Raw genomic sequence first — 57,671 nt, 5'->3', positions numbered from 1 at the left:
TTCACTTCTTCAACCAGATGTCCGGCGATAGAAATGACGTGGCGGCTTGAGGTGCCGGTGCAAATGATCATGCAGTCAGTAATACTGGATTTACCTTTAACATCAATCGCGATGATGTCTTGTGCTTTCAGGTCATCGACTTTATCGACAACAAAATCTTGGAGCGCTTTACCTTGCAAAGGTTCCCCCTGGGGATGTTTGAAACAATTGACCTCACGAGATGATCGCCGGTGTGGCACCGAAGCAACGGGCAATCTCATGATGGATAAACATAGCGGTTGTCCGGAAAACAGCTGAAAACAGTGAATAATCAATACATTGTATCGGTTAGTTTCGCAGCGTTATCGGGAGCCGAAATTAAGCGGCGCAGTATAGCACGCGTTAGCTACTGGCGGTACAAGCCCTGTGATTCTATATAGCGTTCAACGGCGAAAGGCAGCAAATCTGAGCAATCAAGCCCCGCATGACGGCGCTCACGAATTTCAGTTGCCGAAATATTCAGCAGCGGTGTATTGGCCTGATAAATGAATCCGGCCGGTTTTTGCTTCAGCGCATCGTGATGGGTCACCCGGTGCGTGTCATACCAGTGCTGAAGTGCCGGTGTATCAAGATGCTCCTGATAGCCCGGCCGCGCCATCACCACGATATGACAGAAATCCAGTAACGACTCCCAGCGATGCCACTTGTGAAGCGTCAGTAACGAATCCTGGCCAATGATAAACGCCAGCGGGCAATTATCGCCATGTTCTTTACGTAACGTTGCAAGTGTCTCAATGGTATAGGAGGGCGTTTCAACCGCCAGTTCGCGCGGATCAACGGTAAACAGCGGATTACCCGCCACGGCAAGTCTGGCCATTTCCAGACGCTGTTGGGGGGTTGCTTCAGGCTGCGGGCGGTGTGGAGGAACATTATTGGGCAACAGAACCACACGTTCAAATCCGGCCTGTTCTGCCAGACTGGCAACGGGTTTCAGATGACCATAATGAATGGGATCGAAGGTTCCGCCAAAAAAAGCCAGCAGCGATGCAGAAGGGGAATGCGGAGTGCTCTGCGGCATACTGTTCTCCTGCTTCAATACAAATCCGAACCGGTAAACAGGGTGGGTAACGGTTTGCCGCACAATAACATGGAGAGGCTTTCCAGCTCAGACCATACGGACTGACCGTAATCCTGCTTCAGGGTGATTTCCATTTGCGTCAGTAAACGCACCGCCAGCGACAGTTGCTCAGCCGACAAACGTTGCACAGCCTGCGTCACCAGCGCGCGCCGGTTTTGCCAGACTTTTTGCTGATCAAACAGCGTGCGCAGCGGTGTGGTGTCCATTTTGCGTTTCAGATTCAGCAGCATCAGAAGTTCGCGTTGCACGGTGCGCAGCAAAATAACCGGTTCGCTGTCTTCCTGTTGCAGCTGTCGTAAAATATGCCAGGCACGTTTACTTTTTCCGGCAAGGATCGCATCCAGCCAGTGATAAGGCGTGAAGTGCGCAGCGTCATTGACCGCCTCTTCGACGCGCGGCAGCGTGAGTTTTCCATCCGGATAGAGCAGGGAAAGACGCTCCAGAGACTGCGCTAATGCCAGCAGGTTACCTTCGTAGCAATAACACAAAAGCTGATTGGCTGGCTCATCAAGCTCAAGGGACAACTCTTTGGCCCGGCGGGTCACCCAGCGCGGAAGTTGTGCCTGTTCAGGTGTCTGACAACTGACAAAAACGCCTTTATCACTCAGCGCCTTAAACCACGCGCTGTTCTCCTGCCCTTTGGTCAGCTTAGTACCGCGCAACAGTAACAGGATATCGTCGTGCAAAAGGGTCGTCAGTTTCAGTAACTGTTCTGCCATCGGCGCCGTGGGGCCGTTTTCAGGCAGGATCAGCATCAGTGTCTGACGGCTGGCAAAGAGACTCAGTGCCTGACAGATACTGAAGATCGAGTCCCATTCGGTATGGTTGTCGAGCACATAGGTGTAATGCTCCTGAAAGTCAGCGTGCTGAGCCGCTTTACGGATGCTGTCCTGACTTTCCTGGAGAAGCAGCGGGTCATTTCCACACAGCAAATAACAAGCGCGCAGCCCCTCACGGAGCTGCGCGGCAAGTTGTTCCGGATAAACTCGGATCATTGTGCGGAAGTGCTGGCCGGTGTCGTTGATAATACGGACGTATCAGACGACGTGGTGGTAGCCGCATCAGAAGCCTGGCTGGCCGATGAACCCGTCGTAATCACTTCGACTTTGCCATCGACTTGTTCCGATTTCTGTAACTCTGAGGCATGTACCGTCAGAAGTTTACGGATCAGCTGCTGTGCCGCCTGCTGACGCATTTCTTCTTTGATGATGTCCTGCTCGTTATCTTTTGCCAGCGCCGTTAACGGGTTGTCAAAGAATGAACGGAACACGGTCACATGAATCGGATAAATGTCTTTACCCGGCATCAGGACTGTCGCATTGACACTCATCTTCATTTGATATTCAGCGGTTTTACCATCCTGGAAAATTGAAGCGGTCGTTTGCCCCGTCGCTTCCCTGCCAATACGCAGTGACGGAATATCCTTACGCAGACCTGTCGGATCATCAACGATGGTCACATTGGAAAGACGTAACTGAGTACGAATATTACGTGTCAGCGGACCATAAGGATCCGAACTGTCCAGAACGATAGTTCGCAGTTCGTCAGGCACATTGGTTTTTCCACGTAAATGGAAGCCACAGCCTGCGGTAACCATCACTGCTGCGGTCAGCAGCAGTGTCACTATACGATGTCGCACAGATCCTCCTTGACTCAACCTACCACCAGGTTAAGCAGTTTGCCCGGGACGTAGATTACTTTGCGAACCGTAACCCCATCCAGATATTTTGCGACCAAATGTTCTTCTGCCGCACGCTCGCGCACTTGTTGCTCGGTAGCATCAGCGGCTACGGTGATTTTAGCACGCACTTTACCATTCACCTGTACAACCACCAGTTTGGAATCTTCCACCATGGCTTTTTCATCAGCCTGAGGCCACGGCGCAGTATCCACGTCGCCTTCGCCTTTCAGTGACTGCCAGAGGCTGAAGCAAACGTGTGGCGTGAACGGATAGAGCATACGGACGACGGCCAGCAGGGCTTCCTGCAACAACGCGCGATCCTGTTCGGTCTCTTGCGGTGCGCGGCCCAGTTTGTTCATCAGTTCCATTACCGCAGCGATCGCGGTGTTGAAGGTCTGACGACGGCCAATATCATCGGTCACTTTGGCGATGGTTTTGTGCAGGTCGCGACGCAAATCTTTTTGCGCTTCATTCAGTGAAGCCACATCCAGAGCAGCAACCGGGCCTTTTTCTGTGTGTTCGTAAGCCAGTTTCCAGACACGTTTCAGGAAGCGGTTCGCCCCTTCAACCCCGGATTCCTGCCATTCCAGCGTCATTTCTGCCGGAGAAGCGAACATCATAAACAGACGCACCGTATCAGCGCCGTATTTATCCACCATGACCTGCGGGTCGATGCCGTTGTTTTTAGACTTGGACATCTTGCTCATGCCGGCATAAACCAGCTCGCGACCTTGCGGATCGGTGGCTTTGGTGATGCGGCCTTTCTCGTCACGCTCAACAGTGGCATCCGTCGGGGATACCCAGATACGTTCGCCGTTGTTGCCGGTGTGGTAGAAGGCATCCGCCAGCACCATACCCTGACACAGAAGTCGTTTGGCAGGCTCGTCAGAGTCCACCAGACCGGCATCACGCATCAGTTTGTGGAAGAAGCGGAAATACATCAGGTGCATGATGGCGTGTTCGATGCCACCGACATACTGATCGACCGGCAACCAGTAGTTGGCCGCAGCCGGATCCAGCATCCCTTCGTCGTATTGCGGGCAGGTGTAACGCGCGTAATACCAGGAGGATTCCATGAAGGTGTCGAAGGTGTCGGTTTCACGCAGACCCGGCATACCGTTAACCGTGGTTTTTGCCCACTCAGGATCGGCCTTAATCGGGCTGGTGATCCCATCCATCACCACATCTTCCGGCAGAATAACCGGCAGCTGATCTTCTGGTGTCGGAATAACGGTGCCGTCTTCCAGCGTGATCATCGGGATAGGTGCGCCCCAGTAACGCTGACGGGAGACGCCCCAGTCGCGCAGGCGATAGTTCACTTTGCGCTGACCGACACCCTGAGCAACCAGTTTATCGGCAATGGCATTGAAACCGTCTTCGTGGTTCAGACCATCGAATTCACCTGAGTTGAACAGCGTGCCTTTTTCCGTCATCGCTTCTGCGCTGACGTCAGGCTGGCTGCCATCCAGATTCAGGATAACCGGCTTGATCTGCAGATCGTATTTGGTGGCGAATTCCCAGTCGCGCTGGTCGTGGCCTGGCACGGCCATCACTGCGCCGGTACCGTATTCCATCAGCACGAAGTTGGCAGCCCAGATTGGCAGCTTCTCACCAGACAGCGGGTGGATCGCATACAGACCGGTTGCCATGCCTTTTTTCTCCATCGTTGCCATTTCTGCTTCGGCAACTTTGGTGTTACGGCATTCGTCGATGAAATCGGTTAGGGCAGGATTGTTCTGTGCGCCCCGTTGCGCCAGCGGATGACCCGCAGCCACCGCAACATAGGTCGCGCCCATGAAGGTATCAGGACGGGTGGTGTAAACCGTGACTTTTTCGTCACTGTCAGCCACGTCGAAAGTGATTTCCACACCTTCGGAACGGCCAATCCAGTTACGCTGCATGGTTTTCACCTGCTCCGGCCAGCTTTCCAGCGTGTCCAGATCGTTCAGCAACTGATCGGCGTAATCGGTGATTTTGATGAACCACTGAGGAATTTCTTTACGCTCAACTTTAGTATCGCAGCGCCAGCAGCAGCCGTCGATCACCTGTTCGTTCGCCAGAACGGTCAGGTCGTGCGGACACCAGTTCACAGCGGAGGTCTTCTTATAAACCAGGCCTTTTTCGTACAGCTTGGTGAAGAACCATTGTTCCCAGCGATAATAGTCAGGCTTACAGGTCGCGACTTCACGATCCCAGTCATAGCCGAAGCCCAGCAATTTAAGCTGGTTCTTCATGTATTCGATATTTTCGTAAGTCCACGGCGCAGGGGCTGTGTTGTTCTTCACCGCAGCACCTTCAGCCGGCAGGCCGAATGCATCCCAGCCGATAGGCTGCAGGACGTTTTTACCGAGCATGCGCTGATAACGGGAAATCACGTCACCGATGGTGTAGTTGCGCACGTGTCCCATATGGAGACGACCTGACGGGTAAGGCAACATGGAGAGGCAGTAATATTTCTCCTTACCAGGCTGTTCGGTAACTTTGAAGGTTTGCTTCTCTTGCCAGTGAAGCTGAACGTGTGACTCGATGTCTTCTGGACGGTATTGCTCTTGCATGGCGGCCGGTGGTCCTGTGAGTGAAAACAGCTACGCCTGTAGCTCAAAAAGTTTTAATCAAAAGATCCGCATAGCATAGCTGATAAGGGGTTGGCGCAACAACACTCAGCGAAGGCTAAAGGGGATTTCTGTCCTCTTCTGGCGCAATATTCATAATCTGCGAGCCAGCCCGGGATAATCTGCGCCACGGATCAGGGATTTACGACTAAAATAAAGACAGTGCGCTCCCGCCGTGAAAATGGTTATGACAGTTCAAGGAGAGGAAATATGAGCAATATTACGCAATCTTACCGTCAGCTGGTGACATCACTGACCGAACGGATAAAAAATGGGGAACGTGATATCAGCGCGCTGGTGCAGGATGCCCGCGTCAGGTTGCAGGAAGAGGGCAAGTTGACGGAAATCCAGATTGAGCAGTTAACCTCAGCAGTACGCCGCGATTTGCATGAATTTGCCCGCAGTTATGAAGAAAGCCAGCAGGCAGTGGCGGAAGATGACGGCACAGACAGTGTCTTCCTGCGGGTGATTAAAGAGAGTTTGTGGAAAGAGCTGGCGGACATGACCGATAAAACCCAGCTTGAATGGAAAGAAGTGTTCAAGGATGTGAGCCATCATGGGATTTATCACAGCGGGGAAGTGGTCGGATTAGGAAATCTGGTGTGTGAAAATTGTCATTTCCACCTGGCGGTATATACGCCGGAAATTCTGAGCAAATGCCCGAAATGTGGCAACACCGAATTCTCACGCCGTCCGTTCGAACCTTAAACTTCAGCAACCTGCCCCGCAGACGCGGAGCAGGTTTTCTTCAATGTCTTAGTGCAGGATTTTCGCCAGGAAGTCACGCGCACGATCGGATTCCGGATTATTGAAGAAATCGTCTTTATTCCGATCTTCCACAATCTTGCCTTCGTCCATGAAAATCACGCGGTTGGCCACTTTACGGGCGAAGCCCATTTCGTGGGTCACGACCATCATCGTCATGCCTTCGTTGGCCAGTTCAACCATCACATCCAGCACTTCGTTGATCATTTCCGGATCCAGTGCTGACGTCGGTTCGTCAAACAACATGGCGATCGGATCCATGCATAACGCACGGGCAATCGCCACACGCTGCTGCTGACCACCGGAAAGCTGACCGGGGAATTTATTGGCGTGGGCGGATAAACCGACGCGATCTAATAACTTCAGGCCCTTATCTTTCGCTGCCGCTTTATCACGTTTCAATACCTTGACCTGCGCCAGCGTCAGGTTATCGATGATAGACAGGTGCGGGAACAGTTCGAAATGCTGGAAAACCATGCCGACTTTGGCACGCAGTTGCGCCAGGTTGGTTTTCTTGTCATTGACCGGCGTCCCGTTGACCAGGATTTGGCCTTTCTGAACAGGTTCCAGTCCGTTAACGGTTTTGATCAGCGTCGATTTCCCGGAGCCTGACGGCCCGCACACCACCACAACTTCACCTTTTTTAACTTCGGTGCTGCAATCGGTAAGCACCTGAAAGTGCCCGTACCATTTAGAAACATTCTTCAGTGAAATCATGAAACGGTCCTTTTCTTCAAATAACGCACCAGCAAGGAAGCGGAAAGGCTGATAACAAAGTAAATAAGTCCTGCAAACAGCACCATCTCCACCAGCGTACCGTCACGGTCGCCAATGTTAGAGGCACTGCGGAAGAAGTCTGCGAGGCCCAGTACATACACCAGTGAGGTATCCTGGAATAGCACAATGGCCTGCGTCAGCAGTAATGGCACCATGGCACGGAAAGCCTGCGGCAGGATGACCAGCTTCATGGATTGCCATTGGGTCATGCCCAGCGCCAGAGCGGCGGAGGACTGGCCGCGCGCGATGCTGATGATCCCGGCACGAATAATTTCTGAATAATAGGCCGCTTCAAAGAGGGCAAACGCCACCATCGCAGAAATCAGGCGGATATCGGTTTTAGGCGACAGCCCGAGTACTTTTTGCAGAAAGCCCGGCACGATCAGATAAAACCACAACAGCACCATCACCAGCGGAATGGCACGGAACACATTGACGTACGCCGAGGCAAACCAGCTGAGCGGTTTGAACGTTGATAAGCGCATGACCGCCAGCAAGGTTCCCCACAAAATACCGACAACAATCGCCAGCGACGTGATCTTCAGCGTGATGACCATGCCTTGCCACAGATAGGGCAGGCCGGGACCAATAGAACTCCAGTCAAATTCATGCATGCTTATTTCCCTCCCATGTTGCCCGGCAGGCGGACTTTACGTTCTACGAAATGCATCAGCAGCATGATGACGGCATTGATAAGGACATAAGCAACGGTGATGGCTGTGAATGATTCATAGGCATGCGCCGAGTAATCCAGCAATTTACCGGCTTGTGCGGCCATATCGACCAGACCAATGGTCGAGGCGATGGCGGAGTTTTTCACCAGGTTGACCATCTCTGAGGTCATCGGCGGCACGATCACACGGTAAGCATTGGGTAACAGCACATAGCGGTAGGTTTGCGGCAGCGTCAGTCCCATCGCCAGTCCGGCGTTGCGTTGTCCGCTGGGCAGGGACTGGATTGCCGCACGTACCTGTTCGCACACGCGGGCGGCGGTGAACAAGCCAAGGCAAATCACGGATGAGGTGAAGAACTGCACGTCAGGCGCCAGTTCGGATTTAAACCACATGCCGATATTTTCAGGCAGCAGTTCAGGCACCACCAGATACCAGATAAAGAATTGCACAATCAATGGCACGTTACGGAACAGTTCGACGTAACAGGTACCAATGCCTGAGAGAATACGGTTGGGGACGGTACGTAAAATACCGAACAGAGAGCCGACGAAGAAGGCGATAATCCATGCACAAATCGACAATGCGACAGTGACCTGAAATCCATTCCAAATCCAGCCCAGATAGGTGGTATTACCGAAGGGGGCTTGTTGCAAAAAGATGCCCCAGTTCCAATCTATTGACATAAAAACTCCGTAAAACGGGTAATAAATTACCCTCTGAGTGATGACGTAATCCGCGTGAATAAAAAGAGGAAAACGCGGGGTGGGGAACGACCACCCCGCATCCGGTCTGCATCATCACAGGCTGGTGGGCCAGCCTTATACTTTAACTACACTTCTCTTGGTTATACCCGTCTGTCTGGTATTTCTTACAGCGCTTTATCGTTAGGCGCTTTGAACAGGGCTTTCATGTCATCAGACAATTCAAAGTTCATGTTCAGGTTTTTCGGAGGGATCGGTTTTTTGAACCAGGTTTCAAACCATTTAGAGGCTTCGCCCGAGGACTGAGCTTTCACAATGGTGTCATCCACCAGTTTTTTGAATTCCGCATCGTCTTTACGCATCATGCAGCCGTATGCTTCTTTGGATTGCGGTGTGCCGACGATTTCCCAGTTGTCTGGTTTCTTGGCTTTCGCACGTTCACCCGCCAGCAGAGCGTCATCCATCATGAAGGCAACGGCGCGGCCAGTTTCCAGTGTACGGAAAGAGTCACCGTGGTCTTTCGCGCTGATGATGCGCATTTCCAGTTTTTTCTCTTCGTTGAGCTTGTTGAGCAACACTTCAGAGGTTGTCCCGGAGGTCACCACCACGGTCTTGCCTTTCAGGTCAGCAAAATCTTTGATGTCTGAGCCTTTTTTCACCAGCAGACGCGTACCGATCACGAAGATGGTGTCTGAGAAGGCCGCCTGTTGCTGGCGTTCCAGGTTGTTGGTGGTTGAACCACATTCAAAATCGTAGGTGCCGTTTTGCAGCAGCGGGATACGGTTTTGTGAGGTGATTGGCATCATTTTGACCTGCAGGTTTGGCAGGTCCAGTTTCTTCTTCACTGCATCAACGATGGCGTCAGAATAGTCCTGTGAGTAACCGACGACTTTCTGTTCATTGTTGTAGTAGGAGAATGGCACTGAGGATTCGCGGTGACCCACAACGATAACGCCATTGTCTTTAATTTTTTTCAGGGTGCCGGTCAGTTCTTCTGCGTGAGCAAAGCTGCTTACGGTAACGCTTGCCAACAGTACTGATAACGCCAATTTGCGCAATTGCATGTCCAACTCCTTGCTGTCATTAGGGATCCAAACTCAGGGATCAGAAAGTACTAATGCCTCGTCATATGAAGCTAGAAAATAGCTGAATGTGAATATTATGAAACCATATTGTTTCTTTTTTGAGACGAGACGCGCACCAAATCAAAGCAATCAAATGGCTATGCACTGATAAAGTGCATGAGGAGCAGCCTTTTTGTATCAAAATGATGCATGACGTCAAAAAAAATCACTAAACAGATATCTTTCAATCAGATGTAGCAAGAGTCGTGCCAGATGGCCTGATTTAACTTCATAAGCGGTTAAATCGGCAGGGCTTAATGCGGCAGTTGTGACAATCAACAGCAGGTAAAAGGGAGGGGCAGAGGAGGGCGATAAACGGTGCGACAAAAAAGAACAGGCACCCCAAAAGGTGCCTGTGTTAACGAAGAAAGGGCATGACTCAGGATTTGCGACGAGCCAGCCACAGCGCAACCGCCGCCATGACAAGCGTAGCAAACCACACCGGCCACCAGCCAGCGCGGGCGTAAGGTGTCATACCAGTCGTTGGCGTGACCTTCACGTTCAGCACCTGACGGGTAAACTGCGGGATTTCATGGGTCACATCACCCTGAGCATTCACCACAGCGGTAATGCCGTTATTGGTGCTGCGCAGTAACGGGCGGCCCAGTTCCAGTGAACGCATACGCGCCATCTGGAAGTGCTGCCACGGACCAATCGAATGTCCGAACCAGGCGTCGTTGGAAATCGTCAGCAGGAAATTGGTGTCCGGACGCAGATTGTCACGCACCTGTTCGCCAAACACCACTTCATAACAAATCGCCGTGGTCAGATTGAGTTCGCTGACAAACAGCGGTTTCTGCACGTACTCACCGCTGGTCAGCCCGGACATCGGTAAATCGAAGAACGGTGCCAGCGGGCGAAGAAGGGCTTCCAGCGGCACGAACTCACCGAAAGGCACCAGATGGTGTTTGTTGAAGCGGTTTTCATCGGGATAGCGATACGGCTTTTCCCCGCCGAGCACGATGGCGCTGTTATAGACCTTCATACCTTCTTCATTACGGCGGGCATCGATAATGCCGGTGATGAGCTGGGTGCCGTGTGCGCGATAGATATTATCTACCATGCTCAGGAAACCCTGCTGATCGGACTCAATGTCGGAAATCGCTGATTCCGGCCAGATGATCATGCTGGATTTGCCGACGTACGGACGGCTGAGATCCAGATAGGTCTGTAAGGCACTTTCCAGCGCTTTCGGATCCCATTTCATGGATTGCGGAATATTGCCCTGAACCAGCGCCACATCGACGGTTTTGTCTGGCTGTTCCTGATACCAGTGGATGTAACGCAGCGGCCATGGCAACAGCAGCATGACGACGGCAATGATCCCCGGCGTCCAACGGCGCTGACGGACGGCATACACAATCAGACCGCTCAGCGAGGTCAGTAACAGGGTAATGCCGTCAACGCCGGTGATCGGCGCAAGACCTTTCAGCGGGCCGTCGATCTGGCTGTAGCCAAATTGCAACCACGGGAAACCGGTCAGTACCCAGCCGCGCAGGAATTCGGTTATTTGCCACAATGCCGGTGCACCAAGTGCCAGTTTCCACCAGGTGGTTTTTGGCCACAGTTTGCTGAACAAGCCCGCAAACAGCATCGTGTACAGCGATAAATAGGCCGCCAGCAAAACGACCAGGAAAAGGTTAATGGCTTCAGGCATGCCGCCAAAGGTGGCGATGCTGACATACACCCAGTTGACGCCGCTGCCAAACAGCCCCATTCCCCAGAAGAAGCCGAGCAGCGCGGCCTGCGCCGGGCGGCGATCCAGCGTTAATGCCAGCAAGCCGCACAGCGAAATAATCGCCGCAGGCCAGAAGTCATAAGGGGAAAATGACAGCGTGCCACAGGCACCGAAAAAGAGCGCCAGCAGGGCGCGAACCCGCTGGCGTTGATATAAAGAGGCAATTGCCATGGAGTAATTATTCTTCCAGTATCGGTTGCGGCGCGTCGTCCGGTATTTTTACGTGAACCTGAATGATACGGCGGCTGTCTGCCATCGCAACCTTGAACAGGTAACCGTCAATTTCAATGCTTTCGCCACGTGCCGGTAAATGGCCGAATGACTGCATCACCAGACCGCCAATGGTATCGACTTCGTCGTCACTGTAATGGGTCTGGAACACTTCATTGAAATCTTCAATCGGTGCCAGCGCGCGGACGGTATAGGTATGGCGGCTGAGCTGGCGGATATCCAGATCTTCCGCTTCGTCGTACTCATCATCAATTTCGCCGACGATAAGTTCGAGAATATCTTCGATAGTGACCAGACCGGAGACGCCGCCAAATTCATCAACAACAATCGCCATATGGTAACGCTGGGAGCGGAATTCCTTCAGCATGCGGTCAACGCGTTTGCTTTCAGGAACCACGACTGCGGTTCTCAGCACCTTATCGATGCTGAATGGCTCAGACGCTGAGCGCATAAACGGCAGCAGGTCTTTGGCCATCAGGATGCCTTCAATGTGATCCTTATCTTCGCTGATCACCGGGAAGCGTGAGTGTGCGGATTCGATGATCACATCGAGGCACTCTTCCAGCGGCTGATTGCGTTTAAGCGTGATCATTTGTGAACGCGGGATCATGATGTCCCGGACGCGCTGCTCGGCGATATCCATCACGCCTTCCAGCATGTCACGGGTATCGGGGTCGATCAGATCGTTTTGTTCTGAATCACGGATCAGCTCAACCAGATCACCACGGTTTTTAGGTTCACCGTGAAAAAGCTGGCTAAGGATAAGGGAAAAGAAGCCCTTCTTGGGACTGGGGCTGTCACTATTTTGTGAATGGTCATCGCTCATGGCGTTTGGTTTTTTTTACTCGTGGTTAGTGAAAATTATGCGAAACGCCTGCGGATTAAAACCTTATCAGGCAGGCGTTAAGCGAGTTGACTGCGATACTCAGCGATCTTCTTTCTCTGAAAGATACGGATCCGGATAACCCAGGCCCTGCATGATTTCAGTTTCAATCGATTCCATCTCTTCGGCTTCTTCGTCAACGATATGGTCATAGCCCAGCAAATGCAAACTGCCGTGGATCACCATATGCGCCCAGTGGGCCAGAAGGTCTTTTTCCTGCTCTTTCGCTTCTTTCTCGACGACCTGACGACAAATAATCAGGTCACCGAGAAGCGGCATCTCCATACCCGGAGGTGCTTCGAACGGGAAGGATAACACGTTGGTCGGCTTATCCATGCCACGATAAGTCATATTAAGCTCATGGCTTTCAGGGATATCGACCAGACGGATGGTCACTTCCGATTCTTCCTGGAATTGCGGCAACACCGCTTCCAGCCATTTCTGAAAGTCATTTTCTGACGGTAAACCTGCTGCTTCTTCGCAGGCAATTTGTAAATCGAGGATTACCGTATTCATTGACTGACCTGTTGTGTGGCGTTGGACTGATGTTCTTGTTTACGCTCTGCGGCAATGGCATCGCGGCGTTTTTGGTCTTCTTCTTCCCAGGCTTCATAGGCGACAACGATGCGTGCAACCACCGGATGGCGCACCACGTCTTCACTGTGGAAGAAGTTGAAACTGAGTTCTTCGACGGAGGACAGCACCTCAATCGCATGGCGCAAACCTGATTTCTGATGGCGTGGCAAGTCGATTTGCGTGACGTCGCCGGTGATCACCGCTTTGGAGTTAAAGCCAATACGGGTCAGGAACATCTTCATCTGTTCGATAGAGGTGTTCTGGCTTTCATCAAGAATAATAAAGGCGTCATTCAGGGTGCGGCCACGCATGTAAGCCAGCGGGGCGACCTCAATCACGTTGCGCTCAATCAGTTTTTCCACTTTCTCGAAGCCAAGCATTTCAAACAAGGCGTCATACAGCGGGCGCAGATAAGGATCCACTTTCTGGCTGAGATCGCCCGGCAGGAAGCCCAGTTTTTCACCGGCCTCTACCGCAGGTCGGGTCAGCAGAATGCGGCGCACTTCCTGACGTTCCAGTGCATCGACAGCAGCAGCCACCGCGAGGTAGGTTTTACCGGTACCCGCAGGGCCAATGCCGAAGGTGATGTCATGATCGAGAATGTTGGCAATGTACTGCGCCTGATTTGGCGTGCGCGGCTTCACCATCCCGCGTTTGGTTTTGATGATGACGGCCTTGCCGAAATCCGGCACGCTTTCGGCCGTTTGTTCCAGCACCCGGCTTTCTTTGATCGCCAGATGGATTTTTTCAGGATCGATATCCTGGATTTCACCGCGCAGCGGCGCAGTGTCTACGTATAAATCACGCAGGATGTCGGCGGCTGCCGCAACAGGCAGACTCTTACCGACCAATTTAAACGCGTTATCACGACGGTTGATTTCAACGCCCAACCGGCGTTCCAGTTGTTTGATATTGTCATCAAACGGCCCGCACAGGCTCAGCAAACGCTGGTTGTCTTCGGGCTCCAGTAAAAGCTCTTGTGTTACAACGTTCAAACGAATCCTTTGGGTCACTTGGGACCAGTTTACCCTTCATACTTCACGCTGCAGAGGCGTTGGCTGCATTCACTCACCCGAATTTGCCGCGTTTCTGCAACCCGAATTATTGCGGGTACGTTTTATGAAACACCCGGCTGATTACTGCTTTCAGCCGTCAACCATACCTGAGTTAATAATACATGCCCTTGGCAAAATATGCTGCGTCGTGGCGGCAGTTGCAGGCACCTTCATCCGGATATGCGGCCTTTGCTGGAAAATTAAACCCTTGGGATGAAGGTATTAGCGAAAATCTCAAAAGAAACAGGACGCCGTAGCGCCCTGTCGAGATCAGGTCATGCATCATTCTGATGATTCAGGGTTGAAACATTCCAACGCCCAATTCATTTTCTTTACGGGTGCGTTTAATGACCGATTGCGGCGATTCATGCAGACGCAGTGCCATCTGTTCTTCGGTACGGACAACCACACCGCGCAGTGAGTTGGCATAGACATCGACAATCTCGACATCCACGAACTTACCAATCATATCCGGCGTGCCTTCGAAATTGACCACGCGGTTACATTCGGTACGGCCCGTCAGTTCCATAATGTCCTTGCGGGATGTCCCTTCCACCAGAATGCGCTGAACGGTGCCCAGCGTGGCGCGGCTGAAACGCATAACCTGCTGAGTGATCCGGTCCTGTAACAGCGCCAGGCGCTGTTTCTTCTCGTCCATGCTGACATCATCCACCATATCGGCAGCAGGTGTCCCCGGACGAGGGGAATAGATGAAGCTGAAACTGACGTCGTAGTTCACCTGGGCGATCAAATCCATCGTGCGCTCGAAATCATCATTCGTTTCGCCGGGGAAACCGATGATGAAATCGGAACTGAAATGAATATCAGGACGCGCGGCGCGCAGCTTACGGATAGTGGATTTGTATTCCAGCACCGTATGAGGGCGCTTCATCATCGTCAGAATACGGTCTGAACCGCTCTGGATTGGCAAATGCAGGAAGCTCACCACTTCAGGCGTGTCTTTGTAGACGTCAATAATGTCGTCGGTAAATTCCACCGGATGACTGGTGGTGAAACGGATTCGGTCGATACCGTCAATGGCAGCGACCAGACGCAGCAATTCGGCAAAGGTACAGACGCCGCCATCAAACGCGTCACCACGATAGGCATTGACGTTCTGGCCCAGCAGGTTGACTTCACGTACGCCCTGCGCGGCCAGTTGGGCCACTTCAAACAGCACGTCATCGCACGGGCGGCTGACTTCTTCACCGCGCGTATAAGGCACGACGCAGAAGCTGCAATATTTGTTGCAGCCTTCCATGATGGAGACAAAAGCGGTCGGACCGTCGGCGCGCGGTTCCGGCAGCCGGTCAAACTTTTCGATTTCAGGGAAGCTGATATCGACTACCGGGCTTTTGGTGCCACGGACGTGATTCACCATCTCCGGCAGGCGGTGCAGGGTTTGCGGGCCGAAGACGATATCGACACAAGGCGCGCGCTTGCGCAGCATTTCGCCTTCCTGTGAAGCGACACAGCCACCGACGCCGATGATGATGTCCGGGTTTTTCTTCTTCAGTAACTTCCAGTGTCCGAGCAGGCTGAACACCTTCTCTTGTGCTTTTTCCCTGATCGAGCAGGTATTCAGCAGCAGAATATCTGCTTCCTCAGCGTTATCCGTCAGCTGGTAACCGTGGGTGCTGTCGAGAAGATCGGCCATTTTGGATGAATCGTATTCATTCATCTGGCAGCCCCAGGTTTTTATGTGCAGTTTTTTAGTCATCAGCGTGTCAGTACTCAATACGGGGAACGTTAGATCGGCAGTGCCGCAGTGCATAGCATGGTTCTGGGGCGCTATTGTAAACCCTCCCTCCGGTGCTGACCAGTGCAGGAAAGCAGCTTAGACCCTGATGCGGGCACAAAAATCCGGTACACTTCGCATAATGAACTGAACAGAAAGCCGGAATAAAATGAATCATTCTGAGAAGACATTTGATGCAGTAATTGTCGGGGGAGGCATGGTCGGTGCCGCCGCCGCGCTGGGGCTGGCACAACAGGGGCTACAGGTCGCGCTGGTGGAAAATGCACAACCCGCTGTCTTTGATCCCTCTGCTCCCACTGATTTACGTATCTCTGCCATTGGTTGCGCCTCTGTGCGCTTCCTGCAAAAGCTGGGCGCGTGGGATGCGGTAGCGGCGATGCGCGCGGTGCCATACCGCCGTCTGGAAACCTGGGAAGTGGATGGCTCTGATGTGAAGTTTGACGCGCAATCGCTGGGGTTGCCTGAACTCGGGTTTATGGTAGAAAACCCGGTGCTCCAGGCTGCGTTGTGGCAGCAGTTCGACGCATTCTCCAGTCTGACCCGCTTTTGTCCGGCAAAGTTACGCCATCTTTTGCGACACGATGATAAAACCTGGTCACTGCAACTGACCACGGGGGAATTATTGCGTACACCTTTGGTGGTGGCTGCCGATGGCGCAAATTCTTTGGTGCGGCAGTTGGCCGGGATTGGTGTGGATGGCTGGGAATACCGCCAGCATTGCATGCTGATCAATGTTGAGACCGCCACGCCGGATCAGGATGTAACGTGGCAGCAGTTTTTCCCTTCCGGCCCGCGGGCATTCCTGCCGCTTTCCGGCCATCAGGCCTCTCTGGTCTGGTATGACAGTCCGCAGCGTATCCGCTATCTGAAAACCCTGAATATGCAACAGCTCACGTCAGAAGTGATGCAGGCTTTCCCCGCGCGGCTGGGGGCGGTGAAGGCGCTCAATGCCGGTGCCTTCCCGCTGGTACGCCGTCACGCTCAGCGATATGTCTTACCGGGGCTGGCGCTGATAGGGGACGCGGCGCATACCATCAATCCGCTGGCAGGGCAGGGCGTGAATCTGGGATACCGTGACGTGGAAGCCTTGTTATCCGTACTGGAAAAAGCGCGTGATCATGATGAAGCGTGGAGCAGCGAAAAAGTGTTGTTACGTTATCAGCGTCAGCGCCGTCTGGACAATTTACTGATGCAAAGCGGCATGGATTTGTTCTATACCGCGTTCAGCAATGACCTGCCGCCGGTAAAAGCCTTGCGAAATCTTGCGCTGATGGCGGCACAGCGTGCCGGGGGGGTGAAGACCAAAGCCCTGAAATATGCCTTAGGGATTTAATGTGTTCCGGGCAAACCGCGAAATACCGGTTTGCCTTTTGTTTTTTTGCTGACGAAACGACAAATAGCAGAAAGCCCGCACGAGGCGGGCTTTCTTAATGTGGCTGGGGTGCCAGGATTCGAACCTGGGTATGCTGGTATCAGAAACCAGAGCCTTACCGCTTGGCGACACCCCAATTTTGTTTCTCACTACCTTTTGAGCAGTGTACTGCAAGTAAAATGGTGGCTACGACGGGATTTGAACCTGTGACCCCATCATTATGAGTGATGTGCTCTAACCAGCTGAGCTACGTAGCCAAATTTTACTGACTTACTTCAAAACTTCAAGCACTAATTTAACTAACTTAATAATAAATTTCAAGTGCTTACCAATTATACAGAAAGAAGTATGGCTGGGGTACCTGGATTCGAACCAGGGTATGCTGGTATCAAAAACCAGTGCCTTACCGCTTGGCGATACCCCAACAGTACAACTTCTTCAAATTGGATTTTCCTCACAATCACATCAGAACAACAATGCGAAAGGTAAGAAAATGGCTGGGGTACCAGGATTCGAACCTGGGAATGCTGGTATCAAAAACCAGTGCCTTACCGCTTGGCGATACCCCAACTGTGCTGCCGACTCTATGAAATGGTGCGGGAGGCGAGACTTGAACTCGCACACCTTGCGGCGCTAGAACCTAAATCTAGTGCGTCTACCAATTTCGCCACTCCCGCAAAAAAGATGGTGGCTACGACGGGATTCGAACCTGTGACCCCATCATTATGAGTGATGTGCTCTAACCAACTGAGCTACGTAGCCATCTTTTTTCGCGCAACCTTCATCGGCGTTGCGGGGCGCATTATGCGTATATGACCGTTTTGCGTCAACACCTTTTTTGGAGAAAAAGGCCTGATGGCGTCCATTTGTCTGGCTTATAACCACTCTGGTGATTAATTGGGCAAAAGACATTATTTTTACTGGCTTTACGCATAAAAAAACGGGCCTGAGAAGGCCCGTTTGCAACAAGGAGATTGACCGGTAAATCGTTTATTTGTAAGCGGACTGATGCACGCCAACCGCACGGCCAGAAGGATCGTCCATGTTTTTGAACGCTTCATCCCACTCAATGGCTTTCGCAGAAGAACAGGCCACTGACGGGCCACCAGGCACGCATTCTGCGGCGCTTGGAACCGGGAACAGTTCTTCAAAAATCGTCCGGTACAGGTAGCCTTCTTTAGATGTCGGCGTGTTATACGGGAAGCGGAAATGCGCCGTTTCGAGCTGTTGGTCAGTGATCTGCTGGGATGCCACTTCTTTTAAGGTATCGATCCAGCTGTAACCAACGCCGTCAGAGAATTGTTCCTTCTGACGCCATGCCACGCTGTGTGGCAAATAAGACTCGAAACATTCACGCAGGATATGTTTTTCCATCTTGCCGTTGCCGCACATCTTGTCTTTCGGGTTGATACGCATGGCGACGTCGAGGAATTTTTTATCCAGGAACGGTACGCGGGCTTCAACACCCCAGGCGGACATCGCTTTGTTGGCACGCGCACAGTCATACATGTGCAGCGCCAGCAATTTACGCACGGTTTCTTCATGGAATTCTTTGGCGTTTGGCGCTTTGTGGAAATACAGATAGCCACCCAGCACTTCGTCAGCGCCTTCGCCAGACAACACCATCTTGATGCCCATCGCTTTGATTTTACGCGACATCAGATACATCGGAGTGGAGGCACGGATCGTGGTGACATCGTAAGTTTCGATGTGATAAATCACGTCACGGATCGCATCCAGACCTTCCTGCACGGTGAAATGAATTTCATGGTGCACGGTGCCCAAATGGTTTGCCACTTCCTGCGCGGCACGCAGATCCGGTGAACCTTCCAGACCGACAGCAAAGGAGTGCAACTGCGGCCACCAGGCTTCGCTTTGATCTTTATCTTCGATACGGCGACCGGCAAATTTCTTGGTGATGGCGGAAATCACGGAGGAATCCAGACCACCGGACAGCAACACGCCATAAGGTACGTCAGACATCAGGTGACTTTTCACCGATTCTTCCAGCGCATCTTTCAACGCGGCTGCGTCAGTGACGTTGTCTTTGACGTTTTCGAAGTCAAACCAGTCGCGCTGGTAGTATTCGCGAATTTCACCGTCCTGGCTCCACAGATAGCTGCCTGCCGGGAATTCTTTGATGGTGCGGCAAACCGGCACCAGCGCTTTCATTTCTGACGCCACATACATGTTGCCGTGTTCGTCATAACCCATATACAGCGGGATAATGCCTAAGTGGTCACGGCCAATCAGGTAGGCGTCTTTTTCTGTGTCATACAGAATAAAGGCGAACATGCCTTGCAGTTCATCGAGGAACTCCGGGCCTTTTTCCTGATACAGCGCCAGAATGACTTCGCAGTCAGACGCGGTCTGGAACGCATATTTGTCGCCCAGTTCAGCACGCAGGGCCTGATGGTTGTAGATTTCGCCGTTAACAGCCAGAACGTGAGTGTGTGCTGCGTTGTAAAGAGGCTGTGCGCCGTTGTTCACGTCGACAATGGACAGGCGCTCATGCGACAGAATCGCTTTATCGCTGGCAAACACACCGGACCAGTCGGGTCCGCGGTGACGCATCAGGCGCGACAGTTCCAGCGCTTTTTTGCGCAGCTCGACGGAGTCAGTTTTGATATCGAGCACACCGAAAATTGAACACATATTACTTTCTCCCTAACGACGTTTCTCTGGCTGTCATTTTTATGATTACGAATGAGGATCAACGTTGCCGTTCCTGCAATTTCAGTCGGCGTTGTTGCGTTGCTGACTATGAAAATGCGTCATAACCCCTATGTTGTGCAAGCGGTTTAACGCTCTTCTGATAAATAGTTGGTTGATGACCGGTGATCTTTAACGAATTCTCAGTTTTATGGTGATTTTATTAGTGGATTATTAATTTAAGCGTGAAAAATTGACGAGGATTCAAAAAAAGGGAAAAGTGGATAAAAATCAGTCAGCAAGACGAAAAAAAACGAGCCTGAATAGCAATCCGGGCTCGTTTTCAAATGCTTAGGAAAAAGATTAAATGACGTCGATATCGGCCACGGAAGGGTAAATCCATGTCGGACGGAAAGGCATACCTTCAATATCATTGAGGGTGGACACGCCGGTCAGCACCAGAATGGTTTCCAGACCTGCCTGAAAGCCTGCCAGAATGTCGGTACGCAGATTGTCGCCCACAATGACGGTATCTTCGGAATGCGCCTGCATTTTATTGAGCGCCGAGCGGATAATCCACGGGCTTGGCTTGCCGACGTAGAATGGCTGGCGGCCGGTAATCTTCTCGATAGGCGCGCACAACGCGCCACAGGCAGGGACAAAACCGTGCCCGTGATTATCAGGATTGGTGGCGATAAAGCGCGCACCGTTCGCCACGAAATACGCGGCTTTATGGATCATGTCCCAGTTGTATGAACGAGTTTCGCCAACAATCACGAAATCAGGGTTGATATCGGTAATGGTGAAACCGGCTTTATACAGTTCGTGGATCAGCGCGCCTTCACCCACGACATAGGCTTTTTTGCCTTCCTGACGTTTGAGGAAATCAGCAGTCGCCATCGCAGAGGTGAAAAAGGCACTTTCAGGGACGTCGAGACCGGCGGCGCCGAAGCGGTTTGCCAGATCCTGTGCTGTCTGGGAAGGGTAGTTCGTGAGAATGACCAAAGGCATTCCCTGTTCCTGGATCCGGGCCAGAAAACGATCGGCGCCGGGTACTGCGGTATTGTCGTGCATCAGCACGCCATCAATGTCACAAATTACGTTCTTTATTGTCATGATTTCCAAACCCACATTTTCAGTCCCCTTTCTGACAGCCAGATACTATAGCACGCCTCAGTTTTCCATCAGGCGCTGTAACAGAACCCCGTTGAGCATCGCCCGTTTGACCAGGGCAAATGCGCCAATGGCTGACTGATGATTCAGGGCTGACGTCACAACCGGTAAATTACGGCGGAAATCTTTCAGAACCTGCGCATTAATGCAGTTCTGAATGGCCGGAAGCAGGACCTTATCCGCTTCGGTAATTTCACCGGCAATCACGACTTTTTGCGGATTAAACAGGTTTATCGCGATCGACACGCCTTTGCCCAACTGGCGGCCCACGTGTTCAATCACTTCCGTCGCCAGCACATCGTGGCGGTTGGCTGCTTTGCAGATCGCGGAAATAGAGCAGTCATCGAGGCTGAGCTTACTGGCGTAGCCTTGTGTCAGCAGATGGCGCACGCGTTTTTCGATGGCGGCGTTCGCGGCCACGGTTTCCAGACAGCCGAAATTTCCGCAATGACAGCGTTCGCCCAGCGGGTCGATCTGGATATGACCGATTTCACCGACGTTGCCGTTACTGCCGAGAAAAATCTGCCCGTTAACGATGATCCCGGCGCCGGTACCACGGTGTAAACGAACCAAAATGGAGTCCTGACAGTCGCGGGTTGCACCGAAGTAGTGCTCGGCAAGCGCCAGACTGCGGATATCGTGACCGACAAAACTGGTGACTTTAAATTTTGCTTCCAGCGCATCCACTAATTTCCATGCGCCGACGCTGATATGCGGCATGTAGCGCACGATACCTTTATTCGGATCCACCAGACCGGGGAGGATGACGGAAATGGCAATCAGTTCGCGGATCTTGCGCTGGTTCAGCTCAATAAATTGACGGATGGCCTCAAAGAGCGCGTTCTCCAGCGTTTCCTGAGTGCGTTCCGGCAGGGCGTAATGTTGTTCCGCCAGTGATTTGGCGCTGAGATCGTAGAGCGTAATCGTTGCGTCATGGCGGCCAAGACGCACGGCGATAGTATGGAAAGGGCGGGTTTCTGTGATGATAGAAATGGCGCGGCGACCACCGGTGGAAGCCTGCTGATCGACTTCTTTAATCAGCCCGCGCTCAAGTAATTGTCGGGTAATTTTGGTCACACTGGCGGGCGCTAACTGACTCATGTCGGCAATCTGAATGCGCGAGATGGGACCTTGTTGGTCAATCAGGCGGTAAACCGCCGCGCCGTTTAACTGCTTAACCAGATCAACGTTGCCGATTTGTGCCTGCTGTCCGCCAGTTGTCATCAATGCTGTTATCCGCTCAATTAAACTTCGTCACCATTAACGATAGTTTTTGTGATTTTAAAATCATGAGTGAACGCGGTGAGGTTGGCGACTTTACCTGCTTCGATGCTGCCCAGTTGGCTGTCAACACCAATGGCGCGTGCCGGATAAAGCGATGCCATACGCAGCGTTTCATCCAGCGCAATCCCGACATGTTCGACGCTGTTTTGCACCGCTTCAATCATTGTCAGGGCAGAGCCGCTCAGTGTTCCGTTTTCGTCCACACAGAGTCCGTCACGGTAGTATATTGTTTTACCGGCAAAAATGAACTCATCAATATTCGCACCTGCGGGCGCAGTGGCGTCAGTGACCAGCACCAGCTTCTCGCCTTTGAGCTTTTTCGCGTTGCGGATATTCGCCCAGTCGACATGCAGACCGTCAGCAATCACTCCGGTATAGACTTCCGGCGTATCGAAGATTGCACCAATCAGGCCAGGCTGACGGCCGGTGATGGCAGGCATTGCATTATAAAGGTGCGTGGCGAAGCTGATACCGGCCGCGAAACCTTCACGCGCCTGTGCGTAAGTTGAATTTGAGTGGCCTGCGGAAATCACAATACCGGCGTCGCGCAACTGGCGGATATATTTCGCTTCAACCTGTTCTGGCGCGAGCGTCAGCTGGCTGATGACATCCGCATTGGCGCACAGGAAATCGATCATGGCGCTGTCTGGCAGACGAATAAAGGCCGGATTATGCGTGCCTTTTTTCTCCGGGCTGAGGTACGGCCCTTCAAGATGCAGACCGAGCGCCTGATTCGGATATTTTTCCAGATAGGTACGCATCACGCTGATACCGTGTTTCATGTAGTCATCGCTACAGGTGATCAGCGTCGGTAAGAAACTGGTACAGCCCGATTTTTCATTGGCTTTCTGCATGATTTCTAACGTTTCCACGGAAATCGCTTCCAGTGAATCGTTGAACTGCACGCCGCCACAACCGTTCAGTTGCAGATCGATAAATCCGGGGGCAAGAATGGCGCCGTCCAGACTGCGGGTTTCCACATTCGCCGGCAATTCACTCACCGGGCAGACACGTTCGATTTTGCCATCCGCAATCACTACCGCGTGGTTATCCAGAACGTCATGACCGGTATAAACCCGGCAGTTCATTAAAGCGTACATCATGCCCCCATTCCCCTTTATCCTTTGAGCCGCAGCGGCGTTGGCTACCTTCACTCACTCCGGTCACTTACTTCAGTAAGCTCGCGGAGATTCGTTCAGTTGCCGCCTTGCTGCAACTCAAATGCTTTCGGGGACTCAGTTAATTAAAGATTTTTCATATTTTCCGCTTCTAACTCGCGGAAATATTTAACAGTTTTGACTTTCAGTTCCATGGTGGACGGTTCGTCGCACACCATAACGGCTTTTGCGTGCAATTGCAGGCAACTGATGGTCCACATGTGGTTGATATTGCCTTCTACCGCTGCTTCCAGCGCCTGCGCTTTCGCGTGGCCGGTCACCAGAATCATCACTTCTTCTGCGTCCAGCAGCGTGCCCACGCCAACGGTCAGGGCGTATTTTGGCACCTGGGAGACATCGTTGTCGAAGAAACGTGAGTTCGCGATGCGGGTTTCATGCGTCAGGGTTTTGATGCGGGTGCGGGAAGCCAGGGAAGACGCCGGTTCGTTGAATGCGATATGGCCGTCGTTGCCCACGCCACCCATGAACAGGTGAATTTTGCCGTAAGACTTAATTTTTGCTTCGTACTGGCGGCATTCTTCGTTGACGTCTGGCGCATTACCATTCAGCAGATTGATGTTTTCGCGTGGAATATCAACGTGGTCAAAGAAGTTTTTGTACATGAAGGTATGATAGCTCTCAGGGTGTTCCTGCGGCAGACCGACATATTCATCCATATTGAAGGTAACAACGTGCTTAAAGCTAACCTGGCCTGCTTTATGCATGGCGATTAAATGTTTATACGCTTCGAGCGGGGTACCACCGGTAGGTAAGCCCAGAACAAACGGGCGGTCGGCAGTGGGTTTGAAAGCATTGATACGTTCAACGATATGACGTGCAGCCCATTTGCCAACTTCAGTGGTGGTGTTTAAAGGAATAAGTCTCATCACATACCTCTAGTTTTTCAGAATATTGAATATACTGTTGATATCCTTTGTTCTTGACGTTGCAGGGGCGTTGGCTGCTCTCGCTCACCCGGATCACTTACCTGTGTAAGCTCATCGGGATCCACTCGATTGCCGCCTTCCTGCAAGGTCAGGGACTGCGGATATCCGTAGTCAAAGCAAAAACGAAGTTCGTCGGTTCAAAGGCGGTCTTGTTAAGCGTAAACCACCGCAGCGGTTTATGACTGGCACAATGCCGTCTGGATTTTTTTAATGATAAAATAAGTTTGGTGTCTTGACCAGTGTAATGGCATGTTATGACCTCTTTTTGGTGACGATTCTCACAAAAAGAGAGGTTTTAATTTGCGATACGAAATAATCTTTTTACACTCGCAATCGCAGTTGGTTAAATCGGAACGGTAAATGTAAAAGGTAGTAAACATACTAATTAAACTACTTAGGTGATTCGCTTACGGGCGAGTAGGGGGAATGTTGAATATACTGAGTTATTTACAAAAGATTGGCCGGGCATTGATGGTGCCAGTCGCTACGTTGCCAGCCGCCGCCATTCTTATGGGTGTCGGTTATTGGATCGACCCTGTGGGCTGGGGTGGAGACAATGCACTGGCGGCATTTTTCATTAAATCGGGTTCCGCTATCATCGAAAACATGTCCGTACTGTTTGCGATCGGTGTGGCGTATGGCATGTCCAAAGACAAAGACGGTGCGGCTGCACTGACCGGTTTTGTCGGTTTCCTGGTGCTGACCACGCTGTGTTCGCCAGCAGCCGTGTCAATGATTCAGAAGATCCCGTTAGACCAGGTGCCGGCGGCATTTGGTAAAATCAATAACCAGTTCGTCGGTATCTTAGTCGGTATCATTTCCGCTGAGTTGTACAACCGCTTCAGCCACGTTGAGTTGCCGAAAGCGTTGTCTTTCTTCAGCGGTCGTCGTCTGGTGCCGATCCTCACCTCTTTCCTGATGATCATCGTTGCCTTCATTCTGATGTATGTCTGGCCTCTGATCTTCAACGGTCTGGTGACCTTCGGTGAGCACATCCAGCAACTCGGTTCTGCCGGTGCCGGTATCTATGCTTTCTTCAACCGTTTACTGATCCCGGTCGGTCTGCATCACGCCCTGAACTCCGTGTTCTGGTTTGACGTGGCAGGCATTAACGACATCCCTAACTTCCTTGGCGGCCAGGAATCTATCCAGGCAGGTAAAGCGGTTGTGGGTATCACCGGTCGTTATCAGGCGGGCTTCTTCCCGATCATGATGTTCGGTCTTCCGGGTGCGGCGCTGGCGATTTACCACTGCGCACGTCCTGAAAACAAGGCAAAAGTTGCCGGTATCATGATGGCTGCCGCTTTCGCTTCCTTCTTCACGGGTATCACCGAACCGCTGGAATTCTCCTTCATGTTCGTTGCGCCGGTTCTGTATGTTATCCACGCCGTGCTGACCGGTATTTCGGTCTTCATCGCCGCAAGCATGCACTGGATTGCCGGTTTCGGCTTCAGCGCAGGTTTGGTGGATATGGTGCTGTCTTCCCGTAACCCGCTGGCGACTCACTGGTACATGCTGATCCCTCAGGGTCTGGTGTTCTTCGTGATTTACTATGTGGTGTTCCGTTTCACCATTCAGAAATTCAACCTGCTGACGCCGGGTCGTGAGCTGGCGGTTGCCGGTGACGAAACTGACGGTTATGACGTTGATGTGGAATCTGCGGGCAATAAAGGCGACGAAACGGTTGCTCTGGCACGTCGTTATATCAGTGCCATCGGCGGTTCAGAAAACCTCACCGGTATTGATGCCTGTATCACCCGCCTGCGCCTGAACGTGAAAGACTCCGCGCTGGTGAATGACGGGTTGGCTAAACGTCTGGGTGCTTCAGGGGTTATCCGCCTGAACAAGCAAAGCGTGCAGGTGATTGTCGGTACCCGTGCTGAAATCATTGCCGGTGCGATGCGTACGGCATTGAATGCAGGCCCGATTGCTGCGGCTACTGCGACGCCGGCTGCGCCAGTGTCTGAAATCAAGCCTCAGGCTGTACCCAACAGCGTGAAAACCGTGGCAGAAACGCTGGTATCGCCGGTCACCGGTGACATCGTGGCGCTGGATCAGGTCCCTGATGAAGCCTTTGCCAGCAAAGCGGTGGGTGATGGCGTGGCCATTCGTCCGACGGATAAAATCGTGGTAGCGCCTGCTGCCGGTACCGTGGTGAAAATCTTCAACACCAATCACGCGTTCTGCCTGGAAACCACTTCCGGTGCTGAAATCGTGGTGCATATGGGGATTGATACCGTTGCGCTGAACGGTCAGGGCTTTACCCGCCTGGTCGAAGAAGGGGCCACGGTCACTGCCGGACAGCCTGTTCTCGAGCTGGATCTGGATTACCTGAACGCTCACGCGCGCTCAATGATCAGCCCTGTGGTGGTCAGCAATATTGATGATTACACCGGTGTGACTGCGCTGGCCAGCGGTTCTGTGGTCGCCGGTCAGAGCAAGCTGTTCGACATTCAGGGCAAATAACGTCTCTGAACGGCTGACATTGAAAAGTCCCCTGACGGGAAGAGAGCGATCTCTTCCCGTTTTTTATTGTTTCAGAACAGACGGCACAGAGATAACCACGATTTTATGCAACTAACGGTTGTTTCCCGACGTGGCTTGTTGGAACATAAGCGGTTATCCGTAGAGTCAATGTTGCGTAGAGGAATTGCACAATGAGTGAGGCTGAAGCCCGCCCAACAAATTTTATCCGTCAGATTATTGATGAAGATCTGGCGACCGGGAAACACAATACCGTTCATACCCGTTTCCCGCCTGAGCCAAATGGCTATCTGCATATCGGTCATGCGAAATCTATCTGCCTGAACTTCGGCATTGCGCAAGACTATCAGGGGCAGTGCAACCTGCGTTTTGACGATACCAACCCGGCAAAAGAAGACATCGAATTCGTTGAGTCGATCAAACACGACGTCCAGTGGTTAGGTTTCGACTGGAGCGGTGATATTCACTACTCTTCAGACTATTTTGATCAACTGCACGCTTATGCGCTGGAACTGATCAACAAAGGTCTGGCGTACGTTGACGAACTGTCACCGGATCAGATCCGTGAATACCGCGGCTCGCTGACGTCTCCGGGCAAAAACAGCCCGTACCGTGACCGTTCAGTGGAAGAGAACATCGCGCTGTTTGAGAAAATGCGTAACGGTGAATTTGCCGAAGGGGCTGCCTGTCTGCGTGCAAAAATCGATATGGCGTCGCCTTTCTTCGTGATGCGCGATCCGGTTCTGTACCGTATTAAGTTTGCAGAACACCACCAGACCGGCAAAAAATGGTGCATCTATCCGATGTACGATTTCACCCACTGCATTTCCGATGCGCTGGAAGGGATCACCCATTCGCTGTGTACGCTGGAATTCCAGGACAACCGTCGTCTGTACGACTGGGTTCTGGATAACATCTCCATTCCATGCCACCCGCGTCAGTACGAGTTCTCCCGTCTGAATCTCGAGTACTCCATCATGTCTAAGCGTAAGCTGAACCAGCTGGTGACCGAGAAGATTGTGGAAGGCTGGGACGACCCGCGTATGCCGACCGTTTCAGGTCTGCGTCGTCGTGGTTACACCGCCGCGTCTATCCGTGAATTCTGCCGTCGTATCGGCGTCACCAAGCAAGACAACAACGTCGAAATGATGGCGCTGGAATCCTGTATCCGTGACGATCTGAACGAAAACGCACCGCGCGCCATGGCGGTGATCAATCCGGTTAAAGTGATCATTGAAAACTTTACCGGTGATGACGTGCAGAGGGTGAAAATGCCGAACCACCCGAGCAAACCGGAAATGGGCACCCGCGAAGTGCCATTTACCCGTGAGATTTATATCGATCAGGCAGATTTCCGCGAAGAAGCGAACAAGCAATACAAGCGTCTGGTGCTCGGCAAAGAAGTGCGTCTGCGCAATGCGTATGTGATCAAAGCAGAACGTATCGAGAAAGATGCAGAAGGCAATATCACCACGATCTTCTGTTCTTACGATATCGATACACTGAGCAAAGATCCTGCCGATGGCCGCAAGGTGAAAGGCGTGATCCACTGGGTTTCGGCGTCAGAAGGCAAACCGGCGGAGTTCCGCCTGTATGACCGTCTGTTCAGCGTCGCCAACCCGGGTCAGGCAGAAGATTTCCTGACCACCATCAACCCGGAATCTCTGGTGATTTCCCACGGTTTCGTGGAGCCATCACTGGTGGCTGCACAGGCTGAAATCAGCCTGCAGTTCGAGCGTGAAGGTTACTTCTGCGCCGACAGCCGCTACTCAAGCGCTGAACATCTGGTGTTTAACCGTACCGTTGGCCTGCGTGATACCTGGGAAAGCAAACCCGTCGTGTAAGCCTTCAGTGTCAGATGATAAAACGCAGCTCCGGCTGCGTTTTTTTTTGCCTGTGATAATCGTAATGGGTTTTGTTTCTCGTCGCGAATTAATGTATTTCCTATGCTTGCTTTTTAAACGATGTAGCGCGAGCTGTTGTATTGCTGAAACGTTTAAACTGTAGGGTTATTTTATTTAATTGCTTGTTTTAGTTATTTATTCAGTTAATCCACTGCTTTAATTCTTTCCTGAGACCCTCTGTAACACTTTTTCATCTTTATGTGCACTTTGTCATATTTCGGCGATCAATGATGAATTACTCATTGATAATTCGCGTCGCGAAAAATATTCTAAACCTGTTTTATACGGTTACGCCTCTGGCGGCCGCTTTTTATACCCGTTTGGGTTTTGCTCGTTTTTTTAGTCAACATGAGGAATCTCTATGCACAAGCACCGTAACAGGGGCAGGGGATCGGCTTACCTGAAACCTGCGATATATTCCCTGGCCGGCACCTTACTGGGTGGCGGAATGATGTTCGCTGAAGATGCCAACGCGGCAGGTTTTATTGATGATTCAACGCTGACCGGCGGCGTGTATTACTGGCAGCGTCAACGTGACCGCAAGGACATGGATCCGGCGAGTGACAGCTACAAAGACTATACAACCAACCTTTCCCATTCTACCGCTAACCTGAACCTCGACTTTTCTTCCGGCTATGCCTGGGACATGTTTGGTATTGATATCGCCGCTTTCACGGCAATTGAAATGGCCGAAAGCAGCGAGAGCGGACACCCCAACGAAATCGCCTTCTCCAACAGCAACCGCGCGTACGACGAAGATTATTCCGGCGATAAAAGCGGCATCAGCCTGTATAAGGCCGCCGGTAAATTCAAATACGGCGGATTCTGGGGACATGCGGGTTACATTCAGCCCACCGGACAAACGCTGATCGCGCCACACTGGAGCTTTATGCCGGGAACCTATCGCGGTGCGGAAGCCGGATATAAACATGATTTCGGTGATCCGGGTGAGTTGAGCTTCTCCTACATGTGGACCGACGAATACAAATCCCCGTGGCATCTGGAAATGGATGATTTCCGCCAGAATGACAAAAAGACCGGCGTTTCTTATCTTCACTCGGTCGGGGCGAAATACGATTTTAAAAATGATTTCGTGCTGGAAGGCGCATTTGGTCAGGCTGAAAGTTATGTTGACCAGTACTTTGCCAAGGCCTCTTACAAAATTGATCTGATGGGCAATCCGCTGACCACCAGCTATCAGTTCTATGGTGCAGAAGATCGCATCAGTGACAAGAATGATCCGAACAGTCTGTATGACGGACTGGCATGGCTGCAGGCGCTGACTTTCGGCTATACCACCGGTCAGTTTAACTGGCGTCTGGAAGGGACGATGGTGAAGGCCGAAGGGAATCAGGGTTACTTCCTGCAACGTATGACCCCGACCTATTCCTCTTCAAACGGTCGTCTTGACGTGTGGTGGGATAACCGTTCTGACTTCAACGCCAACGGTGAGAAAGCCGTGTATGCCGGCGTGCTTTATGATCTGGCGAAATGGGATCTGCCGGGCTTCGCGGTCGGTGGTTCGTACGTCTATGCGTGGGATGCCAAACCGAGCACCAATGCGGCCTACGATCAGAGCCAGCGCCTGAAAGAAAGCGCCTGGAGTCTGGATGCGCTGTATACCATTCAGGAAGGGCGCGCCAAAGGGACGCTGTTCAAACTGCATTACACCCAATACGACAACCACTCTGATCTTCCGAGCTGGAGTGGCGGGTACGGCAACATATTCCAGGATGAAAAAGACGTGAAATTCATTGTCATCGCTCCATTCACTATTTTCTGAGGTCGTTATGTCGATGAATAAATTACTGATGATTGTGATGTCGTCCGTGCTTCTGGCCGGTTGTGCACCTACCGCTGATCAGGCAGAAATCTCCAAAACGCGGGAAGATTACCGGACCTGTATTAATACGGCGGAAGGCGATGCGGACAAACTGGCATCCTGTCAGGTGATGCTCAACAAGCTGAAACAGGAAAAAGCACACCAGCAATTTGCAGAACAGGAGACAGTGCGCGTGGTGGATTATCAGCGCTGCCTTACCGCCCGTAAAACCGGAAACGGTCAGGCCTTTGCCGCCGATTGCGGGAAAATCTGGCAGGAAATCAGAGCGAATAACGCACCGGAAAAGTAACTCAACACCAGAACACGGATGCAGAAATCAAAACCCCGGCTTGCCGGGGTTTTTTGCCTCTGCCCTCTGCCAGATTGCAGACATAAAAAAACCGCTTTTCAGCGGTTAATTTAGTCAAAGCCCGTGCAGATTACAGCGCAGGTTTATCGTTATGCAAAGAGTCATCTTCACGGCAGTCGCCTGCTTCACAGTGGCCGTACAAATACAGACTGTGGTTGGTCAGTTTGATGCCATGTTTCTTAGCAATCTCACGCTGACGACCTTCAATATATTCGTCACGGAATTCAATCACACGGCCACAATCCAGACAGATCAGGTGGTCATGGTGATGTTGCTGGGTCAGTTCGAATACGGACTTGCCGCCTTCGAAGTTATGACGGGTGACAATACCGGCGTCGTCAAACTGGTTCAGAACGCGGTAAACCGTCGCCAGGCCAATTTCTTCACCCATATCAATCAGTTGCTTGTAAAGATCTTCCGCACTAACGTGATGACCTTCCGGCGCTTGCAGCACTTCCAGGATTTTGAGGCGCGGAAGCGTGACTTTTAAGCCGGCTTTCTTCAGTGCGGTGTTGTTGTCAGTCATGCGGATTCAGTCCTGTTACTATGTGCTAATCAAGTTGAGGCATGCAGCCTGTGGCATCGGCGGCACAAAATTATTCGTATAGTCTCTTCGTTTAACGCAAATGTGCCAATTCTCGTCAACGACAGCCTGTTAATAAAGATCACAAAGTGCCGGTCACATTTGGAATGCAACGACTTGATCGATAGAAAAAACAGATGAACTCAGTGTACCTTGATACGACTGAAAGTTACAATTTTGTAGCAGTTAAATTGTTAATTTCAGTAATAGTTTGGCCCTTCAATTGTAGAATAAATCCTCAGGGCCAACAGGGTTTTTAGCCAATAATTTCAGAAAGGCTGAGTTCTTCTGTGATCTGTTTTACCCAGGCATCAACACGTTCGTTGGTCAGTTCTGGCTGACGGTCTTCGTCAATTGCCAGCCCAATGAAGTGCTTATCGTCTGCCAGGCCTTTGGATGCTTCGAAGTGGTAACCTTCGGTTGGCCAGTGACCGACAATCACCGCGCCGCGTGGCTCAATGATGTCGCGCACGGTACCCAGTGCATCGCAGAAATATTCGGCATAGTCTTCCTGATCGCCACAACCAAACAGCGCGACCAACTTACCTTCGAAATCTATCTCTTCCAGCGTTGGGAAAAAGTCGTCCCAGTCACACTGCGCTTCACCGTAATACCAGGTTGGAATGCCGATCAGCAAAATATCGAATTTTTCCAGATCCTCTTTGCTGCTCTTCGCAATGTCATGCACCTCTGCAACATCTTTACCCAATTGCTTCTGGATCATTTTTGCGATGTTTTCGGTGTTACCTGTATCGGATCCAAAGAAGATACCTACAACGGCCATAAGATTACCTAACCTCTTGTTCTAAATGAAGTGCCCTGCATCGCAGGCAATAATAATGCAGATGATAGCAAACTCGCGAGGCGGAGAATATGCTTCCGGCCGCCTTCTTGACTGGGAAATAAGTTTATCGGGCAATATTTTAAAGTGTTATCGCCTTTGTGTGTTTTCCAAAACCGCCAATAAACCTCAAACTTATTGAGGTTAAAAGCAAAGTTGAGAAATAAGTCGACACAATACTAAATTTCGAGCACATCCCGCCGATAGATGATGCGAGAGCAATCTCAACATAATAAAGAAATCGATGCCCGGAGAGGTGTTCAAACATGTCCTGGGGCACTTGCCTGCTGGTTACCTGTCTTGATTCTCCGCATCCCCGTCAATCCTCAGACCAGAAACAGTCCTGTTTCGAGAGAGGCATATCGTGCAGTTTTTAAAAAATATCACCATCAGGGCCGCATTATTAACGATTCTTGGCATCTTCTGCGTCATGTGGGCCGGTGTTTCCCTTTACACCGTCTCCTCACTTGACACGCTGACGCAAAATACCAAAAACAGTACCGAGCTGGTCAACAATATGGCGCTGATCAACAAAGGTAATGATCAGTATTTTCGTACCGTGACGCGCCTGAGCCGCGCCGTCGCACAGCTTCAGGCCGACCCATCAAAAGGGCCGGAAATTTTTGATACCGCGAAACAATCCCTCGACGGACTGACGCAGGCGCTGGCCAGTTTTAAAACAGCGCCGCATCCAGGTCTGGAAGAAGCCGCCGTTCAGGAACTGAGCACTAACTGGGACAACCTGATCACCCAGGGCGTCACGCCGTTATTTGCCGCCGCGAGCAGCAAGGATATCGGGACTTATAACCAGCTCGCCAATTCAACCGTCCCTGCGCTGAGCCGCAGCTTTGGCGCGTCCATGGAAAACGTCAGCGGCCAGATCGCCGTTGATTTCGATGCGGCGCAACGTCAATCGACCCATCTGACCTCCATCGGCAAAGTGATTTTGCTGACGGCGTTTGGTATCGGGCTGGTGATTTTACTCCTGACCGACCGTTATCTGGTGATGGCGCTGGTGAGACCACTGGATCAAATCCGCGACCATTTCGCGGTGATCGCCAGCGGCGACCTGACGCATTATCTGGAAGAGTTCGGTAAAAACTGTGCCGGTAAGCTGATCCCGTTGCTGAACTTAATGCAGCTGAGTCTGGTGAATACCGTCCAAACCATCCGTAACTGTACCAACCACATTTATCAGGGCGCGTCAGAGATTTCAGCCGGTAACAACGATCTGTCTTCCCGTACAGAAGAACAGGCCTCGGCGCTGGAAGAAACCGCCGCCAGCATGGAAGAACTGACCGCTACCGTGAAACACAATGCCGATAACGCGCATCACGCCAGCCAGCTGGTGATTGAAGCCTCCGGTACCGCGCAGCGCGGCGGGAATATCGTCGCGGATGTGGTCAGCACCATGAAAGACATCTCCGGCAGCTCGAAGAAAATTGCCGAAATCACGTCGGTCATTAACAGCATCGCTTTCCAGACCAACATTCTGGCGCTGAACGCCGCGGTCGAAGCCGCGCGTGCGGGCGAGCAGGGACGGGGTTTTGCGGTGGTCGCCAGCGAAGTGCGCAATCTGGCACAGCGCAGTGCGCAGGCGGCGAAGGAAATCGAGCAGCTGATCAGCGAATCGGTTTCCCGCGTCGACAGCGGTTCGCGGCTGGTTGAAAACGCCGGTCAGACCATGAATGAAGTGGTGCGTTCCATTACGCACGTCACCGATATCATGGCGGAAATCGCGTCTGCGTCTGATGAACAAAGCAAAGGCATCAGCCAGGTGGCGGTGGCCGTCACTGAAATGGACAGCGTGACGCAGCAGAACGCCGCGCTGGTGGAACAGGCATCGCAGGCTGCGGTTTCACTGGAAGAACAGGCGTCATTGCTGAACAACGCTGTCGCCACGTTCAAGCTGAAAGACAGCGTGACCAGCGTCGGATCGCGTCCGGCGAAGTCAATTTCTGCGCCATTATTGCGTCCGGATACCGGCATGCTTTCGGCGAAAAGTGCTGAAAACTGGGAAACGTTCTGAGGGGAAAGAAAAGCGTTAGCGTGGAATAGTTAAGAAAAAACAAACGGGTAGCCTGAGAGGGTTACCCGTTTTCAATCAGCCTTCATGACCGTTAAGATGCGACAGCAGCATCTCTTCAATCAATTCGCTACGACTGATATTGCGTTCTTCTGCCAGCTTATTGAGCATATCAACAGCATCGGCGTTCATTTTCAGCTCCACGCGACGCAGGCCGCTCGCTTTATCGCGGCGTAACTGGTTGCGCTTATTGATCCTGAGCTGTTCATCACGGGATAGCGGATTTGTTTTTGGACGCCCAGGACGGCGGTCATCTGCGAACAGATCAATCGTCGTGCGATCCAGTTGTTCTTTTGCCATAGGTAGCGGTACAACCAGGGAAGTTTTTACATCGGAAAACGGCAAGCCGGTTCCTGACGAGCGTTTCACACATTTCGGGCTAAGAAACCCTGACCCAATTTACCCCCCGCGACTCACAGTGAGTAAAACGGGGTGGCAAAATTATAGCGCGCAATCATACACTGGCGCGCCTGGGGTTCACAACGCCTGATTGCCCTGATTTCATGATAACTTCCTAAGTTGTGCAGACTTTTTGCACAATTTATCCCCAGGATGTTAAACCTCAGGCTGCATCGATGAAACGATGCACAGCGCGCAGCACCGCATCGGGTTTTTCGGCGTGCACCCAATGACCCGCTCCCGCCACCACATGCGCTTTGGCCTGCGGGAACTGGCGGGCAATCGCATCGCGATATTCATCCTGCACATACGGCGATAAACCGCCACGGATAAACAGCGCCGGATGATCCCACGGTGGCACCTCTTCCCAGCCGGTAATGGTGTCGTATTCACTCAGCAGCACCGGCACGTTGAAACGCCATTCTCCCTGCTGGAACGATTTCAGCAGGAACTGGATCACGCCGTCTTCCTTTATATACTCACGCATACACTCAGTGGCTGAGGTGCGGTCGCGGAGTCCGGCGTCGGTTACCGCGTTAATTGCCGCAAAAATCTCATCATGACGGCGCACGTGGTAATCCACCGGCGCGACATCAATGGCGATCAGCCTTTCGATGCGATCAGGGATCAGCGCCGTCAGCGCCATTGCCGCTTTTCCGCCCATTGAGTGACCGATAACGATGATTTTTTGGAAACCCACCTCATCCAGCGTTTCCACTAAATCCTGCGCCATGGCGGCATAAGACATCTCGCCGGCGCGTCCTGACTGACCGTGATTACGCAAATCGACCTGTAACACGTTATGCTGTTTTTTCAGGTCGCGGGCCAGAATGCCCAGATTATCGAGGGTGCCGAACAGGCCGTGGATCAGTAAAACCGGCAGGGCGGCGCTGCCAGCGACGTCAGCTTCTTGCAGGCGATAATGTAATTTCATAGCGAAGTTCATACAGATAAACAATCTCATTAGGTTATCATGACTTGCGGATAATTTTTGAAAACAGAAAGTGTCTGCCAGATGCCAGAGCGGGATTTGTCTATCAGGAAGCCGGCGGGTTGATGTCAGCATGCAGCAAAATCGGGAAGTTGTCTGGATTTTGCTTCGCGGCGCAATTCCTCTGTTTGTTACTGCGTAGAAATTTGTATAATCCTTTTGAATGAATTAAGTAGAAAAACAGTACTGGATAAAGATGAAAACTATTGAGGTTGACGAAGAACTCTACCGCTATATTGCCAGCCATACGCAAGCAATCGGTGAAAGCGCGTCTGATATTTTACGCCGTATGTTGAAGTTTACTGCCGGTCAGACCGCTCCTGCCGCGCCAGTGACCCCTTCTGTTATCGCCGGCACTGTCGCGCAGGAAAAACCTGCCGCCGCCGCAGCGCCGACGTCGCGTGATAAAGTCCGCGCCGTCCGTGAACTGCTGCTGTCCGATGAATACGCAGAACAAAGCAAAGCGGTGAACCGCTTTATGCTGATCCTGTCGACCTTGTATACCCTCAACCCGAAAGAATTTGCGACGGCGACCGACTCTCTGACCGGCCGCACGCGGACCTATTTTGCCGGTGACCAGCAAACCCTGCTGCAAAACGGCATTCATACCAAGCCTAAACACGTTCCCGGAACGCCGTATTGGGTTATTACGAATACCAACACAGGTCGCAAACGCAGCATGATCGAACACATCATGCAGCTCATGCAGTTCCCGGCGGAACTGACTGACAAAGTGTGCGGCACCCTCTAAATTTCAGCGTAAGGGAGAAGCGCCAGTGGCTAATCACCCCCGTGCAGGGCAACCTGCTCAGCAAAGCGATTTGATCAATGTGGCGCAGTTAACGTCACAGTATTACGTTCTGCAACCGGATCCGGCTAACACTGCACACGCGGTGAAATTCGGCACGTCCGGCCATCGCGGTAGTTCGTTGCGTCACAGCTTTAATGAAGCGCACATCCTGGCGATTGCTCAGGCAATTGCTGAAGTGCGTAAAGAGCAGGGCACCACCGGCCCGTGCTACGTGGGTAAAGATACCCATGCGCTGTCCGAACCGGCATTTATCTCTGTGCTGGAAGTGCTGACCGCCAATGGCGTGGATGTCATTGTTCAGGAAGACAACGGATTCACGCCGACACCGGCCGTGTCTCACGCCATCCTGACCCACAACCGCAACGGCGGCGCGCTGGCAGATGGCATCGTCATCACGCCTTCGCACAACCCGCCGGAAGATGGCGGCATCAAATATAACCCGACCAACGGCGGCCCGGCAGATACCAATCTGACCTCGGTAATCGAGAAGCGTGCTAACGCATTGCTGGCGGCTAAGCTTTCCGGTGTGAAACGTCAGTCTCTCGATCAGGCGTGGAAAAGCGGCCATCTGGTGGCGAAAGATCTGGTGCAGCCATTTATCGAAGGGCTGACCGATATCGTGGATATGGCCGCGATTCAGAAAGCCGGTCTGAAACTGGGTGTGGATCCGCTCGGCGGTTCCGGTATCGAATACTGGAAGCGTATCGCGGAACATTACAAACTGGATCTGACGCTGGTGAACGATGAAGTCGATCAGACTTTCCGTTTCATGCATCTCGACCACGACGGCGTGATCCGCATGGACTGCTCGTCTGAATCGGCGATGGCCGGTCTGCTGGCCCTGCGTGATAAGTTCGATCTGGCTTTCGCTAACGACCCGGATTACGACCGCCACGGTATCGTGACACCTGCCGGTCTGATGAACCCGAACCATTATCTGGCGGTGGCGATTCAGTACCTGTTCCAGCACCGTCCGCAGTGGGGCAAAGACGTTGCCGTCGGTAAGACGCTGGTTTCCAGTGCGATGATCGACCGCGTGGTGGAAGATTTGGGCCGTAAGCTGGTGGAAGTGCCGGTCGGTTTCAAATGGTTCGTTGACGGTCTGTTTGACGGCAGCTTCGGTTTTGGTGGCGAAGAAAGTGCCGGGGCTTCATTCCTGCGTTTCGACGGCACACCGTGGTCAACCGACAAAGACGGCATCATCATGTGTCTGCTGGCCGCGGAAATCACCGCCGTCACCGGCAAGAATCCGCAGGAACATTACAACGAGCTGGCGGCCCGCTTTGGCGCACCAAGCTACAACCGTATTCAGGCGCCTGCGACGCACGCACAGAAAGCCGCTCTGTCTAAACTTTCTCCTGAACAGGTGAAAGCAGACACCCTGGCCGGTGACCCGATCACCGCCCGCCTGACCAACGCGCCGGGTAACGGTGCGTCCATTGGCGGTCTGAAAGTGATGACCAAAAACGGCTGGTTTGCGGCACGTCCGTCCGGCACAGAAGAAGCCTACAAAATCTATTGTGAAAGCTTCCTCGGTGCTGAACACCGTGAACAAATCGAGAAAGAAGCGGTAGAAATCGTCAGCAAAGTCCTTGCCGACGCGAAATAAGCTGTTTTCTTCTTCACATCAAAGGCGCTGATTATTCAGCGCTTTTTTTTTGCCCGTTTCTTGCCGGAAGTTCAGATGTTAATAAAGATATATCTAAATGCGTTTTTCCGCTTGCCAGTTTCTGAAAACCGATCTACTTTAGATATATCGAAATAATTCGATATATCTAAATAGGGCATACAATATGTTTAGCAAAATGTTTGAAGGCCGCCATCGCGGTCACGGTAGCCGGGAAGAAGGGCATCGCGGTCATTGCCGTCATGAATCTGATGTTGGTGATCACAGCGAGCGCCATGCGTTACGTCGTGACGGCCGTCATCGCGGTGAAGAACGGGGAGAAGAAGGGCGCGAACGTCGCGGACGTGGCGAAGGTCGCCGTGGCGGGCGCGGTGAGCGGGGTGTACATCGTCTGTTTGAACACGGTGATTTACGCCGCGTGCTGCTGGCGCTGGTGGCGAAAAAACCGAGCCACGGTTATGAGCTGATCAAGGCCATCGAAGAAGCCTCTTCCGGTCTGTATGTGCCGAGTCCGGGCGTGATTTACCCGACGCTGACGCTGCTGGAAGAACAGGATTTCCTTGAGCCTGTCGCCACCGGCAATGGCCGCAAAAGTTATCAAATCACCGAAGCGGGCAAAGTGGAACTGGCGCAGCATCAGGCGGCGGTCGATGTGATTTTTGCCCGTCTGGCCGGCGCTCAGCGTCCGCGTGAAAACAACCTGGCGGAAGGCATTCATGAATCCATGCACCGCCTGCGCCACGCCCTGCGCGGCAACATGATGCGTGCGGATTTAACGCCGGAGCAGGTGGTGCGTGTGAATGCGATTTTGCAGCAGGCGGCTGAAAGCCTGGAAGCCGAATTTGGCGAAGCCAGGCCGGAAGCTGACGAACCTAAGGCATAAAACGATAGCCCACGCCGGTTTCCGTCAGTAAATGACGCGGCCGGGTGGCGTCGGCCTCCAGCTTCTGACGCAGATGCCCCATGTAAATGCGCAGATAATGGCTGTGTTCGACATAGTTCGGGCCCCAGACGTGGCTCAGTAACTGACGCTGAGTAATGACCTTGCCGCTGTTTGCCAGCAGTTCGGCCAGCAGGCGAAATTCAATCGGCGTCAGATGACAATCTTCCCCGTTCCGCTGTACGCGCCGGTTGATCAAATCCACCGTCACATCCGCAAACGTCACCAGCGGGCTTTCCTGCGAACTGCCCGCATGACGGCGCAGCGCCACGCGAACCCGCGCCAGCAGTTCACCGACGCCAAACGGCTTGGTGAGAAAATCATCGGCACCGGCATCCAGCGCAGCAATCTTGTCTTCCTCGCGGGTGCGTGCCGACAACACAATGATCGGGATGGCGCTCCAGTGGCGCAAATCGCGGATATACGTCAGGCCGTCACCGTCCGGTAAACCGAGATCGAGAATAATCAGATCCGGTTTACGGGTTCCGGCCTCAATCAGCCCGCGTTGCAGCGTCTCGCTTTCAAACACCCGCAAGCCTTCCGCCTCCAGTGCCGTGCGCACAAAGCGGCGGATTTCTTTTTCATCTTCAACAATTAAAATATTTACCGGGGATGCGCTCACGATGCCTCGTTGATGTCTGATTCCATGTCACTTTCCATCTCCGGCAATGCCTCGAGCGGCAACCTGAAACGAAAACGCGCACCGCCGTCGGGGCCATTTTCCGCCCAGATCCGTCCGTCGTGCACCTCAATAATGGCACGACAAATCGCTAATCCCAACCCCACGCCGGGAATGGCGGATTCTTTATTGCCACGGGCGAATTTTTCAAAAATAGTCTGTTCAGCACCGGCCGGAATACCGGGGCCGTTATCCCAGACTTCAATCTCCAGCCACTCATCCAGCGGAGTGGCTTTGATGTCAATCGTCGCGCCGGTACCGGCATATTTATGGGCATTTTCCAGCAGATTGATCAGCACCCGTTCGATCAGACTGGCATCGCAATTGACCAGCACCATTTCTTTCGGCAAATCGATCTGAATATTGTCATGCGCCAGCACCGGTTCCAGCATCCGCAGCGCGCTGCCGGTGATTTCTTCCACCGACTGCCACTCCTTGCGCAGGTTAAATCCGCCGGACTGAATGCGCGCCATATCCAGCAAATTGTTCACCAGCCGCGTGGTGCTCAGCACCTGCTGGCGGATCTGACTGGCTTGTGGCGCGTGCTTAGAGCCTTCCGATGCCAGATCCAGCGTCAGGATTTCCGCCTGCCCGAACAGCACCGTCAGCGGCGTGCGTAAATCGTGGGACAGCGCGGAGAGCAGCGAGTTACGCAGTTGCTCGCGCTCGGTTTCCAGCCGCGCCGTTTCTGCGCGGGCGGCCAGATGCAGACGCTCCAGCGCATTGGCAATCAGCACGGTAAAAGTCTGCAACAGGCGTTGTTGTTCCGGCACCAGCAACTGGCGGATATTCGGCGGTTCGACCGCCAGCAGGCCGCGCGACTCTCCCGATGCCACCAGCGGCAGCAGCTGATACGGCACGCCGGGCAGGGTATCGGTGCCCGCACCGGCAGGCAGTTTCTTATCGAAACTCCAGCGGGCGATGGCGTCATCCACCACAATCGCCGTGATTTCACCGGCAGGTTGCGCCAGCTCGCCGTTTTCCTGCGGCAGCAAAATGGCGGTTTTGGCATTCAGACTGGAAGAAATAAAGTGACGGCTGGTCTGCGCGATGGCTTCCGGCGTCAGCGACTGGCTCAGCCCTTTGGACATTTCATACAGATGCTGTGCGCGTTTTTCACGGTGACGGGCGATGCGCGCCTGATAACGTACCCCGGCGGTCAGATTGCCGATCAGAATGCCGACAATCAGCATCACGCCGAAGGTCACCAGATATTGCGCGTCTGTTACTGCCAGCGAGCCGCGTGGCTGCACGAAAAACAGATCAAAGCTGACGACGTTAATCACCGCCGCCAGCACCGACGGCCAGCGGCCATAAAACAGCGCGACAATCACCACGCCGAGCAGATACACCATCACCAGGTTGGCCTGATCGAAAGTCGGCACCAGCCATTGCGACATCACGGTGATCACCGCACACAGCGCCACGGCCAGCGCACAGCCCCACAACTGACGGCTGAAACGGTCGGCGAAGGTGCGGGAGTCCTGTTCTTTGCGCGGCGATGTCACCGGTGCATCTTCCAGCCCGACAACGATCAGATCGAGATCCGGCGCGATTTCCGCCAGTTTATCGGCAAAACTGGCGCTGAATTTCCAGCGTTTTTCACGGCGGCGGCCGGTCATGATTTTGCCCAGACGATGTTCACGGGCGTAGCGCAAAATCGCCTGTTCTTCCTGCGGGTCGGATAACGTGGCGGTTTCCGCGCCCAGTTCCTGCGCCAGTTTCAGAGAATGCAAAATGGCGCGGCGCTGGCCTTCCGGCAGACGGTGCAGACGGGGTGTTTCAACATATACCGCGTGCCAGACGCAGCCGAGACGCGCGGCAAGACGTGCGGCGACGCGAACCAGTTTTTCGTTACCGCTGCCGTGACCGATACACAGCAACAGCGCGTCGCGGGTATGCCAGACGCGGTTAACGCCCTGATCGTCGCGGTATTCGCGCATCTGATCGTCAACCCGGTCGGCGGTGCGGCGCAGGGAAAGTTCGCGCAGGGCAATCAGATTGCCTTTACGGAAGAAATGTTCGATAGCGCGTTCGGCCTGACCGGGGATGTAAACTTTGCCCTCTTTCAGGCGCTGACGCAGGGAGTCCGGCGGTAAATCCACCAGCACCACTTCGCTGGCGTCATCAAACAGCCGGTCGGGAACGGTTTCGCGAATAATGATGCCGGTGACGCCGCTGACCACATCGTTCAGGCTTTCCAGATGCTGAACGTTCACGGTGGTAAATACGTCGATACCGGCATCGAGTAACTCTTCGACATCCTGCCAGCGTTTCGGATGGCGCGAACCGGCGGCATTGCTGTGCGCCAGTTCATCCATCAGGATCAGGGCAGGGCGGCGGGCCAGCGCGGCGTCGAGGTCAAACTCCTGCACCTGACGGCCACGGTGGTGTATGCGTTTCGGCGGTAACAGAGAAAGCCCCGGCAGCAGCGCCTGCGTTTCCTGCCTTCCGTGGGTTTCCACCACGCCGACCAGCACGTCAAGGCCGGTGGCGCGCAGACGCTGTGCTTCCTGCAACATGGCAAAAGTTTTCCCGACGCCCGCACAGGCGCCGAAAAAGACTTTTAGTTGCCCGCGGGGCTTCTCATTAGCCAGCGCCAGCAGGCTGTCCGGATCGGGGCGATCGTCAGTCATATCATCCTTATTGAGCTTTCAGTTCATCCAGCGCCAGATTCAGCCCGAGCACGTTAACCACGTCCGGGCCGAGGAAACCAATCAGCGGCGATGATGTATTATCATCAATCAATTTATTCACTTGCGCCAGTGGCAGACCGCGCGCGGCTGCAATGCGCGGTGCCTGCCATTGCGCCGCGTCAACGGAAATCTGCGGATCCAGCCCGCTGCCGCTGGCGGTCACCAGATCCACCGGCACTGTCGCCGGGCTTTGCGGATTGGCTTTGCGCAGCGCCGCCACGCGGTCTTTTACCGCCTGATCCAATGCCGGATTACTGGCTGCCAGATTGCTCCCCGCCGATGCCAGCGGATTATACGGTGAATCGGCGGTAACGGACGGGCGTCCCTGGAAATACTCATTGCGGGTAAAGTTCTGCCCGATCAGCTCAGAGCCAATCACCTTATTGCCGCTGTCTTTGATCAGCGATCCCATTGCCTGCGGGCGGAACACCAGCTCAGACACACCGGTGGTCAGCAGCGGATACACCACGCCGGTCGCCAGCGTCAGCAGCACCGTCATCACCAGAGCCGGACGCACATAGGACATTTTTTTAACGGACATAATGGTCTTCCTCAACAATCAGCTCAGATGTAAAACGGTCAGGATCACGTCGATCAGCTTGATACCGGCAAACGGCACCAGCAGACCGCCTGCACCATAAATCCACAGGTTGCGGCGCAGCAGCGCGGCGGCACTCATGGCTTTATAGCTCACGCCTTTCAGCGCCAGCGGGATCAGGAACACAATCACCAGGGCGTTGAAAATGACCGCCGACATAATGGCCGACGACGGCGACGTCAGATGCATCACGTTCAGCGCATTCAGTTGCGGATAGGTCGCCGCAAACGCTGCCGGAATAATGGCGAAATACTTCGCCACGTCGTTGGCGATACTGAAAGTGGTCAGCGATCCGCGCGTCATCAGCATCTGTTTACCGATATGTACCACTTCAATCAGCTTGGTCGGGTTGGAATCGAGATCGACCATGTTCCCGGCTTCCTTCGCCGCCTGCGTCCCCGAGTTCATCGCCACCGCCACATCGGCCTGCGCCAGTGCGGGCGCATCGTTGGTGCCGTCGCCGGTCATGGCGACCAGCCGACCTTCCGACTGATACTGACGAATTAACGCCAGTTTGGCCTCCGGCGTGGCTTCTGCCAGAAAATCATCGACGCCCGCTTCGGCGGCGATGGCGGCAGCGGTCAGCCGGTTATCCCCGGTGATCATCACCGTTTTGATGCCCATTTTGCGCAGCTCGGCGAAACGTTCCTTGATGCCGCCTTTGACGATATCTTTCAGCTCGACCACGCCCAGCACTTTCGCGCCCTCGGCGACCACCAGCGGCGTGCCGCCTTTACGCGCCACAGTTTCCACCAGCCCATCGACGGCTTTCGGGAAGGTGCCGCCGTTGGATTCCACATGGCGGCGGATGGCGTCCACCGCACCTTTACGGATGCTGCGCTCACCGACGTTGACGCCGCTCATGCGGGTCTGCGCGGAGAAGGGGACGAAAGTCGCATTCAGCGAATGAATATCACGTTCACGCAGGTTAAAACGCTGCTTCGCCAGCACCACGATACTGCGGCCTTCCGGCGTTTCATCGGCCAGCGACGATAACTGCGCGGCATCGGCCAGTTCCTGTTCCGTCACCTGAGGCGCGGGCAGGAACTGCGATGCCTGACGGTTACCGAGCGTGATGGTGCCGGTTTTGTCGAGTAACAACACATCCACATCACCGGCAGCTTCCACCGCGCGGCCACTGGTGGCGATGACGTTGGCTTCCAGCATGCGGCTCATGCCTGCCACGCCGATGGCCGACAGCAAGCCCCCGATGGTGGTCGGGATCAGACACACCAGCAGCGCCACCAGTACGGTAATGGTGACCGGAATACCGGCGTGGCTGGCGTTAACGCTGAACAGCGAGAACGGATACAGCGTGGCCGTCGCCAGTACGAACACCAGCGTCAGGGCGACCAGCAAAATGGTCAGCGCCACTTCGTTTGGCGTCTTGCGACGCTTAGCGCCTTCGACCATCGCAATCATACGGTCAAGGAAGGTATCGCCGGGGTTGGCTGAACACTCAACCACCAGCCAGTCGGACAACACGCGCGTCCCGCCGGTGACCGAGGAGAAGTCGCCGCCGGATTCGCGGATCACCGGTGCGGATTCGCCGGTAATGGCGCTTTCGTCCACCGATGCACCGCCGATCAGCACTTCACCGTCGCACGGCACGGTATCGCTCGCTTCGATCAGCACGTAATCGCCTTTGCGCAGCGTATCGGCGGCGACTTTGATCACCGGTGATTCAGGGCGCGGTTCGTAGATTTTTTTCGCCCAGCTGGTTTTCTGCACGCCTTTCAGGCTCTGCGCCTGCGCCTTGCTGCGGCCTTCCGCCAGGGCTTCGGCAAAGTTGGCAAACAGCACGGTGAACCACAGCCATAGCGACACGCTGCCGGTAAACGCCGCGCTGCCGTCGGTACGGTGCATCAGGATCGCCAGCCAGATCAGCGTGGTCAGGATACTGCCCAGATACACCACGAACATCACCGGATTACGCCACTGAACGCGGGGATCCAGCTTTTTCACCGAATCCAGCAGGGCAGTGCGGATCAGGCGAGGTTCGAATAACGCACGTTGTTTACGACTCATTTTTTTCGTCTCTATATTCATCAGTTCAACGGGTTACGCAGCATTACTGTGCGGACCAGACCTGCAAATGTTCCGCGACCGGTCCCAGCGCCAGCGCCGGAATAAAGGTCAGCGCGCCGACCAGCAACACGGTGCCGACCAGCAGACCGATAAACAGCGGGCCGGAGGTGGGCAGGGTGCCGTTGCCTGCCTGCTGGCGCTTTTTCACCACCAGTGAACCGGCAATCGCCAGCACCGGAATAATCACCCCGAAGCGGCCGAAGAACATGCAGGCTGCCAGCAGCAGGTTGTAGAACGGTGTGTTGACGCTCAGCCCGGCAAAAGCACTGCCGTTGTTATTGGCGGCGGAAGATACGGCGTACAGCACTTCACTGAAACCGTGTGCACCGGGGTTTAAAATCCCTGCACGACCGGCATCGGTGACCAGCGCCAGTGCGGTGCCGAGCAGTACCAGCGTCGGCGTGACCAGGATCGCCAGCGCGGTCATCTTCATGTCGTAAACGTCGATTTTCTTACCGAGATATTCCGGTGTGCGGCCAATCATCAGCCCGGCAATAAACACCGTCAGCAGGACGAACAGCAGCATGCCGTACAGGCCGGAACCCACACCGCCGAACACCACTTCACCAATCTGCATCAGCCACATCGGCACCATGCCGCCCAGCGCGGTAAAGGAATCGTGCATGGCGTTGACTGCGCCGCACGAGGCCGCTGTCGTCACGACCGCATACATCGCCGAAGCCAGAATGCCGAAGCGGCTTTCCTTGCCTTCCATATTGAAATTGCTGCTGATGCCAGGCGCGGTGAAGTGCGGATTGCCTTTGAGTTCGGCGTACATCACCACCACCACGGACACCACAAAAATCACCGACATTGCCCAGACCAGCGCGTGACCCTGACGGTTGTCGCCGACCACACGGCCAAACGCAAAACACAGCGCGCACGGGATGATGAAAATCGCCAGCATCTGCACCATGTTGGTCAGAGCGGTCGGGTTCTCAAACGGATGCGCGGAGTTAGCGCCAAAGAAGCCGCCCCCGTTGGTGCCGAGCATTTTGATCGCTTCCTGCGAGGCCACCGGCCCCATCGGCAACGTCTGTTGCAGGCCTTCCAGCGTGGTAATGTGCTGATAGGCTTCGAAGTTTTGCAGCACGCCCTGACTGACGAAAAACAGCGCCAGCAGAAACGCGACCGGCAAAAGCAGATACAGCGTAATGCGCCATAAATCCGTCCAGGCGTTGCCGATGGTTTGCGCCGAAGGACGCGCAAATGCCCGGATCAGCGCAAAGGCAACGGCGATACCGGTGGCGGCGGAGAGGAAGTTTTGCACCGTTAATCCGGCCATCTGGCTGAGATAACTCAGCGTGCTTTCGCCGCTGTACGCCTGCCAGTTGGTATTGGTCACGAAACTGACAGCGGTGTTGAACGCCAGATCCCAGGACAACCCGCCAAAATGCTGCGGGTTCATCGGCAATACGCCCTGTGCCATCAGCAGGGCCGTCAGCACGATAATGCCCAGAATGTTGAATACCATGATCGCCAGCGCGTACTGCCACCAGTTTATTTCAGCCGTGCTGCTGCCAGAGGTACGTAAAACGCCGTTCTCAATGCGCTGTAAAAATGCGCCGGGCTGTCCTTCAATCAGTTGAGCAATAAAGTGTCCCAGTGGTTTTGCCAGCAGCAAAAGCACCAGCATAAAACTGGCAATCAGTAAGAAACCGGTCGCAGCCATTTAAAAATCCTCCGCATTCAGCAGGGCATAAACCAGATAGCCGAGCAGCAGAAGAACCAGTAATGCGCCGCAGATTACGCCAACACTCACAATCCACCTCCACAGGTGTGTTTTTATGTTGTGGCGAGAATAGGGAAAGGCGGGAAAAGATCCTGAAAAGAAACATAACCGCAGTGTAAAAAAAGTATAAAAATGCGCAAAAATGAAACCATAAAGAAACTTTAATTACGTATTTATTTAACCATTCTGTAACTCAATTACAGCAATAGGGTAAATTTGGCGAAAATTTACACTTTTAAGTGGTCAGATGAGTAGTAAAATTTCATCAATTGCGGTATATTTTTCGCAACTTACAGTTTCCGAAAACTTTCCAAATTTCACAGGAGCAACGCGATGAATGAATACACGCCATATACCATGACCCGCATACTGGCCCGCCGCGCTTTTGTTATTGCTGCCGGTGTTCTGGCACTGCCGGTCATGCTGTTCCGCGCTGACCGCGCCCGTTTTTACAGCTATTTACACCGCGTCTGGATGAAAACCAGCGATAAGCCGGTGTGGCTGAGTCACGCTGAAATGGCGACACAAGATTTTTATTAATTCAGCTCCCTCCCCTGCGAAGGGGAGGGTTGGGGTGGGGTATTAAGGTCAAACACACGATTTGAAGTCTGCGTAAGCCGTTGTTCAGTCTGCTAAACCCCCTCCCATCCTCCCCCTTCGCAGGGGGAGGAGCCAGAAACCCCGTTTTCCCGACGGGGTTTTTTATTGCCTGTCGATAAACCTGTACAACATTATTTTTATGTATAACTTGTGCTAGGGTTATACATGAAGGTGATGAGTTAATGCCGCCTTCCTTTTCTTCTTCCAACGCAAGGCGCAGACAATGATGAAAACAATTCCGATAGGTATCAGTGCATGCCTGCTGGGTGAAAATGTCCGCTTCGATGGCGGGCATAAACGTCTGGCGTTTGCGGTGGAGCAACTCGCGCCGTATGTGCGGTTTGAACCGGTCTGCCCGGAAATGGCGATCGGCTTACCGACGCCGCGTCCGGCGCTGCGTCTGGTGAAGATGAACGACAGTGTGGTGATGCGTTTCAGTAATGACGAGAGCATCGACATTACTGAAAAAATGCAGCAATACGCGGAAAAACGTGTGGCGCCGCTGGCCGGTCTTTGCGGCTACATCGTCTGCGCGAAATCCCCGAGCTGCGGGATGGAGCGGGTGCGGGTGTACAGCGCCAACGGTAAAGACGCCAAAAAAGCCGGTGTCGGGATTTATACCGCTGAGCTGATGAAACAGCATCCGTGGCTGCCGGTGGAAGAAGATGGTCGCCTCAACGATCCGGTGCTGCGCGAGAATTTTGTCGAACGGGTCTTTACGCTTTTCGAACTGAATCAGTTGCGGGAAAGCGGCCTGACGCGCGGCAAACTGATGGCGTTTCACAGCCGTTATAAACTGACGTTGCTGGCCCACTCTCAGCCGGAATACCGTGAACTGGGGCGCTTTGTCGCCGCGATGGCAGAGTGGGGATCCCTCGAGGAATACTTTGACGAATACCGCCTGCGGCTGATGAACCTGCTGCGTCACAAAGCCACGCGCCGTAATCACACCAATGTGCTGATGCATGTGCAGGGATATTTCCGTAAACAGCTGAGTTCGCCACAGCGTCAGGAGCTGGCGGGCCTGATCGACCGCTACCGTCAGGGCGTGCAGCCGCTGCTGGCACCCATCACGTTGCTCAAACATTACATGTCGGAATATCCGGATGCTTATCTGGCTGATCAGCGTTATTTCGAGCCTTACCCGGAAGCCTTAAAACTTCGATACGGACATTAAAAGGAAAATTATGACCACGCATTTAGTCTGGTTCCGTAATGATCTGCGGATAACCGACAACCGCGCGTTACATGCTGCCTGTGAGGATCCGCATGCCCGCGTAATTGCTGTTTTTATTGCCACGCCGGATCAGTGGAAGCAGCATGAAATGGCGCCACGGCAGGCGATGTTCATTTATCAGCATCTTCAGGCACTGCAACATGCGCTGGCGGAACGCGGTATCCCGCTGCATTACCATCAGTGCAATGATTTTGCGGGCAGCGTGGACTGGCTGAAGGATTTCTGTAAAACCGAAAACGTCGATGCGCTGTTTTACAACAAACAGTATGAAATCAACGAGCGTCAACGGGATGACGCGGCAGAAATGGCCGTGGACGGATCCGTTATCTGCCATGCGTTTGACGACAGTCTGCTGTTGCCGCCGGGTTCCGTGACCACCGGCAACAATGAAATGTACAAGGTTTACACGCCGTTTCGCCGGGCCTTTTTATCCCGTCTGACCGAATCGGACAGCCGCTCCCTGCCTGCGCCGCAAGCCCGCGAACATCAGGGAAAAGTAGTGATGCACCGGCTGATGCCCTTTGATTATCCGCTGGCAGATATCGGTGAAGACTTCGCGATTGGCGAGGACGCCGCGCGACATCAGCTGCGGAGTTTTTGTCGTGAACAGGTACAGGATTATCTCGAACAGCGCGATTTACCCGCCGTTGACGGCACCAGTTCGCTATCGCCGTATCTGGCGATTGGTGTGTTGTCGCCGCGCCAGTGTCTGAACCGTCTGCGCACGGAGTGCCAGCACGTTCTGGAGAAAACCGACGGCGGCGCGTTTGGCTGGCTGAATGAACTGGTGTGGCGGGAGTTTTACCGTCATCTGATCGTCGCCTGGCCGAAGCTTTGCAAACATCAGCCGTTTGTTGCGTGGACTGACAACGTGCGCTGGCGTCATGCGCCGGATGATCTGCAGGCATGGAAAGAGGGAAAAACCGGTTATCCCATCGTCGATGCGGCAATGCGTCAGCTCAATCAAACCGGCTGGATGCATAACCGTCTGCGCATGATTGTCGCCAGTTTTCTGGTGAAAGATTTGCTGATCAACTGGCGTGAAGGCGAACGCTATTTTATGTCGCAACTGCTGGATGGCGATCTGGCCGCGAACAACGGCGGCTGGCAATGGGGCGCGTCCACCGGTACCGACGCCGCGCCGTATTTCCGCATTTTCAACCCGACGACGCAGGGCGAACGCTTTGACAAAGCCGGACGTTTTATCAAGGCCTGGTTGCCAGAATTGTCGGATGTGCCGGAAAAAGACATTCACACCCCGCATCGCTGGGCAGAAAAACATCATCGCGTGCTAGACTATCCGCTGCCGGTGATTGATCACGCGCGGGCGCGAAAAGACACGCTTGCCGCCTTTGAGGCCGCGAAAAACCGGGCAGACTGACGTTTGTCTCTCACCACGACAAGGAGCGATGTGATGAAAAAATACCTGCTGGCGCTGATGCTGGCGTGCTGGGCGGGACAGGCCACTGCGGCGTTCGATGTGGTGGCGCTGGGCGTGAACGGCGGGGTGGAAGAGGGCAATCTGACCTCGTATCTGATTAAAAGTGACGATCAGAAATTGTATCTCGGGCTGGATGCCGGTTCGGTATTGCCGGGCATCCGCCAGGCTCTGGCCAAAGGCAGTTTTCCCGAGGTGACCGGTGAAAACGCTGCGCCACTGACGCCGCAGGGTGCGGTGTTCCGCAATCTGATTGGCGGATACTTTATCAGCCACGGCCATCTCGACCATCTGGCGGGGCTGATCATCAGCTCGCCGGAAGACAGTAAAAAACCGATTTACGGCACGGCGGATACCATCGGCACGCTGCGCCAGCATTACTTCAATGGCCGCGTCTGGCCGAATTTCACCGACTCCGGCAGCGGTTTTCGCATCGGCACCTATCGCCTGAATCAGCAGCGTCCGGCACAGCGATTCTCCCTCGGCCTGACCGGTCTGGATGGCACCCTTTATCCGCTCAGCCATGGCGGCACGTCTTCCAGCATGATCCTGATCAGCCGCAATAATGCGTCGTTTGCTTTCTTCGGTGACACCGGCCCGGATGAGGTCGAGAAATCCAAAAATCTCGATACCGTCTGGCGCGTATTGGGCGACGAAATCAAAGCCAAACGCCTGAAAGGCATCATTATCGAAACCTCTTATCCCGACGGCGTGCCTGACAGCAAACTGTTCGGGCACCTCACCCCTGACTGGCTGTTAAAAGAACTGACGCATCTGCAAAACTCTGCGGGCGGCGAGGGTTCACTGAAAGACCTGACCGTGATCATCAGCCACGTTAAACCGACCCTGCAGGCCGGTGCCGATCCTGAAAAAGCCATCATGGCGCAGCTGGAAAAAGGCAATAATCTGGGGGTGAAGTTTGTGCGGATGCAGCAGGGTGAACGGCTGAAATTCTGATGCGTTACCCCCTTATTCTGGCCTGATTTTTAATTAAGATTGTTCCGAGTCAATTGTGGAGAAATGAAAACTCTGCAACGGGCTTCGGAACATGAATTATGGATTAAGTGTAAAGAATTCGTCATGACGAAAGACAAATCCTGACAGCAGGTAAAAATTCTCCGCCGTATTATTCCCGCAAGGTGTTCTGATAATAAAGAACATAAACCACAGGGAATAATTGTGAAAACAAAAATAGCGGTTTCATCTTTCGTGTTAATGGCTTTATTAACCGGCTGTCAGTCTAATGCCGATCAATATGCTGCGGATACCTTTACCACTGACCAGTTAAATACGCGACAGGAAACGCGTACGGTCAATATACTTTCAGTCTTACCTGCCAAAATAACGGTCAATAATCAGGATAACCGGAATACCGCCACGCTGGTAGGCTCGGTTCTGGGCGCTATCGCCGGCGGTGTCGCGGGCTATGCGCTGGGGCATGGCGGTGATCTGGCGGCGGTCGGTGGCGCGGTGGGCGGGGCTACGCTTGGCGGCGTCACCGGCTCTGCGGTGAACAGCCGTAATACGGTGGAAGGGGTCAGCCTCAGTTATAAAGATGATACGAAAATATATACTTCGGTTCAGGTCGGGCGCGCCTGCCAGTTTACTAATGGGCTGGCTGTAGTCTTTATGACGCAAAAGAATGAAACCCGTATTCAGCCAAACAGCACTTGTCCGGCTGGAAAATAAACAAGGGATATCATGAAAAATAAAATTGTATTACTGATGTTATTCCTTTCAGTGTCTCCGGCTGCCGTTTTTTCAGCCGATTTACAGCAACAATTATCGAATGTCGCGCAGGCAGAAAATCAGGGGCAGGCGGAAGAGCAGGCACGATGGGATGATTATCAGGCCCGCGAAGAGGCTTATTACCGTTACCGTGAGGCCGAGCGTAATAAACGGATTGCCGCCGCCAATGCACGCGCCAGAGCGCGGGAAGCCGAGCGGTTAAAAGATAAACACCGCGATCAGAATTATGAAGATCAGCTACGACAGTTAAATGTGGATAAAAAGAAACTGGAATTGCAGCAACTGCAGGCGCGTACCGCGCATGAAAATGAGTTTATTGCGCAGGATCTCAAACAGCAGGCTGCACAGACGGATGTCACCCAGTCTCAGGCGGATGCTAACCGCAATTTGTCACAGGGCAGTCAGGCGAAGATGATCAGTGAAGGCAAGGCGCAGGAAATTAAAGCCGGAAAATGGTTTAACTAACCGGCCCGGTGGCTGTTGTCGGGCCGCCGCTTGCGTTATCCTCTGGCGATATTTAATGAAGAGTGGAACGCCATGAACAACCTCCAGCTTGAACAGCTGATTAACCAGAAACTGGATATCAGCAATTACAAAGATTACGCACCGAACGGATTGCAGGTCGAAGGACGTCGCGAAGTACAGCGCGTGGTCACCGGCGTGACGGCGTCGCAGGATCTGCTGGATGCCGCGATAGCCGTTGAAGCGGACGCGGTGCTGGTGCATCACGGTTATTTCTGGAAAGACGAGCCGACGGAAATCCGTGGCATGAAACGCAACCGTCTCAAAACCCTGCTGGCGACAGACACCAACATGTACGCCTACCACCTGCCGCTGGACGGACATCCGGAACTCGGCAATAACGCGCAACTGGCAAAACTGTTCGGTATCACCGTGCAGGGTGAAATCGCTATTTTGCTGCCCTACGGTGAACTGGAAAAACCGCTGACCGGTGAGGAATTCCGCCAGCGGATTGAAGTCACGCTGGATCGCAACGTGCTGCACAGCTCACAGAATGCCCCGGCTGAAATCCGCCGCGTGGCATGGTGTTCCGGCGGCGGTCAGGGCTATATTCAGAAAGCGGCGGAATTTGGCGTCGATGCCTTCATCAGCGGTGAAGTGTCCGAACAAACCATACACATCGCCCGCGAAATGGGGCTGCATTTCTTCGCCGCAGGCCATCACGCCACCGAACGTTATGGCGTGAAAGCGCTGGGCGAATGGCTGCAAAATGAGCATGGGTTAGACGTCATGTTTATCGACATTGATAACCCTGCCTAGGGGCTATCTTATTTGCCATTTTGAATCCGGGCAGTGCGCGTGACAGTCACGTACTCACTGTACGCTCCTGTCCCTGTGCGCTGGCCGGATCCAAACTGACTGCAACGATTACGCCCCTCATTTCTGAGGCGTTTTATCCGATGACTCATCCGGCACGCTGTCTTCCAGCAGGGTAAACGCCCGCTGTAATCCGGTATCCACTTCAGGGTCTGCGCCCTGCGGTGGATACTTGCTTTCCTCTTCTTCCTCTTCCTCTGCGGCTTCGCTTTCCTCAACCTGCGGTTCAACGACGTTTTCCGGCGCGGGCATGGTCTCCTGAATCATCTGCTCATCAAAGGCCGGATTCAGTGCAGGAGAGAGCGGAGAACTGCTCAGGCTGTCCGGCATGGCGATGTGCGGCACCGGCGCATCGACTGCCATCTGGGTTTCTTCTTCTTTCTTCGACGTCCGGCTCAGTGCCACAATTCCGGCCCCACACAGGGCGAAAAAGGCGTAAAGGATATTGCCGCCTAATGGCTGGATCAGCGCCCCAACCGCCAGCGGGCCGATACAGGCACCGACGCCAAAGGCCATCAGCAGACAAGCGGAGAGCGACACGCGGCGTTCCGGTTCAATCATGTCATTCGCCAGTGCGACGACCAGCGGGTACAGCGTGAACTGCATCAGGCTGACGACAAAGCCGATACCGAGCAGCAGCGGAAACGAAATGTGGCTGACCAGCGCCAGCGGCAGGGCAGCCACTGCCAGCAGAATGGCGTTAATGCGCATCAGCATGTTGCGGTTATAGCGATCCGACAACCAGCTGAGCGGAAACTGGGCCAGCAGCCCGGCGAAAATCGCCAGCGCCATAAACAGGCCGGTTTGCTGCGTGCTCAGTGCCTGCTGGCTGGTGTAAATCGGCGCGAGTCCGTAGAACGAACCGACGACCATGCCGATTAACAGCGTGATCGCCAGCACTTTGGGGATCGCCCCAATAAAGAATTTCAGTTCCATCGGCGCCGGAGACATATGGCCGACGTTGGTGCGGGTGGTCAGCGCAATCGGCACCAGACATAGCGCGAAACATAACGCGATAACGATCAGCGTACTGACGCCTAAATCGCTGTTGAGCATCAGCACCACCTGGCCGAGCGCCATGCCGAGATAAGATGCCACCATATAAAAGCCGAATACCACGCCGCGCTGGTTGGCCTCCGCCTGATCATTGAGCCAGCTTTCCAGCACCATATATTGCACCATCATGCATAAGCCGATGATCAGGCGCAGCACCACCCAGACAGGAATGATGTCCGTCAGGCCGTGACCCAGCACGGCGGCAGTGATGATCCCGGAACAGGAAACGTAAGCGCGGATGTGACCGACGCGGGCGATCAGGATGTGGCCGACTTTGCCGCCGATCACCAGCCCGATGTAGTTGGCCGCAATGATTGCCCCGATCATCGCGCCGCTGACGTGAACCGCCGAAAGACGCAGGGAAATATAAGTCGTCAGCAGGCCGGAACCCAGCAGCATCAGTAACGTCGTGGTATAGAGCGGAAAAAAGAGTGCTAATGGTTTTCTCACAGGCCATCCCTATTGTGTAACGAAGGCGTTATCCAAACGCTAAAAAAACAGCAACATTTCTGAGAGTAGCAGGTGCAGGCGGCGGGCGAAACCTCAGTGTCCCGCGCAAACGGGCAGATGAGTTGACATCAGCACTCTGTTTCCCGCATAACTGATAACAAATCTCACGCTATTGATTTGATGAATAACCCGATGATCCACAACCCTTCTTTGAGGAGTGTCTGAGTGCAACGAGCACGATGTTACCTGCTGGGTGAACGCGCGGTAGTGCTGGAGCTGGAACCGCCGGTATCGCTGAAAAGCCAGCAGCGAATTTGGGGGCTGGCGCAACGTTTACAGGATCGCGCCACCTATCCGGGCGTACGCGAAGTCATTCCCGGTATGAATAATCTGACGGTATTACTCACCGAGGCGCAAAGTTCCGCGCTGGATGCCATCGAGCGTCTGCAAAACTGGTGGGAAGAAAGTGAGGCCATCGAGCCGGAATCGCGGCTGATCGAAATTCCGGTGATTTACGGCGGTGTGCAGGGGCCGGATCTGGACAACGTGGCGCACCATACCGGCATGACGCCGCGTCAGGTGGTGGAATGCCATGCCGGGACGGATTACACCGTGTATTTTCTCGGTTTCCAGCCCGGTTTTCCTTATCTCGGCGGTATGCCGGAAACGCTGGCGACGCCGCGTCACGGCGAACCGCGATTGTCGGTGCCTGCCGGTTCGGTTGGGATCGGCGGCAGTCAGACCGGAATTTATCCGCTGGTGACGCCGGGTGGCTGGCAGCTGATCGGGCAGACGCCGCTGGCGATGTTTGATCCGCTGCGTGCGACGCCGACCTTGCTGTTACCGGGTGACAGCGTGCGTTTCGTGCCGCAAAAGGAGGGCGTATGCTGAAGGTTTTACGCGCCGGGATGTTCACCACGGTGCAGGATATGGGACGCAACGGTTATCGCCAGCAGGGCGTCAGTCAGTCCGGTGCGCTGGATACACCGGCGTTGCGTATCGCTAACCTGCTGGTCGGCAACGATGAAAATGCCGCCGGGCTGGAAATCACCCTCGGACAATTCAGTGCCGAGTTTCACCGCGAAGGCTGGATCGCACTGACCGGTGCGGGCTGTCACGCGCAGCTTGACGGCAAAGACGTCTGGACCGGCTGGCGCTATGCGGTCAGGCCGGGCCAGGTACTGACCCTGAAAACGCCGGTGCGCGGGATGCGCAGCTATCTGGCGATTTCCGGCGGCATTGATGTGCCGGAAGTGATGGGATCGCGCAGCACCGATCTGAAAGCCCGTTTCGGCGGCTTCCACGGGCGTCCGTTGCAGGACGGCGATATGTTGCCGACCGGCGATACTTTCCATCATCCGAAAATTGCCGGTGGCATCAAACAGCTGCTGTTCGGTAACCGCATCCGTGCGCTGCCGGGGCCGGAATATCAGGAATTCAGTGCGCAGTCGCGGGAAGAATTCTGGCGCGCATCGTGGCAGCTTAGCCCGCAAAGTAACCGCATGGGTTACCGTCTGCACGGCCACACCCTGAAACGCGAAACCGACCGCGAGATGCTCTCGCACGGCTTATTGCCCGGCGTGGTGCAGGTGCCGCATGGCGGCCAGCCGATTGTGCTGATGGCCGATGCCCAGACCACCGGCGGCTATCCGCGTATCGCCTGCGTCATCGAAGCCGATTTGTACAATCTGGCGCAGATCCGCCTTGGCGAGCCGGTTCACTTTGTTAAATGCACGCCGGAAGAGGCGCAGAAAGCGCTGCGTGAGCAGTCACTCTTTATCGAACAGATTAAACGGGGGTTGTATGATCGTTGATCTGAATGCCGATCTGGGCGAAGGCTGTGCCCATGACGAGGCGCTGTTGCAACTGGTCAGCTCCGCCAATATTGCCTGCGGATTTCACGCCGGCGACGCGCAGACCATGCAGCAATCGGTTCGCTGGGCGCTGAAATACGGCGTGGCGATTGGCGCACATCCGTCGTTTCCCGACCGGGAAAACTTTGGCCGCACCGCCATGCAACTGCCTGCCGAAACGGTGTATGCGCAGGTGGTGTATCAGCTGGGGGCACTGGCCGCCATCACCCGTGCGCAGGGCGGAAAGATGGTGCATGTGAAGCCACATGGCATGCTGTACAACCAGGCTGCGACCGATGCCGTGCTGGCGGATGCCATTGCCCGCGCGGTGTATGACGTCGATCCCGCATTGCGTCTGGTCGGGCTGGCGGGCAGTGAGCTTATCCGCGCCGGTGAGCGTCTCGGTCTTACCACCCGCGAGGAGGTGTTTGCCGACCGGCGTTATCAGCACAACGGTACGCTGGTGCCGCGCAGTCAGCCGGATGCGATGATCGAAAGCGACGAAATGGCGCTGGATCAGACGCTGGCGATGGTGCAGCAGAAAAAAGTGCTCAGCCGCGAAGGCGTCTGGGTGCCGGTTAACGCCGATACCGTCTGCCTTCACGGTGATGGTGAGCACGCGCTGACCTTTGCGCGTCGTCTGCGTGCGGCATTTAATGAGCAGGCTATTCAGGTCAGCGCAGGCTGATTTTTGCAGTTTCCGGGGAGTCCCTATGCGTAAAGTATTAGTTACCGGTTTTGAGCCTTTTGGCGGCGAACGTGTCAATCCTTCATGGGAAGTGGTGAAACAACTGGGCGATCTGGAATTATCCGGTGCGCAGATTGTGGTCCGTCAGTTGCCGTGCGTATTTGGTAAAGCGATTGATGCGCTGAATGCGGCGATTGATGACGTGCTGCCGGAAATGGTGATTTGCGTCGGTCAGGCGGGCGGGCGATGTGATTTCAGCCTCGAACGTGTGGCGATTAACGTCGATGATGCCCGTATTGCAGACAACGACGGCCATCAGCCGGTAGACGAACC

General features: G+C 53.8%; 51 protein-coding genes and 6 tRNA genes (2 of these 57 running past the window's edge). 21 read left to right on the top strand and 36 right to left on the bottom strand.

Annotated features, from left to right (window positions below; translation table 11 throughout):
• The 5 genes from rsfS to leuS form a co-directional block, all read right to left on the bottom strand.
• On the bottom strand, nucleotides 1-179 hold the 5' portion of the coding sequence (gene rsfS / locus EDF78_RS05380; RefSeq protein WP_095921154.1) for a ribosome silencing factor. Its footprint begins 139 nt before the window's first position; 179 of the gene's 318 nt are visible here — the first part of the coding sequence; the start codon lies at nucleotides 177-179; its stop codon lies off the left edge, out of view.
• Between the two features lie 206 nt (nucleotides 180-385).
• Nucleotides 386-1,057: a nicotinate-nucleotide adenylyltransferase gene (gene nadD / locus EDF78_RS05375; protein ID WP_133822699.1), complete on the bottom strand. Its 672-nt coding sequence runs from the start codon at nucleotides 1,055-1,057 to the stop codon at nucleotides 386-388.
• 14 nt (nucleotides 1,058-1,071) lie between these two features.
• On the bottom strand, nucleotides 1,072-2,112 hold the full coding sequence (gene holA, locus EDF78_RS05370) for a DNA polymerase III subunit delta (protein WP_133822698.1): 1,041 nt from the start codon (nucleotides 2,110-2,112) through the stop codon (nucleotides 1,072-1,074).
• The gene (gene lptE, locus EDF78_RS05365; RefSeq protein WP_119826645.1) at nucleotides 2,109-2,756 is read right to left on the bottom strand and encodes an LPS assembly lipoprotein LptE; all 648 of its coding nucleotides are present in this window, start codon (nucleotides 2,754-2,756) and stop codon (nucleotides 2,109-2,111) included. Before lptE ends, holA begins: the two co-directional genes overlap by 4 nt.
• Nucleotides 2,757-2,770: 14 nt before the next feature.
• On the bottom strand, nucleotides 2,771-5,353 hold the full coding sequence (gene leuS / locus EDF78_RS05360) for a leucine--tRNA ligase (protein ID WP_133822697.1): 2,583 nt from the start codon (nucleotides 5,351-5,353) through the stop codon (nucleotides 2,771-2,773).
• A 267-nt stretch (nucleotides 5,354-5,620) separates the two neighbouring features.
• Between leuS and EDF78_RS05355 the strand changes: the two genes are divergently transcribed.
• Nucleotides 5,621-6,118 carry a zinc ribbon-containing protein gene (locus EDF78_RS05355; protein WP_095921159.1) on the top strand — a complete coding sequence of 166 codons (498 nt, stop codon included), beginning with the start codon at nucleotides 5,621-5,623 and terminating at the stop codon, nucleotides 6,116-6,118.
• 48 nt (nucleotides 6,119-6,166) lie between these two features.
• On the opposite strand, the gene EDF78_RS05350 is transcribed toward EDF78_RS05355, so the two are convergent.
• The 9 genes from EDF78_RS05350 to miaB form a co-directional block, all read right to left on the bottom strand.
• A complete protein-coding gene (locus tag EDF78_RS05350; protein ID WP_095921160.1) occupies nucleotides 6,167-6,892 on the bottom strand; it encodes an amino acid ABC transporter ATP-binding protein in 726 nt (241 codons plus the stop codon).
• Nucleotides 6,889-7,566: a glutamate/aspartate ABC transporter permease GltK gene (gltK, locus tag EDF78_RS05345; protein ID WP_095921161.1), complete on the bottom strand. Its 678-nt coding sequence runs from the start codon at nucleotides 7,564-7,566 to the stop codon at nucleotides 6,889-6,891. The genes EDF78_RS05350 and gltK overlap by 4 nt, the downstream gene beginning before the upstream one ends.
• A gap of 2 nt (nucleotides 7,567-7,568) precedes the next feature.
• Nucleotides 7,569-8,309, bottom strand: coding sequence for an amino acid ABC transporter permease (locus EDF78_RS05340; protein WP_095921162.1), 741 nt, complete (start codon nucleotides 8,307-8,309; stop codon nucleotides 7,569-7,571).
• A gap of 185 nt (nucleotides 8,310-8,494) precedes the next feature.
• Nucleotides 8,495-9,391, bottom strand: coding sequence for an amino acid ABC transporter substrate-binding protein (locus tag EDF78_RS05335; protein WP_095921163.1), 897 nt, complete (start codon nucleotides 9,389-9,391; stop codon nucleotides 8,495-8,497).
• A gap of 439 nt (nucleotides 9,392-9,830) precedes the next feature.
• Nucleotides 9,831-11,360 carry an apolipoprotein N-acyltransferase gene (gene lnt, locus EDF78_RS05330; RefSeq protein ID WP_133822696.1) on the bottom strand — a complete coding sequence of 510 codons (1,530 nt, stop codon included), beginning with the start codon at nucleotides 11,358-11,360 and terminating at the stop codon, nucleotides 9,831-9,833.
• A gap of 7 nt (nucleotides 11,361-11,367) precedes the next feature.
• Entirely contained in the window at nucleotides 11,368-12,246 is an 879-nt protein-coding gene (gene corC / locus EDF78_RS05325; protein WP_095921165.1) for a CNNM family magnesium/cobalt transport protein CorC, read from the bottom strand.
• A 99-nt stretch (nucleotides 12,247-12,345) separates the two neighbouring features.
• Nucleotides 12,346-12,819, bottom strand: a complete 474-nt coding sequence (gene ybeY, locus EDF78_RS05320) for an rRNA maturation RNase YbeY (protein WP_133822695.1) — start codon at nucleotides 12,817-12,819, stop codon at nucleotides 12,346-12,348.
• Nucleotides 12,816-13,892 (bottom strand): PhoH family protein, encoded by a 1,077-nt coding sequence (locus EDF78_RS05315; protein WP_095921167.1) that lies wholly within the window; start codon nucleotides 13,890-13,892, stop codon nucleotides 12,816-12,818. Before EDF78_RS05315 ends, ybeY begins: the two co-directional genes overlap by 4 nt.
• A 337-nt stretch (nucleotides 13,893-14,229) precedes the next feature.
• A complete protein-coding gene (miaB, locus tag EDF78_RS05310) occupies nucleotides 14,230-15,654 on the bottom strand; it encodes a tRNA (N6-isopentenyl adenosine(37)-C2)-methylthiotransferase MiaB (RefSeq protein WP_095921168.1) in 1,425 nt (474 codons plus the stop codon).
• A 187-nt stretch (nucleotides 15,655-15,841) separates the two neighbouring features.
• Here miaB and ubiF point away from each other — a divergent pair, with 187 nt between their 5' ends.
• A complete protein-coding gene (gene ubiF, locus EDF78_RS05305; RefSeq protein WP_133822694.1) occupies nucleotides 15,842-17,026 on the top strand; it encodes a 3-demethoxyubiquinol 3-hydroxylase in 1,185 nt (394 codons plus the stop codon).
• A gap of 100 nt (nucleotides 17,027-17,126) precedes the next feature.
• On the opposite strand, the gene EDF78_RS05300 is transcribed toward ubiF, so the two are convergent.
• From EDF78_RS05300 to nagB, 11 genes are all read right to left on the bottom strand, one after another.
• Nucleotides 17,127-17,201: transfer RNA gene (locus EDF78_RS05300), tRNA-Gln, on the bottom strand.
• Between the two features lie 44 nt (nucleotides 17,202-17,245).
• Nucleotides 17,246-17,322 (bottom strand) — tRNA-Met (locus tag EDF78_RS05295).
• Between the two features lie 92 nt (nucleotides 17,323-17,414).
• Nucleotides 17,415-17,489, bottom strand: a tRNA-Gln gene (locus EDF78_RS05290).
• A 70-nt stretch (nucleotides 17,490-17,559) separates the two neighbouring features.
• A tRNA-Gln gene (locus tag EDF78_RS05285) sits at nucleotides 17,560-17,634 on the bottom strand.
• A 23-nt stretch (nucleotides 17,635-17,657) separates the two neighbouring features.
• Nucleotides 17,658-17,742, bottom strand: a tRNA-Leu gene (locus EDF78_RS05280).
• A gap of 8 nt (nucleotides 17,743-17,750) precedes the next feature.
• Nucleotides 17,751-17,827: transfer RNA gene (locus EDF78_RS05275), tRNA-Met, on the bottom strand.
• Between the two features lie 228 nt (nucleotides 17,828-18,055).
• The gene (gene asnB / locus EDF78_RS05270) at nucleotides 18,056-19,720 is read right to left on the bottom strand and encodes an asparagine synthase B (protein WP_095921170.1); all 1,665 of its coding nucleotides are present in this window, start codon (nucleotides 19,718-19,720) and stop codon (nucleotides 18,056-18,058) included.
• 360 nt (nucleotides 19,721-20,080) lie between these two features.
• On the bottom strand, nucleotides 20,081-20,833 hold the full coding sequence (locus EDF78_RS05265) for an HAD-IIA family hydrolase (protein WP_095925081.1): 753 nt from the start codon (nucleotides 20,831-20,833) through the stop codon (nucleotides 20,081-20,083).
• Nucleotides 20,834-20,890: 57 nt separating this feature from the next.
• Complete coding sequence (locus tag EDF78_RS05260) at nucleotides 20,891-22,114, bottom strand: ROK family protein (protein WP_133822693.1); 1,224 nt, start codon at nucleotides 22,112-22,114, stop codon at nucleotides 20,891-20,893.
• A gap of 20 nt (nucleotides 22,115-22,134) precedes the next feature.
• Nucleotides 22,135-23,274, bottom strand: coding sequence for an N-acetylglucosamine-6-phosphate deacetylase (gene nagA / locus EDF78_RS05255; protein ID WP_095925082.1), 1,140 nt, complete (start codon nucleotides 23,272-23,274; stop codon nucleotides 22,135-22,137).
• A 143-nt stretch (nucleotides 23,275-23,417) separates the two neighbouring features.
• A complete protein-coding gene (nagB, locus tag EDF78_RS05250) occupies nucleotides 23,418-24,218 on the bottom strand; it encodes a glucosamine-6-phosphate deaminase (RefSeq protein ID WP_095921172.1) in 801 nt (266 codons plus the stop codon).
• Nucleotides 24,219-24,707: 489 nt separating this feature from the next.
• Between nagB and nagE the strand changes: the two genes are divergently transcribed.
• From nagE to chiQ, 4 genes are all read left to right on the top strand, one after another.
• Nucleotides 24,708-26,744, top strand: coding sequence for an N-acetylglucosamine-specific PTS transporter subunit IIBC (nagE, locus tag EDF78_RS05245; protein ID WP_119827442.1), 2,037 nt, complete (start codon nucleotides 24,708-24,710; stop codon nucleotides 26,742-26,744).
• Nucleotides 26,745-26,935: 191 nt separating this feature from the next.
• Nucleotides 26,936-28,606, top strand: a complete 1,671-nt coding sequence (gene glnS, locus EDF78_RS05240; protein WP_119826633.1) for a glutamine--tRNA ligase — start codon at nucleotides 26,936-26,938, stop codon at nucleotides 28,604-28,606.
• Nucleotides 28,607-29,027: 421 nt separating this feature from the next.
• The gene (locus EDF78_RS05235; RefSeq protein WP_095921175.1) at nucleotides 29,028-30,449 is read left to right on the top strand and encodes an OprD family outer membrane porin; all 1,422 of its coding nucleotides are present in this window, start codon (nucleotides 29,028-29,030) and stop codon (nucleotides 30,447-30,449) included.
• A 13-nt stretch (nucleotides 30,450-30,462) separates the two neighbouring features.
• Nucleotides 30,463-30,798 (top strand): ChiQ/YbfN family lipoprotein, encoded by a 336-nt coding sequence (chiQ, locus tag EDF78_RS05230; protein ID WP_165497928.1) that lies wholly within the window; start codon nucleotides 30,463-30,465, stop codon nucleotides 30,796-30,798.
• Nucleotides 30,799-30,928: 130 nt separating this feature from the next.
• On the opposite strand, the gene fur is transcribed toward chiQ, so the two are convergent.
• Entirely contained in the window at nucleotides 30,929-31,384 is a 456-nt protein-coding gene (fur, locus tag EDF78_RS05225) for a ferric iron uptake transcriptional regulator (protein ID WP_095921177.1), read from the bottom strand.
• Between the two features lie 313 nt (nucleotides 31,385-31,697).
• A complete protein-coding gene (fldA, locus tag EDF78_RS05220; protein ID WP_095921178.1) occupies nucleotides 31,698-32,225 on the bottom strand; it encodes a flavodoxin FldA in 528 nt (175 codons plus the stop codon).
• Between the two features lie 421 nt (nucleotides 32,226-32,646).
• Between fldA and EDF78_RS05215 the strand changes: the two genes are divergently transcribed.
• Nucleotides 32,647-34,311 (top strand): methyl-accepting chemotaxis protein, encoded by a 1,665-nt coding sequence (locus EDF78_RS05215; RefSeq protein WP_119826629.1) that lies wholly within the window; start codon nucleotides 32,647-32,649, stop codon nucleotides 34,309-34,311.
• Nucleotides 34,312-34,386: 75 nt separating this feature from the next.
• Here the strand turns inward: EDF78_RS05215 and ybfE are convergent, their stop codons facing one another.
• Complete coding sequence (ybfE, locus tag EDF78_RS05210) at nucleotides 34,387-34,668, bottom strand: LexA regulated protein (protein ID WP_015690259.1); 282 nt, start codon at nucleotides 34,666-34,668, stop codon at nucleotides 34,387-34,389.
• Nucleotides 34,669-34,930: 262 nt separating this feature from the next.
• Nucleotides 34,931-35,713, bottom strand: a complete 783-nt coding sequence (ybfF, locus tag EDF78_RS05205; RefSeq protein ID WP_133822692.1) for an esterase — start codon at nucleotides 35,711-35,713, stop codon at nucleotides 34,931-34,933.
• Nucleotides 35,714-35,954: 241 nt separating this feature from the next.
• On the opposite strand from ybfF, the gene seqA reads away from it, so the two are divergent.
• The 3 genes from seqA (at nucleotide 35,955) to EDF78_RS05190 (ending at nucleotide 39,079) form a co-directional block, all read left to right on the top strand.
• Nucleotides 35,955-36,509, top strand: a complete 555-nt coding sequence (gene seqA, locus EDF78_RS05200) for a replication initiation negative regulator SeqA (RefSeq protein ID WP_095921181.1) — start codon at nucleotides 35,955-35,957, stop codon at nucleotides 36,507-36,509.
• A 25-nt stretch (nucleotides 36,510-36,534) separates the two neighbouring features.
• Complete coding sequence (gene pgm / locus EDF78_RS05195) at nucleotides 36,535-38,178, top strand: phosphoglucomutase (alpha-D-glucose-1,6-bisphosphate-dependent) (protein ID WP_095921182.1); 1,644 nt, start codon at nucleotides 36,535-36,537, stop codon at nucleotides 38,176-38,178.
• 184 nt (nucleotides 38,179-38,362) lie between these two features.
• A complete protein-coding gene (locus EDF78_RS05190) occupies nucleotides 38,363-39,079 on the top strand; it encodes a PadR family transcriptional regulator (RefSeq protein WP_119826625.1) in 717 nt (238 codons plus the stop codon).
• Here EDF78_RS05190 and kdpE read toward each other — a convergent pair.
• The 6 genes from kdpE to EDF78_RS05160 are packed head-to-tail and all read right to left on the bottom strand — an operon-like array spanning nucleotide 39,069 to nucleotide 46,959.
• On the bottom strand, nucleotides 39,069-39,758 hold the full coding sequence (gene kdpE, locus EDF78_RS05185) for a two-component system response regulator KdpE (RefSeq protein WP_095921184.1): 690 nt from the start codon (nucleotides 39,756-39,758) through the stop codon (nucleotides 39,069-39,071). The genes EDF78_RS05190 and kdpE overlap by 11 nt on opposite strands.
• Nucleotides 39,755-42,451, bottom strand: a complete 2,697-nt coding sequence (gene kdpD / locus EDF78_RS05180; protein WP_133822691.1) for a two-component system sensor histidine kinase KdpD — start codon at nucleotides 42,449-42,451, stop codon at nucleotides 39,755-39,757. Before kdpD ends, kdpE begins: the two co-directional genes overlap by 4 nt.
• A 7-nt stretch (nucleotides 42,452-42,458) precedes the next feature.
• The gene (kdpC, locus tag EDF78_RS05175; RefSeq protein ID WP_195817015.1) at nucleotides 42,459-43,037 is read right to left on the bottom strand and encodes a potassium-transporting ATPase subunit KdpC; all 579 of its coding nucleotides are present in this window, start codon (nucleotides 43,035-43,037) and stop codon (nucleotides 42,459-42,461) included.
• Nucleotides 43,038-43,070: 33 nt separating this feature from the next.
• A complete protein-coding gene (gene kdpB / locus EDF78_RS05170) occupies nucleotides 43,071-45,137 on the bottom strand; it encodes a potassium-transporting ATPase subunit KdpB (RefSeq protein ID WP_133822690.1) in 2,067 nt (688 codons plus the stop codon).
• A gap of 43 nt (nucleotides 45,138-45,180) precedes the next feature.
• Nucleotides 45,181-46,869 carry a potassium-transporting ATPase subunit KdpA gene (gene kdpA, locus EDF78_RS05165; RefSeq protein ID WP_133822689.1) on the bottom strand — a complete coding sequence of 563 codons (1,689 nt, stop codon included), beginning with the start codon at nucleotides 46,867-46,869 and terminating at the stop codon, nucleotides 45,181-45,183.
• Nucleotides 46,870-46,959, bottom strand: coding sequence for a K(+)-transporting ATPase subunit F (locus tag EDF78_RS05160; protein WP_071823630.1), 90 nt, complete (start codon nucleotides 46,957-46,959; stop codon nucleotides 46,870-46,872).
• A 303-nt stretch (nucleotides 46,960-47,262) separates the two neighbouring features.
• On the opposite strand from EDF78_RS05160, the gene EDF78_RS05155 reads away from it, so the two are divergent.
• The 7 genes from EDF78_RS05155 (at nucleotide 47,263) to EDF78_RS05125 (ending at nucleotide 53,234) form a co-directional block, all read left to right on the top strand.
• Nucleotides 47,263-47,469 (top strand): YbfA family protein, encoded by a 207-nt coding sequence (locus EDF78_RS05155; RefSeq protein ID WP_095921190.1) that lies wholly within the window; start codon nucleotides 47,263-47,265, stop codon nucleotides 47,467-47,469.
• Between the two features lie 283 nt (nucleotides 47,470-47,752).
• Nucleotides 47,753-48,706 (top strand): 2-thiouracil desulfurase family protein, encoded by a 954-nt coding sequence (locus tag EDF78_RS05150; RefSeq protein ID WP_131692637.1) that lies wholly within the window; start codon nucleotides 47,753-47,755, stop codon nucleotides 48,704-48,706.
• Nucleotides 48,707-48,716: 10 nt separating this feature from the next.
• Nucleotides 48,717-50,147 carry a deoxyribodipyrimidine photo-lyase gene (gene phrB / locus EDF78_RS05145; protein ID WP_133822688.1) on the top strand — a complete coding sequence of 477 codons (1,431 nt, stop codon included), beginning with the start codon at nucleotides 48,717-48,719 and terminating at the stop codon, nucleotides 50,145-50,147.
• Nucleotides 50,148-50,180: 33 nt separating this feature from the next.
• Nucleotides 50,181-51,161: an MBL fold metallo-hydrolase gene (locus tag EDF78_RS05140; RefSeq protein WP_133822687.1), complete on the top strand. Its 981-nt coding sequence runs from the start codon at nucleotides 50,181-50,183 to the stop codon at nucleotides 51,159-51,161.
• Nucleotides 51,162-51,419: 258 nt separating this feature from the next.
• Nucleotides 51,420-51,893: a hypothetical protein gene (locus tag EDF78_RS05135; protein ID WP_095925084.1), complete on the top strand. Its 474-nt coding sequence runs from the start codon at nucleotides 51,420-51,422 to the stop codon at nucleotides 51,891-51,893.
• A gap of 12 nt (nucleotides 51,894-51,905) precedes the next feature.
• A complete protein-coding gene (locus EDF78_RS05130; RefSeq protein WP_229920941.1) occupies nucleotides 51,906-52,418 on the top strand; it encodes a DUF5384 family protein in 513 nt (170 codons plus the stop codon).
• A gap of 72 nt (nucleotides 52,419-52,490) precedes the next feature.
• Complete coding sequence (locus tag EDF78_RS05125) at nucleotides 52,491-53,234, top strand: type 2 GTP cyclohydrolase I (protein ID WP_133822780.1); 744 nt, start codon at nucleotides 52,491-52,493, stop codon at nucleotides 53,232-53,234.
• Nucleotides 53,235-53,351: 117 nt separating this feature from the next.
• On the opposite strand, the gene EDF78_RS05120 is transcribed toward EDF78_RS05125, so the two are convergent.
• Nucleotides 53,352-54,797, bottom strand: a complete 1,446-nt coding sequence (locus tag EDF78_RS05120; protein ID WP_133822686.1) for an MFS transporter — start codon at nucleotides 54,795-54,797, stop codon at nucleotides 53,352-53,354.
• 225 nt (nucleotides 54,798-55,022) lie between these two features.
• On the opposite strand from EDF78_RS05120, the gene pxpB reads away from it, so the two are divergent.
• The 4 genes in view from pxpB to pcp are tightly spaced (at most 25 nt apart) and all read left to right on the top strand, a layout consistent with a single transcriptional unit that may run on beyond the window.
• Nucleotides 55,023-55,688, top strand: coding sequence for a 5-oxoprolinase subunit PxpB (gene pxpB, locus EDF78_RS05115; RefSeq protein ID WP_133822685.1), 666 nt, complete (start codon nucleotides 55,023-55,025; stop codon nucleotides 55,686-55,688).
• The gene (gene pxpC / locus EDF78_RS05110; protein ID WP_095921196.1) at nucleotides 55,682-56,611 is read left to right on the top strand and encodes a 5-oxoprolinase subunit PxpC; all 930 of its coding nucleotides are present in this window, start codon (nucleotides 55,682-55,684) and stop codon (nucleotides 56,609-56,611) included. The genes pxpB and pxpC overlap by 7 nt, the downstream gene beginning before the upstream one ends.
• A complete protein-coding gene (pxpA, locus tag EDF78_RS05105) occupies nucleotides 56,601-57,338 on the top strand; it encodes a 5-oxoprolinase subunit PxpA (RefSeq protein ID WP_133822684.1) in 738 nt (245 codons plus the stop codon). The genes pxpC and pxpA overlap by 11 nt, the downstream gene beginning before the upstream one ends.
• A 25-nt stretch (nucleotides 57,339-57,363) precedes the next feature.
• Nucleotides 57,364-57,671, top strand: partial view of a pyroglutamyl-peptidase I gene (gene pcp / locus EDF78_RS05100; protein ID WP_119826608.1) — the beginning only. It continues 343 nt past the right edge of the window; only the first 308 of its 651 coding nucleotides appear in the window; it begins with the start codon at nucleotides 57,364-57,366; its stop codon lies beyond the right edge, outside the window.

It is taken from the genome of Rahnella sp. BIGb0236 (assembly GCF_004364755.1).
GTDB lineage: Bacteria > Pseudomonadota > Gammaproteobacteria > Enterobacterales > Enterobacteriaceae > Rahnella > Rahnella victoriana.
The sequence above is the reverse complement of the archived record's forward strand: the minus strand, read 5'-3'. Positions and strand labels throughout refer to the sequence as shown.

Bases quoted from the DNA above. Each gene is read 5' to 3' on its own strand.
- corC (WP_095921165.1), bottom strand. From the start codon at position 12,246: ATGAGCGATGACCATTCACAAAATAGTGACAGCCCCAGTCCCAAGAAG.
- pxpA (WP_133822684.1), top strand. From the start codon at position 56,601: ATGATCGTTGATCTGAATGCCGATCTGGGCGAAGGCTGTGCCCATGAC.
- miaB (WP_095921168.1), bottom strand. From the start codon at position 15,654: ATGACTAAAAAACTGCACATAAAAACCTGGGGCTGCCAGATGAATGAA.
- EDF78_RS05125 (WP_133822780.1), top strand. From the start codon at position 52,491: ATGAACAACCTCCAGCTTGAACAGCTGATTAACCAGAAACTGGATATC.
- asnB (WP_095921170.1), bottom strand. From the start codon at position 19,720: ATGTGTTCAATTTTCGGTGTGCTCGATATCAAAACTGACTCCGTCGAG.
- nagA (WP_095925082.1), bottom strand. From the start codon at position 23,274: ATGTACGCTTTAATGAACTGCCGGGTTTATACCGGTCATGACGTTCTG.
- ybfE (WP_015690259.1), bottom strand. From the start codon at position 34,668: ATGGCAAAAGAACAACTGGATCGCACGACGATTGATCTGTTCGCAGAT.
- gltK (WP_095921161.1), bottom strand. From the start codon at position 7,566: ATGCATGAATTTGACTGGAGTTCTATTGGTCCCGGCCTGCCCTATCTG.
- EDF78_RS05235 (WP_095921175.1), top strand. From the start codon at position 29,028: ATGCACAAGCACCGTAACAGGGGCAGGGGATCGGCTTACCTGAAACCT.
- EDF78_RS05140 (WP_133822687.1), top strand. From the start codon at position 50,181: ATGAAAAAATACCTGCTGGCGCTGATGCTGGCGTGCTGGGCGGGACAG.
- glnS (WP_119826633.1), top strand. From the start codon at position 26,936: ATGAGTGAGGCTGAAGCCCGCCCAACAAATTTTATCCGTCAGATTATT.
- EDF78_RS05265 (WP_095925081.1), bottom strand. From the start codon at position 20,833: ATGACAATAAAGAACGTAATTTGTGACATTGATGGCGTGCTGATGCAC.
- kdpA (WP_133822689.1), bottom strand. From the start codon at position 46,869: ATGGCTGCGACCGGTTTCTTACTGATTGCCAGTTTTATGCTGGTGCTT.
- EDF78_RS05350 (WP_095921160.1), bottom strand. From the start codon at position 6,892: ATGATTTCACTGAAGAATGTTTCTAAATGGTACGGGCACTTTCAGGTG.
- EDF78_RS05335 (WP_095921163.1), bottom strand. From the start codon at position 9,391: ATGCAATTGCGCAAATTGGCGTTATCAGTACTGTTGGCAAGCGTTACC.
- kdpD (WP_133822691.1), bottom strand. From the start codon at position 42,451: ATGACTGACGATCGCCCCGATCCGGACAGCCTGCTGGCGCTGGCTAAT.
- EDF78_RS05355 (WP_095921159.1), top strand. From the start codon at position 5,621: ATGAGCAATATTACGCAATCTTACCGTCAGCTGGTGACATCACTGACC.
- EDF78_RS05340 (WP_095921162.1), bottom strand. From the start codon at position 8,309: ATGTCAATAGATTGGAACTGGGGCATCTTTTTGCAACAAGCCCCCTTC.
- holA (WP_133822698.1), bottom strand. From the start codon at position 2,112: ATGATCCGAGTTTATCCGGAACAACTTGCCGCGCAGCTCCGTGAGGGG.
- EDF78_RS05260 (WP_133822693.1), bottom strand. From the start codon at position 22,114: ATGACAACTGGCGGACAGCAGGCACAAATCGGCAACGTTGATCTGGTT.
- fur (WP_095921177.1), bottom strand. From the start codon at position 31,384: ATGACTGACAACAACACCGCACTGAAGAAAGCCGGCTTAAAAGTCACG.
- ybeY (WP_133822695.1), bottom strand. From the start codon at position 12,819: ATGAATACGGTAATCCTCGATTTACAAATTGCCTGCGAAGAAGCAGCA.
- nadD (WP_133822699.1), bottom strand. From the start codon at position 1,057: ATGCCGCAGAGCACTCCGCATTCCCCTTCTGCATCGCTGCTGGCTTTT.
- fldA (WP_095921178.1), bottom strand. From the start codon at position 32,225: ATGGCCGTTGTAGGTATCTTCTTTGGATCCGATACAGGTAACACCGAA.
- ubiF (WP_133822694.1), top strand. From the start codon at position 15,842: ATGAATCATTCTGAGAAGACATTTGATGCAGTAATTGTCGGGGGAGGC.
- ybfF (WP_133822692.1), bottom strand. From the start codon at position 35,713: ATGAACTTCGCTATGAAATTACATTATCGCCTGCAAGAAGCTGACGTC.
- EDF78_RS05135 (WP_095925084.1), top strand. From the start codon at position 51,420: ATGGCTTTATTAACCGGCTGTCAGTCTAATGCCGATCAATATGCTGCG.
- kdpB (WP_133822690.1), bottom strand. From the start codon at position 45,137: ATGAGTCGTAAACAACGTGCGTTATTCGAACCTCGCCTGATCCGCACT.
- kdpC (WP_195817015.1), bottom strand. From the start codon at position 43,037: ATGTCCTATGTGCGTCCGGCTCTGGTGATGACGGTGCTGCTGACGCTG.
- leuS (WP_133822697.1), bottom strand. From the start codon at position 5,353: ATGCAAGAGCAATACCGTCCAGAAGACATCGAGTCACACGTTCAGCTT.
- EDF78_RS05150 (WP_131692637.1), top strand. From the start codon at position 47,753: ATGATGAAAACAATTCCGATAGGTATCAGTGCATGCCTGCTGGGTGAA.
- nagB (WP_095921172.1), bottom strand. From the start codon at position 24,218: ATGAGACTTATTCCTTTAAACACCACCACTGAAGTTGGCAAATGGGCT.
- chiQ (WP_165497928.1), top strand. From the start codon at position 30,463: ATGAATAAATTACTGATGATTGTGATGTCGTCCGTGCTTCTGGCCGGT.
- seqA (WP_095921181.1), top strand. From the start codon at position 35,955: ATGAAAACTATTGAGGTTGACGAAGAACTCTACCGCTATATTGCCAGC.
- pxpC (WP_095921196.1), top strand. From the start codon at position 55,682: ATGCTGAAGGTTTTACGCGCCGGGATGTTCACCACGGTGCAGGATATG.
- EDF78_RS05155 (WP_095921190.1), top strand. From the start codon at position 47,263: ATGAATGAATACACGCCATATACCATGACCCGCATACTGGCCCGCCGC.
- EDF78_RS05130 (WP_229920941.1), top strand. From the start codon at position 51,906: ATGAAAAATAAAATTGTATTACTGATGTTATTCCTTTCAGTGTCTCCG.
- EDF78_RS05190 (WP_119826625.1), top strand. From the start codon at position 38,363: ATGTTTAGCAAAATGTTTGAAGGCCGCCATCGCGGTCACGGTAGCCGG.
- phrB (WP_133822688.1), top strand. From the start codon at position 48,717: ATGACCACGCATTTAGTCTGGTTCCGTAATGATCTGCGGATAACCGAC.
- lnt (WP_133822696.1), bottom strand. From the start codon at position 11,360: ATGGCAATTGCCTCTTTATATCAACGCCAGCGGGTTCGCGCCCTGCTG.